This window comes from Nitratireductor aquimarinus, assembly GCF_017255295.1.
Taxonomy (GTDB): Bacteria; Pseudomonadota; Alphaproteobacteria; order Rhizobiales; family Rhizobiaceae; genus Nitratireductor; species Nitratireductor aquimarinus.
This window is the reverse complement of the sequence record NZ_JAFKDE010000002.1, coordinates 793672-849025: the sequence shown is the minus strand read 5'-3', so window position 1 is coordinate 849025 and position 55354 is coordinate 793672. Positions and strand designations below refer to the sequence as shown.

The window sequence follows — 55354 nt, the reverse complement described above, 5'->3', positions numbered from 1 at the left end:
TGCCGCTGCGCAACGCGGTGCCTCAGGGCGCATGCGGCTTTGTGGATGGCGAGCGCGTGCCGGTGATCGGCCGCATCACCATGGACCTCACCCTGTTCGACGTGACCGATCTCGGTCCCGATGCGCTGCAGGTGGGCGACTTCATCGAGCTCATCGGCCACAACATGCCCGTCGACGACGTGGCAATGGCCTGCGGCACGATTTCCTATGAGCTGCTGACCTCGCTCGGCCGCCGCTATGAGCGGCATTACGTACACGGCGGGGACCGCATCTGATGGCCCGCGCACGCGTCCAGTTCATCTGCCAGAACTGCGGCACGGTGCATGCGCGCTGGGCCGGCAAATGCGACGGATGCGGCGCGTGGAACACGCTGGTCGAGGAAGGCACGTCGAGCGGCATCGGTTCCGGCCCGCAGGCCGCCTCGCGCAAGGCCCGCAAGGGACGCGCCGTGGCGCTCACCACGCTTTCCGGCGACATCGAGGATGCACCGCGCATCACCACCGGCATAGGTGAGCTTGACCGGGTGACCGGCGGCGGCTTCGTGCGCGGCTCGGCGCTGCTGGTCGGCGGCGATCCGGGCATCGGCAAATCCACCCTTCTGACACAGGCAGCAGCCGCCCTCGCCGAGCGCGGCCACCGCATCGTCTACGTGTCGGGCGAAGAAGCGGTGGCGCAGATCCGTCTGCGCGCGCAGCGTCTTCATGTGGCGCAGCAGCCCGTGGAACTGGCCGCCGAGACCAATGTGGAAGACATTCTGGCGACCATCGAGGACGGGAAACGGCCCGATCTCGTCATTCTGGATTCGATCCAGACCCTGTGGACGGACATGGCCGATTCAGCCCCCGGCACCGTGACACAGGTGCGCGCCTCGGCGCAGGCCATGATCCGCTATGCAAAATCCACCGGCGCAGCTGTCGTGCTCGTCGGGCACGTGACCAAGGAAGGCCAGATCGCCGGCCCCCGCGTGGTGGAGCACATGGTGGATGGCGTTCTCTATTTCGAGGGCGAAGGCGGCCATCACTACCGCATCCTGCGCACGGTGAAGAACCGTTTCGGCCCGACCGACGAAATCGGCGTGTTCGAGATGGGCGACAAGGGGCTGCGCGAAGTCTCCAACCCGTCCGAACTCTTTCTGGGCGAGCGCAGCGCGGCCGCTCCGGGCGCTGCCGTCTTCGCCGGGATGGAGGGCACGCGACCGGTTCTTGTGGAAATCCAGGCGCTTGTCGCCCCCTCGCCGCTCGGCACGCCGCGCCGCGCGGTGGTGGGATGGGATTCCGCCAGACTTTCCATGGTCTTGGCCGTTCTCGAGGCGCATTGCGGGGTGCGCTTTGCAACCCATGATGTCTATCTGAATGTGGCCGGTGGCTACCGGATTTCGGAGCCGGCGGCCGATCTGGCGGTGGCTGCGGCACTGGTCTCCTCCCTCACCGGGCTTGCCCTGCCAGCCGATTGCGTCTATTTCGGCGAAATCAGCCTTTCGGGCGCTGTCAGACCCGTTGCGCATGCAGCGAGCCGTCTCAAGGAAGCCGAAAAGCTCGGTTTCGCCCAAGCGGTCATGCCGCCGGGCAACGAGGACGGATCGGGTGCCATCGCAGCACGGTCGGCGCGGCCCGAAGCGCTTGCCGAACTGGTTGCCCGCATCGCGGGCGCCAAGGCGGCCTAGCGGGACGGTATGAACGGATCGATTGGCGGACAGTGGCCCGGAAGACAACAATCATGACCTTGCGGGGGCATCCTAACTGCCAAAGGAGTAGGGGTGACAATGCCAATCACGTTGCTTGACGGAATTCTTGTCGGCTTCACGCTTGTTTCGGCCATGCTGGCCATGGTGCGCGGTTTCTCGCGCGAAGTGCTGTCCATCGCCTCCTGGGTTGCGGCAGCCATCGCGGCTTACTACCTGCATCCGCTGGTTTTGCCCTATGTGGCGCCCTATATCAGCAACGAGATGCTGGCGCTCGCGGTTGCGGCTGCGGCGGTGTTTTTCGTGGCGCTGATCGTGGTGACGATCATCACGATGAAGATCGCGGACTTCATCATCGATTCGCGCATCGGCGCGCTCGATCGCACGCTCGGCTTTCTCTATGGCGCCGCACGCGGTATCCTGGTGGTTGCCGTGGCGCTTCTGTTCCTCAACTGGCTGATGGGTGCAAACCCGCCGGAATGGGTTACGGAAGCAAAGTCCCGTCCCCTGCTGGACGGTGTGGGCCAGTGGATTCAGAGCCTGCTTCCGGACGATCCGGACAACTCGGTTTTCGATCGCCTGTCCAACGGTGTGTCCGGCGAAGGTGAAACCGCTAACTGACGGTCACGGGCCGTCTGTGTCACAATGAAAGGGCGGCCAGAAATGGCATTGGAAGACAATTTGCCTCTCGCAGGCGAAGCGGACGACCATTTTCACGACGAATGCGGCGTGTTCGGCATTTTCGGTCGCAGTGATGCGGCCGCGATCGTCACGCTTGGCCTGCATGCCTTGCAGCATCGCGGTCAGGAAGCGGCGGGTATCGTCTCCTTCGACGGCACCCAGTTCCACGTCGAACGCCATATCGGCCTGATCGGCGACACGTTCACGAAACAGTCCGTGCTCGACCGGCTGCATGGCAGCCGCGCCATCGGGCACACCCGTTACGCGACGACCGGCGGTTCGGGCCTGCGCAACGTGCAGCCCTTCTTCGCCGAGCTCTCCGATGGCGGCCTTGCCGTTGCCCATAACGGCAACATCACCAACGCCATGACCGTGCAGCGCAAGCTGCAGAAGGAAGGCTCGATCTTCTCGTCCACATCGGACACGGAGACCGTTCTTCACCTCGTCGCCACCAGCAAGGAGCAGGACATCAATGCCCGCTTCATCGATGCGGTGCAGCAGATCGAGGGCGCCTTCTCCATCGTCGCGCTGACCTCCAAGAAGATGATCGGCTGCCGCGATCCGCTGGGCATCCGCCCGCTGGTTCTGGGCGATCTCGACGGGGCCTACATTCTGGCCTCGGAGACCTGTGCGCTCGACATCATCGGCGCGCGCTTCGTGCGCGACGTGAAGCCCGGCGAAATGATCGTCGTGACCGAGAAGGGCGTGGAAAGCCACTTCCCCTTCGAGGTCAAGGAGAAGCCCCGCTTCTGCATCTTCGAATATGTCTACTTTGCGCGGCCCGACTCGCTTGTCGAGGGACGCAATGTCTATGAGGTGCGCAAGGAAATCGGTGCGGAGCTTGCCCGCGAGATGCCGGTGGATGCCGACATCGTTGTTCCGGTTCCCGATTCGGGAACGCCGGCGGCCATTGGCTACGCACAGGCGGCCAATCTGCCGTTCGAGCTGGGCATCATCCGCAACCACTATGTGGGCCGCACCTTCATCCAGCCGACCGATTCCATCCGCCATATGGGTGTGAAGCTGAAGCACAATGCGAACCGCCTCTGCATCGAAGGCAAGCGCGTGGTGCTGGTGGATGACTCCATCGTGCGCGGCACCACCAGCCAGAAGATCGTGCAGATGGTGCGCGACGCCGGCGCAGCCGAAGTGCATATGCGCATCGCCTCCCCGCCCACGCGCTCGCCCTGCTTCTATGGCGTCGACACGCCGGAAGCCTCAAAACTCCTCGCCTCGCGCATGTCGGTCGAGGAAATGGCCGACTTCATCCGTGTCGACTCGCTCGCCTTCCTGACCATTGACGGGCTTTACCGCGCCGTCGGCGAGGCAGCGCGCAACGCCGAGCAGCCGCAATATTGCGACGCCTGCTTCACCAAGGACTATCCGACGCGGTTGACCGATCACGACAGCACGGACAATGTGCGCACGCTTTCTCTCCTCGCAGCAGGCGGTCAATGACATACAAGAAACCTGATTTAAGCGGCCGGCTTGCGCTGGTCACCGGCGCTTCGCGCGGCATCGGCTATTTTCTCGCGAAGGAAATGGCGGCCTGCGGGGCTCATGTGATTGCCGTGGCCCGCACCGTGGGCGGCCTCGAAGAACTCGATGACGAGATCAAGGCGCAGGGCGGCGAAGCCACGCTCGTGCCTCTGGACCTGACGGACATGGCCGGCATCGACCGCATTGGCGGCGCGATCCACGAACGCTGGGGCAAGCTCGACATCATGGTCGCCAATGCCGGCATTCTGGGCGTCATCGCCCCGCTAGGCCATGTGGAGGCCAAGGTCTTCGAAAAGGTGATGAACATCAACGTCACCGCGACCTGGCGGCTTATCCGCTCCGTAGACCCGCTTCTGCGCGCCTCTGACGCGGGCCGTGCGATCATCATGTCTTCGGGTGCGGCACACTCCGCACGCGCGTTCTGGGGCCCCTATGCGGCTTCCAAGGCCGCCGTGGAGGCCATGGCGCGCTCCTGGGCGGATGAGACCAAGAACATGCCGCTGCGCATCAATGCGGTGAATCCGGGCGCAACCCGCACCGCCATGCGCGCACAGGCAATGCCGGGCGAAGATCCCGACACCCTGCCCCATCCTTCCGAGGTCGCGGCAAAGATCCTGCCGCTCGCCAGCCCCGAGCTGACCGAGACCGGCCTGATCTTCGACGTAAAGAAAAACGCCTTTACGCGCTACCAGATGCCGGAATGAGACATGGGCCGGTTGCCCTGCAGCCGGCCTTCGCGATTGACCTGCCAGCCCCTTTCGTTACCTTTCAACGCGGCAGCGGACGAAGACGCCGCGCCACGAGGGGCTACGGCAGGTTCCGCCGACGACCGGCGATGCAACCAGAACGTAGATCATAGTGCTGGCGCGCTCTCGCCAATCGGCCTGAGCCCCGGCGATTGGGAGACGCGGCATGATTCTGATCATAGAGCTTGTTCTGCTCATTGTTGCCCTGTGGGCGGCGATGGCAGCCATCGTTCAGTATCGACGCGGCGTCAGCTTCCACCAGGCGGCCCTGCACGCGCCGCTGAAGCTCCTTCTGCGCATCAGCGACCGCGGGGTCGATACGGCGCGCAAGGCGGATACTCCGGTGATCTATGTGGTGTGGCATCAGTCGAGCCTCGACCCGGCGGCCATGCTCGCTCTCCTGCCCGACGACACACTGCACATTCTGGATGAGTTTTCCGCAAAGTCTCCGTTTCTGGAGCCGTGGCGCGCGCTTGCCCGCACCATTGCCTTTAACGCACATCATGTGTTTGTGAGCCGGCGGCTGGTGCGCCGCCTGCGCGGCAATGGCCGCCTCGCCGTCTACATGCCCAACGACGTCAATCCCGACACCAAGACCTTCCGCCTGTTCCGCGCCGTAGCCCGCATCGCGCTGAAGGCCGAGGCCCGGGTGGTTCCCGTCTATATGGAACGGCGCGGGTTTGTGCCTGCGCGCCACGTGCGCACGCTGGAACCGATGACAATCGAGGAACTGATTGCGCGTTCGTCGCGCGAGAACATGCGTGCTTCCGAAGCCCTGTTTGAACGGATGATCGAAGTGCGCGGTGCGCCGGCGGCAGCAGCCGACGAGTGAGGGCCGAAGCCCCGCGCAAAACGCTCCAAAGGGACGTGAAATGCTCTGGGGCGGTTCAGCGCTTCACGGAACGCCTTCCCAACCGATCCCCCACCTTTCCGCACTTGGAGCGTTTCCGCTTTTCCTGGAATTGCTCTGAGCGGATGTCTGGCGAGCGCAAGGCCCGCCAGCCTTACGTCTCCTTGTCTTCTGCCTTGGCAGCGGCTTCCGCAGCCTTCTGCTCTTCCCGTTCGGCACGACGCGAATAGGCGCGCATGCTGAAGATGAGGAAGATCAGGTAGCAGCCGGCGGAAACCGTCAGCGTGAGCCAAGTATAGCTCGTCAGAAGCAGCACATAGAGCGCAAGTCCCAGAATCAGCGGCAGCACATATTCACGCGGGACGCGGCTGCCGGAGCTTTTTCCGGAATAGACCGGCAGGCGGCTGACGAGCAGGAAGCCGATCAGCACCGTGTAGGCAGAGGCTGCAAGCGCCATGGTCATGTCCGGCGCGATGCCGAGAAAGCCCAGATAAACGGGTAACAGAACCAGTGCCGCCCCGGCCGGAGCCGGCACGCCGACGAAATAGTCCGTGTGCCATGCAGGACGGTTCGGATCATCCAGCATCACGTTGAAGCGGGCAAGACGCAGGCAGCACGCGATGGCGAAGAGCAGCGCCGCAATCCAGCCGAGCGCGCCCGCCTGATCCAGCACATAGGCATAAAGCACCAGCGGCGGCGCAACACCGAAATTGACGATGTCGGCCAGCGAATCCATCTGCGCGCCGAAATTGGACGACGCCTTGAGCATGCGCGCAACACGCCCGTCCACAGCGTCCAGAAACGCGGCGATGAGGACCATCACAACGGCGATCTCGACCCGCCCCTCAAAGGCGAGCCGGATGCCCGAAAGCCCTGCGCAGATGGCCAGAACGGTAATCACGTTCGGCACCAGCATGCGCAGTGGAATTTCACTCAGCTTCGGCCCGCCCCCGCCGTGCGGCTCAAATGGTGGAAAGGGCCCGGCCATCAGGAAACCCGCACGATGGGCTGTTTCAATTCGCTGTCGAACGCTGCAAGAACGGTCTCGCCGCCAACGGAGGTCTGGCCGATGGCGACGCGCGGAACGGCTCCTGCCGGCAGATAGACATCAACGCGTGACCCGAAGCGGATCAGGCCGAAGCGCTCCCCCACGGCGATCTCGCCCGGCGCTTCCGCCCAGCACACGATGCGCCGCGCCACGAGACCGGCAATCTGCACCACCGGGATCGGGCCATGCGGGCTTTCGATCACGAGGCCATTGCGCTCGTTCTCGGCGCTGGCCTTGTCGAGCTCGGCATTGAGGAAGCGGCCCGGCCGATGCTCGATCAGCGAGATGCGGCCGCGCACCGGCGCGCGGTTGATGTGGCAGGAAAAGACATTCATGAAGACGGAGATGCGGGTCATCTCCCCTTCGCCCATGCCGAGTTCGGCGGGCGGAACGGCGGGGCCGACAAAGGAAATGACGCCATCGGCGGGCGCGATGACCAGGTCGTCGTCGACGGGCGTTACGCGCTCGGGGTCACGATAGAAATACACGCACCAGGCGGTCAGGATCAGGCCGATCCAGAACAGCGGTTCCCAGATAAAGCCGAGAATGATGGTGGCGCCGGCAAAGGCCGCGATAAAGGGATACCCCTCCCGGTGTATCGGCACGAAGGTTTTGCGGATCGTGTCAACAAGGCTCATGAAAGGCCACTTTCAAATCGAATGAAGTAGCGGCCTTCGTAACGGAATCCGGGTTGTCCCGCAACGCGTTAGAGCATCGGACCGAAAAGTGGAAACCGGTTTTCGGTTAATCCGATGCTCCATCAATAATTTAGATCGTCCTTTGTGCGTCCGAACTGACGCACGGCGATCTGGCCTGATCAGCGGTTGGTTTCCAACACCTGCATGTGCAATGCGAGGGCAATGAAGGCAAATGTCGGAACCAGTATATCCGCCGACAAGTTCTTGTTTCGGATGATTTTCCGGGTCCGACATCCAGTCGAACCCGAAACAATCCACCGGTCCGTCAGTAGGCAGGCTCGCGGCGCACGACCACGCCCATCTCGTCCGTTTCGCGCGCCTTGCGCAGGGCCTCTTCGGCTTCCGTGGCCTCGCGCTGACGGTTCCACATCTCGGCATAGAGACCGCCCGCATCAAGCAGTGCGAGATGGCGGCCGCGTTCGGCGATTTCGCCGCCCTTGAGCACGATGATCTCGTCGGCATTGATGACGGTGGACAGGCGGTGCGCGATGACCAGCGTGGTGCGCCCACGGCTGACCGTGTCGAGCGCGGCCTGGATTTCCTGCTCCGTATGCGTGTCGAGCGCAGAGGTCGCCTCATCGAGCAGCAGAATGGGCGGGGCCTTGAGGATGGTGCGCGCAATCGCGACGCGCTGCTTCTCGCCGCCCGAGAGCTTCAGCCCGCGCTCACCGACCATCGTGTCATAGCCTTCCGGCAGGCTTTCAATGAAAGCCCCGATCTGCGCCATCTCGGCAGCCTTGCGCACCTCTTCGTCCGTGGCGTCTGGCCGGCCATACCGGATGTTGTAGGCGATCGTGTCGTTGAACAGGACCGTGTCCTGCGGAACCATGCCGATGGCCGCACGCAGGCTCTTCTGCGTCACATCCTTGACGTTCTGACCATCAATGGTGATCTCGCCGCTCTGCGCGTCATAGAAGCGGAAAAGAAGGCGCGAGATGGTCGACTTTCCGGCGCCCGAGGGCCCGACAACGGCAACGGTGTTGCCAGCCGGGATCTCGAAATCGACGCCCTTGAGGATCGGACGCTCGGGATCGTAGGAAAAGCGCACATCGTGGAAACGGACCGTGCCCTGATCGACCTCGAGCGGCCTTGCATCCGGCTTGTCGGTCACTTCCGCGCTCACATCGAGCAGGTCGAACATCTGCTCGATGTCGGTCAGGCCCTGACGGATTTCGCGATAGACGAAGCCGATGAAGTTAAGCGGGATGGAGAGCTGCATCAGCATGGCGTTGATGAAGACGAAATCGCCCACGGTCTGCGTACCCTGCATCACCTCATAGGCAGAAAGCCCCATGGCCGCCGTCATGCCGAGCCCCAGAATGACGCCCTGCCCGAAGTTCAGCCAGCCAAGCGAGGTCCAGGTGCGGGTCGCCGCATCCTCATAACGCTCCATGGAACGGTCGAAGCGGCGGGCCTCCATGGCCTCATTGTTGAAATATTTGACGGTCTCGAAGTTGAGCAGCGAGTCGATTGCCTTGGTGTTGGCTTCCGTGTCGGAATCGTTCATCTGCCGGCGAATGCCGATCCGCCAGTCGCTTGCCTTCACCGTGAACCAGGTGTAGAGCCAGACGGTGACAGCGACGATTGCCACGTAGATCCAGCCATAGGCGAAGGCGAAGATGCCCGCCGCCAGCACGAATTCCAGCAGCGTCGGGATCGTGTTCAGGATCGTGAAGCGGACAATCGTGTCGATGCCCTTGGTGCCGCGCTCGATGATGCGCGACAGGCCGCCCGTGCGGCGCTCCAGATGAAAGCGCAGCGAGAGATTGTGCATGTGCACGAAGGTGCGGTGGGCAAGCTGCCGGACAGCATGCTGCCCGACACGTGCAAACAGCGCATCGCGCAGCTGGTTGAAGCCAAGCTGGACAACCCGCACCACGTTATAGGCAACGACCAGCATGATCGGCCCGGCCAGCATGGCCGGCAGGAAAGCCGGCGCTGTGCCCTCGCCCGACAGCGTGTTGGTCGCCCATTTGTAGAAATAAGGCACGAAAACCAGGATGATCTTCGCCAGCACCAGGAAGAAGGCCGCGATCACCACGCGCCGTTTCAGATCCGCCCGGTCGCTCGGCCACATATAGGGCCAGAGATTGCGCAATGTCTCGAGGGTGGAGCCTTCCGCGGATACGGTCTTATTGCTCATTCGCTTCGGCCTCCAGCCGTAACTTCTTGTTTTCTTTCGCGTCGACGCAGGTTTGCGTCAACAGCGACAAAGCTTCGGAAAGGCTGGCAAGCGCTTCGGTATCGACCTCATAGCGGGAGCTCTGACGCTCCGGTCGCACCTGCACCAGCCCCGCCTCCACCAGCACCTTCAGATGCTGGGAAACCGTGGACTGGGCGAGATCCAGATGCTGCACCACTTCCTTGCAGCAGCAGGCGTCAAACCCCGACAGGTGTTTGAGGATCTTGATCCGCGCAGGGTGAGACAGGGCATTGAAGCCCTGCACCAGCTTCTGGTGCGGGCAACATTCATCCGACAGGGCGCGTGCCATGGCAAACCTTTCATCGTTAATCGGCGATATACGATGAAAGCCTGCCATTCTTCAAGGGCTACGCGGATTTTCCTTTTGGCTAACCCGGATTTTCCGGCGTGACCATGCGCTCTTCGATGGCCTTCATGTCGGCCGGCTCGCCTTCCTGCGTGGTCTCGGGCACGGCGAAAACCTGCCCCGGCCAGATGCGGTCGGGATCCTCGATCTGGTCCTGATTTGCCAGATAAAGCGTCGTGTAGCGGATGCCCTGCCCGTAAACGCGCCGCGAAATGTGCCAGAGCGTGTCGCCACGACGAATGATCACGGAGCCATCCACAGGCGCGAGCTTGGGAGCGGTGGCTCCGTTCTCCGACGCGCTGTCGCCGGCAGATGCGACACCCTGCTGGCCCTGGGGCGTGCTTTCGCCCGCCCCGTCTGCCGCCTGACCATTGCCCTCGGGCAGACGCGCATCCTTGCCATTGCTTGCATCATTCAGCGTCGGGGCCTGCCCCTCCGGCTTCGCGACCGCTGCGATCTGCTCGCCTTCGGAGCGTGTGAAAGGCACGGCTGCGCGCCCGATCACGGTGCGGCCGTCATCCGACAGCATGTCGGCCCGGACGATATAGTCCCCGACCGGCAGTTCGCGCGTCGCCTCGATCAGGAAGCGCCCGTTGGGCGTGGCGACCGTCTCGCCGAGCAGGATCTGGTTTGCGTAGACGCGCAGCGTGCTTCCCGCCCGCGCCGCACCGGCGACGAACACCTCGCCACCGTCGATTTCAACCGCCTCGATGAAGGGGGACGTCGCGCTCTGCGCTTTCGGCGTCTGGGCCGGAGCCTCACCTGTTGCGGCCGGCTGCGCATCCTGGGCGCTGGCTGTCTCGACCGGCTCTTCGCCCGTCGCCTGAGTTTCAGCTGCGGGCTGCGTCGTATCCTGTCGTGCCGGTGCATTTGCTACCGGCGCACCGGCATCAGCAGCGGCAAGCTGTTCGCCCTCCCCCTGCCCGGACGCTGCTGCGGGAGCGGACGCCTGTGCAGTCTCCGCCTGCGGGGCCTTTGCTTCCGGCACGGTGATGAGGCGGCTTGGCGCGCCCGGCTTGTCCACCAGGGCAAGCACCTGACCGGTCTCGTCGTCGGGAACGGTCACGATGGCCGTTTCCAGCGAGGTCGCGACCACATTGTCCCCGGTCGTCGCGCGCAGCACGATCTGATAGTCGCCCGGCTCCAGCGGCTCGTCGAGAACCGCGGCGAAATCCCCTGAAGGGCCTGTTGTGGCAATGGCGAGAACGGAAGACCCGTTGATGATCTCGACCTGCGCATCGGGAGCGGCCCGCCCGGCAATCACCATGGAGCCATTCGGCTCGACACGGACGATGTCGAAGGACGGCGGCAAGACCTCTTCCGCCGGGCTCAGCGCGTCCGAAGCCTTCGCATCGTCTGCGCTCGCAGCTTCCTCAAGACGCGCTTCCTTGGTGTCGGCTGCGGCCCTGGCGTCATCAGGTTTTGCAGATGGTGTGGCTGGCGCAGCAGCATCGGGAGCCCCTGAAACGGCAGCCGGCGATGGCTCCGGCTTATCAAATGCGCCCAGAACATATGCTGCTCCGAGACCCGCAATGACGGCGCCGGAGACGAAGAGAAGCCCCTTGGAAGGTGTAAAGCCCATAATGCACGTTTTTCCGTTTATGACAGGCTGTAACGCTTTTTCACTCCGCCTACAAGAAAAAGCCCTTGCCCTCTTGACCACAACAGTAACCCAGACAAGCAATGGTTTCCATGAACACAATCGAGTCGGTATGCGTTTATTGCGGATCGAGCAATGGGCGCGATGAAAGTCATTTCCAGGCAGGCCTTACGCTGGGACGGGGGCTGGCGGATGCCGGCCTGCGGCTGGTTTACGGCGCAGGCACCAAGGGCATCATGGGCGCTGTCGCCCGTGGAACCATGGATGCCGGCGGCAAGGTCACCGGGATCATCCCCAAATTCCTGATCCGCCGCGAAGCCAATGAAGTTGAGCTGACGGAACTGGACGAGCTGATCGTCACCGAGGACATGCACCAGCGCAAGCACGGCATGTTCGAGCGCGCAGACGCCTTCGTGGCCCTGCCCGGCGGCATCGGCACGCTGGAGGAGATCGTCGAAATCATGACCTGGGCGCAGCTCGCCCGGCATGAAAAGCCGATGATCTTCGCCAATATCGGTGGTTTCTGGAACCCGCTTCTCACCCTGATCGAACACATGAAACAGGAAGGTTTCGTGCATTCGGATCATCGCGTGCGCCCCATTGTGGTGGACAGGGCCGAGGACATCGTCCCCGCGATCCTGAAAGCTGCGGCAACGCGCACAGCGGGCGACGAAGGCGACACGGCAACCATCGACAGGCTCTGACTGTCCACAATCATCAACGCTGTTCGTCCGGACTGTCACTGGCCCGAACTGTCACTGGAAGTTCAACGGATTGCAGTGCGTCTGTCACACAAGCCTGCTTCCATGAGGCTGCGCGGTGCATCGCTGATGCAGGCATCCATCGCCGGAGCGTCGTCCCGCAAAGCGCTCTCCGGCTCGTCCTGTCCCGCGCAAACGTCCCCAGGTCGACCCAACGCCCAAACGGCGGCCTGGTTTCCTGATGGAGCATCGGGGCAACCGAAAACCGGTACCCGCTTTTCGGTCCGATGTTTTAGCCGAAGATGCCCGCCGCACCCCTTCCGGCATCATCGGATTTTTTGCCGCCCTCAGGGGCGGCTATTTTTTTGCCTGCCGCGCCTCGCGCAGCATCGACCAGCTGTAGAGCGCGAGGGCTGCCCAGATGAGGGCGAAGGCAATCGCCTTCACACCGCCGAAGGGCTCCTTGAACACGAACACGGCAATCAGGAAAATCATGGTCGGCGCCGTGTACTGCATGATGCCGATGGTGGAATAGCGCAGAAGCTTCGCGCCGGAGGCAAACAGAATGAGCGGGATGGCCGTCACCGGGCCGCAGCCGATGAGAAGCAGCATGTCTGTGGGGCTTGCCGGGCCGAAATGCGCTTCGCCGGAAAAGGCGAGCCACCCCAGATAGCCGATTGCCGGCAGGGTGAGGATCAGAACTTCCAGAAAAAAGCCCTGACTGGGTCCGATCGGCAGCGTTTTGCGCAGGATCCCATAGGCAGCGAAGCTCAGGGCCAGGCTGAGCGAAACCCATGGCAGCCCGCCCGCATCGGTGGTGAGAACCACCACGGCCACCGCCGCCAGACACACCGCCGCGATCTGAAGGCGGTTCAGCCGCTCGCCGAGAAAGATGGCCGCCATGGCGATGCTGACCAGCGGATTGATGTAATAGCCAAGCGCCGTTTCGACCGCGCGGTCGGTGGCGATGGCCCAGACATAAATGCCCCAGTTGCACGAGATGATCGCCGCCGTGAGCGCTGCCATCATGAGGGTGCGCGGCGAGCGAAGCGCCTCTCGCACATCGCTGGTGCGCCCCAGAACAAGCAGGATCACCGCCGCCACCGGCAGCGACCACAGAACACGGTGCGCAACCACTTCCGTTGCCGGGATATGCGCGACCAGCTTCATGTAGAGCGGTAGAAAGCCCCACATGGCATAGGCCGACATCGCGAAAACAAATCCGCGCAGCGCATCATTGCGGCTCTCATCGAGCGGCTTACCGGCAATCTCAGACATCAGTGTTCCACGAAACAACGGCCGAAGCCCTGGACGGGCATCCTGTCACAGCAGGCGCGCCCGTCGCTATTTCATTTTATTGGTCCAGCTTTGCGTCAGGAGAAATCAGGCAGCGTCGACAGCCGCCTCTCCGTCGCTGTCCCGGTTCTTGACCAGCTTGTAGATGATGGAGTCCATCAGCGCCTGAAACGAAGCGTCGATGATGTTGTCGGACACGCCAACCGTCCACCAGCGGGCGCCGCTGCCATCGAAGGATTCGATCAGAACGCGCGTGATTGCTTCCGTGCCGCCGTTTAGAATACGCACCTTGTAATCGGCCAGCGCCAGATCGGAAATCTCGCTCTGATATTTTCCGAGATCCTTGCGCAGCGCGATATCGAGCGCGTTGACCGGGCCATGCCCTTCGGCAACCGACATCAGCGTCTCACCATCCACGGTCACCCGCACCACGGCTTCCGACACGGTTTTCAGGTCGCCATTGGCGTCAAACCGGCGCTCCACCATGCAGCGAAAACCATCGACCTTGAAGAACTCCGGCACCCGGCCGAGCGTGCGCCGCGCAAGAAGCTCGAAACTCGCATCCGCGCCCTCATAGGCATAGCCCTGCGCCTCACGGTCCTTGACCAGCGAGATCAGCGTATCGAGGCGCGGATCGGCCTTGTCGACCGCAATGCCCCGACGCTTCAGCTCGGCGATGAAGTTTGATTTTCCGCCCTGATCGGAGACCATCACGCGGCGCGTGTTGCCGACGCTTTCCGGCGGCACGTGTTCATAGGTTTCCGGCTCTTTCAGCACGGCGGAGGCATGAATGCCGGCCTTGGTGGTGAAGGCCGATGCGCCCACATAGGGCGCCTGCTGCTCCGGCGCGCGGTTCAAAAGCTCGTCGAAACCATGCGCCAGCCGCGAAAGATCGGCGAGCTTTTCGGCCGGAATGCCGGTGGTGAACCGGTCGGCATAGGCAGGCTTGAGCGCAAGCGTCGGCAGAATGGTCACCAGATTGGCGTTGCCGCAGCGCTCGCCAATGCCGTTCAGCGTGCCCTGCACCTGCCTGACGCCGGCCTCGACTGCGGCGAGCGAATTCGCCACCGCCTGGCCCGTATCGTCATGCGCATGGATGCCCAGATGGTCGCCGGGAATGCCGGCCGCGATCACCGCCTGCACGATCTCCCGGATCTCAGCCGGCTGTGTGCCGCCATTGGTGTCGCACAGCACCACCCAGCGACAGCCCGCATCGTAAGCGGCTTTGGCGCAGGCAAGCGCATAATCCGGATTGGCCTTGTAGCCATCGAAGAAGTGTTCGCAGTCGAGCAGCGTTTCCTTGCCTTTGGCGACGGAGGCCTCGACCGATGCGGTGATCGATTCGAGGTTTTCCTCATTGGTGCAGCCCAGCGCCACGCGCACATGGTAATCCCAGCTCTTGGCGACGAAGCAGATCGCATCGCTCTGCGACTGCAAAAGCGCTGCAAGGCCCGGATCGTTGGACGCCGAGACGCCGGCGCGCTTCGTCATGCCGAAGGCGACGAATGCGGCATCCGAGGTGCGTTTCTTGGAAAAGAAGGCCGTGTCGGTCGGGTTTGCGCCCGGATAGCCGCCCTCCACATAATCGAAGCCGAAATCGTCGAGCAGCTTGGCCACGGCGATCTTGTCTTCGACCGAGAAATCCACGCCCGGCGTCTGCTGACCATCGCGCAGCGTGGTGTCGAAAAGGTAGATGCGTTCTTTGTCTGCCATGGTCATTTGCCTGCGAATTGGTCGGTTGCCCGGATCAGACGGTCGAGAATGCCCGGTTCGGAGAAGGCGTGCCCCGCGCCCTCGATCAGGTGGAACTCGGCATCGGGCCACGCCTTGTGGAGCTGCCAGGCATAGTGCGCCGGGCACGGCATGTCGTAACGCCCGTGAACGATGACGCCCGGAATACCGGCAAGCTTGTGCGCGTCGCGCAGCAGCTGGCCTTCCTCGAACCAGCCGCCATGAACGAAGAAATGGTTTTCAATCCGCGCAAAGGCGATGGCGAAATCATCATCGCCATGCTGCTCCGTCAGCGAGGGATCGGGCAGAAGGGTGATGGTCTCCCCTTCCCACAGGCTCCAGGCCTTGGCCGCTTCAAGCTGGACTGCACGATCCTCCGAGACGAGACGCTTGCGGTAGGCGGCCATCAGGTCGCCGCGCTCGGCCTGCGGGATCGGCGCAAGGAAGCGCTCCCACTTCTCTGGGAACATCTGCGACACGCCGAACTGGTAGTACCACTCGAGCTCGGCGCGGGTCAGCGTGTAGACGCCGCGCACGATGAGTTCCGACACCCGTTCGGGATGTGTCTCGGCATAGGCGAGCGCCAGCGTCGAGCCCCACGAACCGCCAAACACCTGCCATTTCTCAACGCCCATCATGGCGCGCAGCCGCTCGATGTCGGAGACGAGATGCCAGGTGGTGTTGGCCTCCAGTTCCGCATGCGGCAGGGAGCGGCCACAACCGCGCTGATCGAACAGCATCACGTCGTATTTTTCGGGATCGAAGGCCCGGCGATGCGTCGGCCCGCAGCCGCCCCCCGGTCCGCCATGCAGGAAGACCGCCGGCTTGGCGCCCCGCGTCCCCACACGCTCCCAGTAAATCGTATGGCCATCGCCCACATCCAGCATACCGCTGTCGAAGGGCTCGATCTCGGGATAAAGCGTGCGCAATTCAGTCATTTTCTTTGTCTTTCCGCCCGTTTGCGGGCAACGGCCATTCTTCCGTGTCGTGGTCGGGATGCTGATGGGAAACGAGCCCCCGCAGAAGCTCTGCGGCCTCCTCGTCATCGTCCGATGTGTATGCCGGCAGCGCCGATATGCCGTCCGTGTATGGCAGCTTGTTCTCCACGCCCCACTGCACCACCGGAGCGATATCCCCGGGCTGGTCGAAGGCGGCAATGGTGATCGCGACACCGTGCGGCGCTTCATAGGTAAGCGGGGTGCCGCAATCAGCGCAGAAGCCGCGCCGGACATGGGAGGAAGACTGGAAGCGCTTCGGTTCACCGCGCGTCCAGCTCAGTTTTGCCCCGGTGACGGAGACCAGTGGGAGCATGATGTTTCCGCTGGCCTTCTGGCACATGCGGCAGTGGCACACCGATGCTTCGCCCAGCGCGCCTTCGGCATGGAAACGAACCGCACCGCACTGGCAACCGCCGGAATAGACGGGCTTGTTGTCGAGGCTCATTTCCGCTCCCTCCCCTTTACCGCTCCATCTGCTTGTTTCTCCGCATTTATGCGGACGTCAGGTGATCTCACCTGACTGCAAAATGCTCTATACTGGCCTGTGACAGACGGCTTCCACATTGTTGCCGTCGGGATCGAACACGAAGGCCCCGTAATAATCGGGGTGGTAATGCGGTCTGGGGCCCGGAGCGCCATTGTCACGACCGCCGGCTTCCAGCGCCGCCCTGTAAAACGCATCCACCTCGTCGCGCGTATTGGCGGTGAAGGCGATGTGTTTTGGCTCGCTCGCCGGCGCGCCTTCGCTCAGCCAGTAGACCGGCCGGTCGCGGCCATATCCGCCCACTTTCACGCCATCAGTATGTTCCGGCGGCACCATCATGAGCAGCGATGCGCCGAGCGGCGCCATTGCCTTGTCGTAAAACGCTTTCGCGCGGTCGAAATCCGCCGTGCGTATGCCGATATGATCGATCACCGTTTCACCTCCCACTTCGTGCGACGCTCGCCGCTCTCAGGATCCTTGTAGTCCATCAGCTGGACGCCCTGCGCCGTAAGTTCATCGCGGATGCGGTCGGCTTCGGCGAAGTTCTTTTCGCGCAACTGCGTGAGCCGCTCCTCGACGGCGGTCTCCACAGCGCCCGTATCGATGGACGCGTCTGACACCTTTGCGGCGAACCATTCGCTTTCCGTCTGCCCCAGCAGCCCGAGAAGGCCGGCGCTCGCCTTGAGCGCCTGCCGCGCCTCATCATTGCCTTTGGCCGCTTCGCTGCGCAATTCGTGCAGCGCCGCGATGGCGCCCGTCGTGCCAAGATCATCGCTGAGCGCGGCCACCATGTCGGCGCATCCAGCACCACCCGCCGCAACATCGCCAACGGCGCGGTACCAGCCATCGAGCACCGCTTCGGCCTCTTCCAGCTTGCGTACCGAAAAATCGATCGGCTCGCGATAATGGGTCATCAGCATGGCAAGCCGCAGCACTTCGCCCGGCCATGATCGACCGCCGAACACTTCCGTCTCCAGAAGCTGGTTGATGGTGACGAAATTGCCTTCCGACTTGGACATCTTGCGCCCCTCCACCTGGAGGAAGCCATTGTGCATCCAGTAGCGCGCCATGACATCGCGGCCATGGGCGCAGCACGATTGCGCAATCTCGTTTTCATGGTGCGGGAAAATCAGGTCGAGGCCACCGCCGTGAATGTCGAACTCCTCGCCCAGATAGGCCGCCGACATGGCCGAGCACTCGATGTGCCAGCCGGGCCGGCCACGGATCGTCACCGCCTCGCCATCGATGGTGAACTGCGCGTCCCAGCCCGGCTCATCCGCAGAGGACTGCTTCCAGAGCACAAAGTCAGCCGGGTTCTTCTTGTGCGCCTCGACGGCGATGCGCGCGCCGGCCTGCTGGTCTTCCAGCTTGCGCTTGGAAAGCCCGCCATAAGCCGGCATGGAGGCCGTGTCGAAAAGGATTTCCCCATTCGCTTCATAGGCATGGCCGCGATCCATGAGAGTTTGAATCAGGCTCGCCATGTCGGTCAGCCCGTCGGCGCGGGGCAGAACGAACTCGGTTGCCCGCGGCTCGATTGTCGGCCTCAGGCAGCCAAGGGCCGCCACATCGGCGTGATACTGGTCGGCCGTTTTCTGCGTGACTTCGCGGATCGCCTCATTGAGCGGCAGATCGGGATAGTCGCGCCGGGCGCGTGCGTTGATCTTGTCATCCACGTCGGTGATGTTGCGCACATAGGTGACGTGATCCTCGCCATAAAGATGGCGCAGGAGCCGGAACAGGATGTCGAAGACAATGGCCGGACGCGCATTGCCGATATGCGCATAGTCATAGACCGTCGGCCCGCACACATACATGCGCACCCTGTCCGCATCGATGGGGACGAAGTCCTCTTTGGCCCGCGTCAGCGTGTTGTAGACCCTGAGGCCCTTGAAACCGTTCGTCATCCTCGCCTTCCGTTTTCAACCCATCGTCGCGCCGGTGCGGTTCTGCACTGCGGGCACGGCTCACTCCGGCCGTCTGGCCTGGGCGTTTTTCTCGTCGGGAAAGGAGGGCGAAAACGTCCGGACCAGCGGTTTGGCGCTAGCCGATAATGCAAATGCCGATAATGGCGCACAGCGTTTTCATAGGCGTTCTTATCGCCGCCGGCAGCAAATGCGTCAAGACTAAAAGCTGAAAGCCAAAAGGCTGGGGATGAGAAGCAAAGCCGACTTTGCGGCCCTAAAGAGGTATTGCAAGCACAGGGCCATTGTGAAGGAATTGTTAAGGCTGATGCGGCAATTTTAAAGATGCTTCTTCCGGCTGGGCGATCTGTCAAGATTTTGTCGGATTCGGTCCCCATCTGCTCGGAAGGGACGACAACGCGGAATCAAGGAAGAGTTATGCCCCGCGATATGAACAAGCCAGCAGAGTATACCGCCGAACAGGACAAGCTTCTGCTTAGCCAGTATCATGCGGTTGGTCCGGCAGCGATCAATGCCGCTCTGCAGTGCAAGTCTGAAAAGCCTGCACCGGCACCCCGTCAGCACCCCTACGACACGCAGACCGACTGAGGTTTTGTTCCGGCGACAGCCGGAGCGTGTGGCAAGGGGCAGCGCAATCTCCGAACACCGTGAGAACGGTGGTGAGGATGGTGTGTAGCGCGTTTTGACCACTTCAATGCGACGTTCGCATGAAGTGATGCGGATTTTTCGCTTGGATCGCCAGCGATCGGCATGTGAAGTGTCGCGGCAATCCAAGCGTTGAATGAGCCCGCATCATGAGGAACGACCCGCTTTCCCACGGCCTGTGGGAGAAGACCGCGCCCCCCGCCCCGCAAACCGAGACGCTGTCTGGCGACGCCAGGGCGCAGGTCGCCATTGTCGGCGGCGGTTACACCGGGCTGTCCGCAGCGCTGTTTCTGGCGGAAGCCGGCACGGACGTGGTGCTTCTGGAAGCCGAGGAAATCGGCTTCGGCGGCTCGGGACGCAATGTCGGCCTCGTCAATGCCGGCATGTGGGTGATGCCCGACGATCTGCCCGGCATTCTCGGCGAAACCTATGGCGAGCGCCTGCTCGACCTTCTGGGCGATGCGCCGCGCGTGGTGTTCGACCTGGCGACGCAGCACGGCATGGCCTGCGAGGCGATGCCTGTCGGCACGCTTCATTGCGCTGTCGGCGAAAGCGGCCTCGTGCAGCTGGGCGAACGCGCCCGGCAGTGGCAGGCCCGCGGTGCGCCGGTCAGACTGCTTGATCGCGAAGAAACGCGTGCGAAGGTTGGCAGCCAGACTTTTTCCGGCGCGCTTCTCGATGAACGCGCCGGCACCATCCAGCCGCTTGCCTATGCGCGCGGGCTCGCTCATGCAGCCCAACGGGCCGGCGCACGCCTTCACACCGGTTCCCGCGTCACAAAGGCGGAGCGCAGCGGCAGCGACTGGCGGCTGGAGACTTCGACTGGCGCACTGACGGCGCGCCATGTCATCGTCGCCACCAATGCCTATACAAACTCGCCCTGGCCGCAGATCCGGCAGGAGATCGTTCACCTCCCCTATTTCAACTTCGCCACCCCGCCGCTGCCGCAGGCCGTGCGCGACACGATCCTGCCCGGGCGTCAGGGCGCATGGGATACCAAGCAGATCCTGACCTCCTTCCGCTGGGACCGCGAGGGCCGGCTGGTCTTTGGCAGTGTCGGTGCCCTGAAAGGCACCGGACAGGCCATTCACCGCGCCTGGGCCGAGCGCGCCATTGCACGGCTTTTCCCCGAACTCAAAGGCACGCGGTTTGAAAACTGCTGGTATGGCCATATCGGCATGACTGCCGACCATTTGCCAAAATTCCACCGCCTCGGCGACAATGTGATCGGCTTTTCCGGTTACAACGGTCGCGGCATCGGCCCCGGAACCGTGTTTGGCAAATCTCTGGCAGACCTCATTCTGGGCCGCATCTCCACCGACGAACTGCCCCTGCCCGTCAGCGATGTGACGACGCAATCCTTCCGTGGCGTGCGCGAGGGCGTTTATCGCTATGGCGCGGAGGCAGTGCACCTTCTGCGCACGGTGTTTTAGAGCGTCCTTTGTGCGTCCATTCGGATGCACAAAGGACGCTCTAACCTATTGAACCTGCGCATCGTGCTTTCCGAAAATCGATTCCGATTTCCGGGCCGATGCTCTAAAAAAGATCGAGCTGCCCGCCATCGTCACGGGGTTTGGGCGCGGAGCGCGCCTCTTCACGGCGCTCCACACGCTCCTGAAGGTCCGGACCGACATTGGCCACCTTGTTGACCCGGTCTGAAACGGGCACCGCCTCGAAGAAATCCGGCTGGGCCGGCTTCAGGAGATCGGCGACGTGGCGCGGTTCCTGATTGAGGCAGTCGAGCCAGCGCTCGAAATCCTCGGGCTGGATCACCACCGGCATGCGGTGATGGATGCCGCGCAGGTCCTCATTCGCCTCGGTGGTCAGGATCGCGCCGGTGTCCATTTCGGTTCCGCCCGGTTCCGACCAGCTTTCCATGAGCCCGCCAAACGCAATCAGCCCGCCGTGCTTCGGCCTGATCCAGTAAGGCTCGGCCTTCTTGCTGCCGACGCGCCGCCATTCATAGAAGCCATTGGCCGGGACCAGCGTACGGCGATGGCGCATGGCCGTGCGAAACGACGCCTTTTCAGCCGCCGTCTCGGAGCGCGCGTTGAACAGCAGCGAAAGATCGGCGGGGTTCTTCGCCCAAGACGGGATAAGCCCCCAGCGCACGAGCATGGTCTGCCGCGCCGGGAGATTGGAGCCCGGCGCGCGCGTCGGACCCGACATTGCCATGAGGATCGGCTGTGTGGGCGCAATGTTGTAGCGCGGCGGAAACGGCTCGAAATCCGTTACCGCCAGAAGCGACTGCACCGCGTCGGGCGTCGATGTCAGGGCAAAGCGACCACACATACCGGTAGCACAGGCGACCTAGTACCGGCCGCCTTCCTCATAGAGATAGCGATCATAAAGGCGCTGGGCATCGCGCAGGCGGCCCTCGGCGAGGAACAGCTCCGACTCTTTCAGCGAAATCCGGTTGCGCACCTTGCGGCGCTCCTCGCCCTTGGCCGCATCTTCCAGATCGTCATAGAGACGCTCAAGGTCACTCTTCAGCCGGTCGTAGTCCGACTGGGCGTCGTGTACACGCTTGCCAACCCGATAGGCGTTTTCAAAACCGGGAGCGATGCGCGCCGGGCACGAATTGGCATAGCTGCGGCCTTCGCGCCCAACGCTCAAACCGTTTTCAGGCGTGCAGTAGCGGCGAATGCCGTCTTCCCAGCCCGAACGCCACGCGTTCTCATCGACCGGCAGATTGTACTTCACGCAGGCCTCGCGGTGCCGCTGGATGTAGGAGGTGCTGCGGCCGGCAGCGCCATCGCTGCGCCCCAGATCGCTCCAGTTTACCGTTTCGCACTGGGTCTCGTTTAGCGTTGCGCACGCCGAAAGCGACAGCATGGCCGCCAGACCGGCGACAAGTTTTCCGCTCCTCAATGCCTGCATGATTGCGTTCCCCCAACTTATCAGAACATAAATATAGCGCCGGACTTTTGGCGATGAACGGAGAGGATGCAAGGCTTTTGCCGACTAAACCAAAGGAAATACGCGCCGTATCGGCCGCAGTACAAAAGAATGGTTGCTTTCTTCTGGTGCGCCGGGGACGCGCCCCGGCGAAGGATTACTTCGCTTTTCCGGGAGGGCGCGTGGAGGCGGGCGAAACCGCCGAACAGGCGCTGGCCCGCGAGCTTCTGGAGGAAACCGGACTGACCGTGACGACCGCCAGCCCCTATCGCGAGATCGTGCTGAACGGGGACGACGCAAAGACCTATCGGCTCACCGTCTTCTGCGCCACGGTCATGACCGGTGAGCCGGTTGCCGGTGACGATGCAAGCGAAGCCGGCTGGTTTTCCGCCGATGCGTTCGCCGCCATGCCGCTGACCGACAGCACGCGCGAAATCATTGAAGAACTGCAACACCTGGCCGCCTCTTGAACATGGCCTGGAGAATGCTCTCAATCTTGCCACTTTCTTCAAGGCCATGTGCCATACTCTGGAAAAGCACGGGGTTTGACAGTCTGGGGCTCGCTGGGTGACAACACGGCATGCGTAGAGGATCGGTAAGAACAGGGCTTCTGGCCGTGATCGTGATGGCGACACCTGCCGCGCAGGCCAATGACGCCAGCTATGAGAAGCCGCTTTTGCAGCTCGCGGAGGTGATCGGCTCCGTCCATTATCTGCGCAACCTGTGCGGCGAGAAATCCGGAGCATGGCGCGAGAAGATGGAAGCGCTTCTCGAAACGGAAACGCCGACGCCGGATCGCCGCGAAAAGCTGATCGCCAGCTTCAATCATGGCTACCGCTCCTTCGCCAGCACCTATGAGAAGTGCACGGCGCAGGCTCTGGCCGCCATTGACCGGTATATGGAAGAAGGTTCGCGCCTGTCCGAAGAAATCGTGCAGCGCTACGGAAACTGAGACCTGATAATGATGCGGCATCTCCTGAACGTTCAGAGCCTTGCAACCCCGCTGTCGCTGGCCGGGCCCGGATGGCGATGGCTGGCCGGACCGGTAGCGCTGCTGCTGACCATCGGGGCTGCCACCCCGGCGCTGGCGCTGAGCGAATTGCATGAGGCACCGGCAGCGGAAGAAGAAGCAGACACCGACAGCGTGGAGCGTGTTCCGCTTCCCCCGCCCATCCGCATGCCTGCCGGAAACGGTGAAACGCCCGGCGACGCAGAGGGGGCGACGCCCCTGAAGGACACCCCCCTGCGCGACACGGTGCGTCCTGACACCGAGATCGGCAAGGATATCCCTCAGGTTCAGTACGATCTGGAGCAGCTGCCCGAACCCGTGCGCCGCATGCATGGCCTGATCGTTGAAGCGACCAAGAGCGGCGATCTCGAACAGCTGCGCCCGTTGATCGGCAACAGCGAAACCGGAACGCGCCTCTCGCTGGGCCTTCTGGAGGGCGACCCGCTTGAGCATCTTCTGGAGTTATCAGGCGACGAGGAAGGTCAGGAAATTCTCGCAATCCTGCTGGAGGTTCTGCAGGCGGGTTATGTGCATCTCGATCAGGGCACGCCGCAGGAAATGTATGTCTGGCCCTATTTCTTCGCCCTGCCGCTGGAAACGCTCGACAAGAAGCAACGTGTGGAACTCTTCACGCTCGTCACGGCCGGCGACTACGAAGACATGAAGAGCTTCGGCGCTTACATCTTCTATCGTGTGGGCATCACGCCTGAGGGGCGCTGGTCCTTCTTCGTCGCCGGAGACTGACTGCAAGCGAAGACCGCATTTCTTGCAATCGGGCACTGCGCCCCCATATCCAATTGAGTTTCAGGGAGGAACGCATGAACGGGATGGCGCAGCCTCGAGCCGGTGCTTTTGCAACTTCCAAAAGCTCGGGCCAACGAACGCGGCTCGTGCGCCGCGTGGTTCTCTTTCAGGTCAAGCTGATGGCCGATGGTCTTCGCGACGTGGTCATGAGCCCGCTCTCGCTGGCTGCGGGCCTGTTTGGCCTTCTGTCGCGCGATGGCAGTGCGGAAATCTATCTGGATCGCCTGATGCGCTTTGGCCGCGACACGGACCACTGGATCAATCTGTTCGATCACCGAAGTGCTCAAGGGACCGACAGAGGCCCCTCCCTCGACAGCATCGCCGATGAAATCGAAGATGCGATCCGCCGTGATTATCAGGATGGCGGGCTGAGCGCGAAAAGCGCGAGAACGCTCGCCGAAGCGGCGGCGCGGTTGCGTGAAAAGACCGGGCGCTAGGGTCAGGACCCTGGGCACGGCCCCAGACAAAGAAGCCGGGTTGTCGCCAGCGCAAAAGCATCCTAGCTAGAGGGCAGGCCCTATCTAGAATCTTCCCCGGATCAGCCATGCCGACCTGCCATCTCGACAATCGCGCGCTCTTCACGCTTGAGGGCCCCGAGGCCGAACATTTTCTGCAAAACGTGATCACCACGGACCTCGCAAAGCTTGGCTCCGGTGAGTGTCGCCCCGGGGCGCTTTTGACGCCGCAGGGCAAGATCCTTTTCGATTTCCTGATCTCAAGGGCGGGCGACGAAGCATTCCGCATCGAATGCCGGGCCGATATTGCAGCAGATCTGGTCAAGCGCCTCACGCTCTACAGGCTGCGCGCCAAGGCTCAGATTTCCTCGCCTGAACAGAGTGTTATCTCTGTTTCATGGGAAAGTGATTCTGGTTCTTCATACAGTGATTCAACCGTAATCGACCGACGTTTCCCAGAGACCATCACGGTCTATCGGCACTATGGAGATGCGCCCGCACAGGATGCCGGCGTCGAGGATCTGGACCGCCTGCGGATCGCCCATGCCGTTGCAGAAAGCGGCAGCGACTACGAACTCGGCGACGCCTTTCCCCATGATGTGCTTTTCGACCAGAATGGCGGCGTCGGCCTCAGGAAGGGTTGCTATGTCGGTCAGGAGGTCGTCTCGCGCATGCACCATCGCGGCACCGCGCGCCGCAGGCTTCTGATCGCTCAGGCCGATGCAGACCTGCCCGCCGCCGGAACCGAGATCAGGGCCGGCGGCAAGCCGCTGGGCGCGCTTGGAACCGTGTCCGGCAAACAGGCGCTCGCCATCGCCCGGATCGACCGGGTGAAGGACGCGATGGACGCCGGCAACCCGATCACCGCAGGCGAAACCGAAGTGATCCTCGCCATTCCGGCCTGGGCGACGTTCACCTTTCCGGCCAGTGACGGAGATGCGGGCTGATGGCGGCCCCGACGGCAAAGACCGGAATGCGCGCCTGGCAGCGCATGCTTTCCGGCCGCCGCCTCGATCTGCTTGATCCCTCGCCTCTCGATGTGGAGATCATCGACATCGCACACGGGCTTGCGCGTGTCGCGCGCTGGAACGGGCAGACAAGGGGTGACCACGCCTATTCCGTCGCGCAGCATTCCCTTCTGGTGGAAGAGATCTTCAGCCAGCTTTCGGGCGACGCCACGCCGGACCATGCGCTCGCCGCGCTTCTGCACGATGCTCCCGAATATGTGATCGGCGACATGATCTCGCCCTTCAAGGCAACGCTGGGCGATGATTACAAATCCGTCGAGAAGCGGCTTCAGACAGCCATCCATCTGCGCTTCTCGCTTCCGCCCGACCTCTCGCAAAAGCTGAAAAAGGCCATCAAACGCGCCGACCAGATCGCCGCCTTCTACGAAGCGACGCAACTGGCGGGTTTTGAGGTTCCCGAAGCGGCGAAGTTTTTCGGCCGCCCGCGCGGCATGCCACCGGAAGGCATCGCAATCGCCCCCCAGCCGCCCAGACTGGCGCAGGAAGCCTTCCTCGCGCGCTTTGCGGAAATCGAGCTTGGCCGGCAGGGCTGAGCAGCCGGCTTTGTATTCTCCTCCCTGTCACGCCGGATTTACAGCCGGATGCAAGGCTTGTTAGACACGGGTGTTCGCCGGCTTTCGCAGTCGAGCGCCTGTCGGCCGCTCACGGCGCGCCGCACACAAAGGGAGGGCAAGTTTCTTCCAGCCCTCGCACGCCGCAAACGACCACAATGGCACGGAGACGTCCCCCACAATGGAATTTAAAACTGAGACCATCACGACCGCTGCCCAGGCGGCCTGGGCGGAGGTCAGCGCATTCGCTGTTTCCTACGCCTTCTCGATTCTCGGCGCCATCATTCTCATCATTGCTGGCTTCATCGTCGCAAACATGGTCGAGAAATGGGTGCGCCGCACGCTCGAGCATTTCCGCTCCTTCGACGCCACGCTCACCAGCTTCCTGTCCCAGGTCGCCCGCTATGCGGTTCTGGTTCTCGTCGGCGTCACGGTACTCGCCCAGTTTGGCGTGCAAACCGCCAGCATCATTGCAGCGCTGGGCGCCGCCAGCATCGCCATTGGCCTTGCGCTTCAGGGCACGCTCCAGAATGTGGCGGCCGGCATCATGCTGCTGGTCCTGAAACCCTTCCGGGTCGGCGAGTTCGTGGAAGCCAGCGGCATTTCCGGCACCATCCAGGCCATTGGCCTCTTCGCCACGGAAATGAAGACCGTCGACGGCCTCTACATTCTCGCGCCCAACAGCTCGCTGTGGAACACCTCGGTCACCAATTATTCGCGCAACTCGCGCCGCCGCAACGACCTGGTGATCGGCATCGGCTATGGCGACGACATCGATCTGGCGCAGCAGACCATGATGGATCTGGCCGCTGCCGACGAGCGCATTCTGAAAGATCAGGAACCAGTGACCTACGTGTCCGAACTTGGCGACAGCGCCGTGGCCGTCACCCTGCGCTACTGGACCTCGACCGCCGACTGGTGGCAGACGCGCCTCGACATGACGAAGGCGGCCAAGCAGGCGTTTGACGAGAAGGGCATTTCCATTCCCTTCCCGCAGCGCGATGTGCATTACCTGCCGATCGACAGCAAGAAGCCCGCTTCCGGCGGCGCCACAAAGGCTCTTGCAAAAGGCTGAACCAAACCGTTCCACCCGTTCACAGGATGGGTGGAACGGTTTTTCTTCAGGGCAACCAACCCGGCATCACCTGCCGGCGATCAGCTGGCGATAGGTGGCATTCGCCAGCTCCAGCAGCTGCGCTTGCGGGATCGCACCGGCCACGGTGTAGGAAAACCCGTTTTCATGCCAGTAGAAGGCGCGGCTACCCTCCTCCTCGAACAGGCGGAAGCCTGTTTTCTCATCCTGAAGGCAGTGCGCGACATAAAGAGAAACCCGCTCGCCTTCCGGGTCTTCATACATGAACTGCGCGGCCGTCTTGTCGCCCGACGGCAGAAGCCGTCCGCCCATGAGGTCGAAACCCTCCGGTCGCAGATCAGGTGCAACAAGCTGCGTGCCCACGCGATTTGAAAGCCAGCCGACCAGATGGTTGCGATCACTCGCCCCAACCTCGACCACATGCAGCTTTTCCGACGCGTAGACCTGATGCGCCGCGACCGCCTGCCCCACGACTTCAAGCGTGGCAAGCGTTTCTGCACCATTGAAGCCTGTGCGCCCTGCCCAATATCCGGCACTCGCCCCCACTGCCAGAAGCAGCGCGGCAGCCGCTGCAACCATGCTGCGGCGGCGCGCCGGGCTTTTGCGTCGACCGGCTCCCAGCCCCACATCAGATAATCGCTGCGGCGGCTCCTCACCGGCAAGCCCCGAGAGCGTCTCGCGCAGAAGCGCACGGTCGGAAGCATAGCGCGCACTGAGCGCCCGCATGTCGGGTCGCGCCATGAGCCAGGCTTCATAGGCTGCCATGTCCTCGGCCGGCAACTCGCCATCGAGCGCAAGGTGGATGTCTCTCTCATCAAAGCTGCGTTGCGTCATCATTCCACCGCCTTGAGAATGCGCCGCCGCCGCGCAAGATCGAGCACGTCACGCAGATCCTGCCGCCCGCGCGCCACGCGCGACATAAGCGTTCCCGTCGGGATGTCCAGAACCTGTGCAGCCTCGGCGTAGCTCATGCCCTCCACGCCGACCAGCAGAATGGCGGCGCGCCGCTCGGGCGCCACGTCCTGAAGGGCGTCGAGCACGTCGCGCAGATCAAGAACGCCATTCTGTTCCGGCGCGCTCGACAGATCCGGCGCATCGAACGCTACCTGATCGGACACCTCGCCACGCCGTTTGCGCGCGCGGACGCCATCCACGAAAAGATTGTGCATCAGCGTGAAGAGCCATCGGCGCGGCGACGTGCCGGTCTGCCAGTTGTCGAGCCGCAGAAAAGCGCGCTCCAGACAGTCCTGCACGAGATCGTCAGCGGCATCGGCATCATGCATGAGCGCGCGCGCATAGCGCCGGAGCCCCGGTATCTCGCCGACAATCGCCTTTCGTCTGCCGTCCATGCCCCCTGCCCGTCTTTCGGACGGGTCCTGATGCTTCTTTTACATCAACGCTTCTATCCGCCGGTTTATTCCCATGACGCCAGCTAAATTATGAGAAAAACTGATCTTTCGTGCACAATTTGTCGATTAAAACAGTTGCACTGCTGAGCTAGGTTGCACGCCGAAACGTCCTCCCACACTGGAAGCGCAAGGCGAAAACTCCCATGACACAGCAAAGCACCAGCCGGGATACCGGCCAGCCCTCTTTTCCCTGGCTGGTGGTTGTCTGCGGGTGCCTGATCGCGGCACTGAACTTCGGCCCGCGTTCGGCGATGGGTTTCTTTCAGCTCCCGCTTCTGGCCGAAACCGGCTGGGACCGCACCACATTCGGTCTCGCCATGGCGATCCAGAACCTGCTCTGGGGCGTCGGTCAGCCGATCTTCGGCGCGATAGCAGACCGGTTTGGAACCTGGCGGGTTCTGGCGCTTTCTGCAGTGATCTACGCTGCCGGTCTTCTGATGATGTCGATGCCCACCAGCGAAGCCATGCTGCATATCGGCGGTGGCGTGCTTGTGGGGCTCGGCGTCGCGGGCGGCTCCTTCGGCATCATTCTCGCGGCCTTCGCGCGCAGCACGCCTGCCAACAAGCGCAGCCTGATCTTCGGTCTGGCGACAGCCGCCGGCTCGGCCGGCATGTTCGTCTTCGCCCCGATCAGTCAGGGGCTGATTGATGCATTCGGCTGGTCGGACACGCTTGTCTATATGAGCATAGCCATGCTGGTGGTGCCGCTTCTGGCAATCCCGCTCGTCGGCAATGCCGCCACCGCCAGAAACAGCGCCGAGATCTTCAAGCAGACCATCGGCGAAGCGTTGCGCGAGGCTTTCGGCCATCGCAGTTTCCTTCTGCTGGTTGCGGGCTTCTTCGTCTGCGGTTTTCAGGTCGCCTTCATCACCGCGCACTTCCCCGCCTATATCGGCGACATCGGCATTGATGCGCGCTATGCGGTAATCGCGCTGGCGCTAATCGGCTTTTTCAACATTATCGGCTCTCTGGCGTCCGGCTATATCGGTCAACGCTATTCAAAGCCGGGCTTCCTGTCGCTGATCTATATCGCGCGCTCCATCGCGGTGACGGCCTTCCTGCTCCTGCCCCAGACACCCACAAGCGTCATCATCTTCGCCATCGTCATGGGGCTTTTATGGCTCTCCACCGTGCCCCCGACGAACGGTCTGGTGGCGATCATGTTCGGCACGGGCCATCTGGGGCTTCTGGGCGGGATCGTGTTCTTCTCCCACCAGGTCGGCTCCTTCCTGGGCGTCTGGCTCGGCGGCTATCTCTACGACATTTTCGGCAGCTACGATCCCGTGTGGTGGCTTGGCGTTCTGCTCGGCCTGTTCGCCGCCTTGGTGCACATGCCGATCCGGGAAGCCGCTGTTACGCGCCCGTCCCTCGCCCCGGCAGAATAAGCGAAGATCAGTCCGCGGCGCGCTCGGCGCTACGGGCCAGCGCCATCAGAAAACCGCCGCGCGCATCGGGCTCTTCCATGCCGCGCGGCTCGTATACATTGCGATGAAAGAAGAATCCGGTCAGCCGATAGGCGTCATCGAGCGCTTCGCGCGTCGTCTCCGCCGTGTTCCGCGTGGTCAGAAAAGCCGGCAATGGCAAAAGCTTGTCGCGCCAAGGCGTTCCGGCCTCCTGCGTCACCGCACGCCCCGATTTGGGAGAGACATAGGCCAGCCCTTCGCGGCTTCCCGTTAGCGCGCATTTTCCAAGATCCAGCCCGAAACCCAGCTCGTCCAGAAGCGCCAGCTCGAACCGCACCATCAGCGGCCCGGCAATCTCGGGCTCGTCCAGATGCGCCGTGATGACCTTGAGTGTTTCGTAGAGCCCCGCATGCGCGTCGCGCTCGGGCATGAGCCGCAGATGTGCGGCCAGAAGCTGGATGCCGTGAATGGCGACGGCCGAGGCGAGCAATCGCGCTGCGTTGAGCTCGAGAGGTTCGACCTGAAACGCGCCCAGATGCTCTTCGAGCCGGGCGCGCCAGACGAGATCAACACGATTGCCCGGCTGCAGGAGTGGCTGCATGCGGCGTGACCGGCCGCCCTTCACCAGCCCCAGATGACGGCCATGTGCCGCCGTCATCGTTTCAAGGACGACGCTCGTCTCGCCATACTTTCTGGCGCCCAGAATGATCCCTTCGTCGCGCCATTCCATGCGGCCACTGTCCTCCCGTCAGGACGGGAATTCAAGCCCCATCTCGCGGTAGCGCTCGGGGTCATTGCCCCAGCCTTCGCGCACCTTCACGAAGAGGAAGAGATGGACCTTCTGCTCAAGAATATCGGCGATTTCCTCGCGCGCTGCCTGTCCGACGGCACGGATCGCCGAGCCCTTGTGGCCGAGCACGATTTTCTTCTGGCTGTCGCGCTCCACATAGACGACCTGGTCGATGCGCACGGACCCGTCCTTGCGCTCCTCCCATTTCTCCGTCTCCACATGGATGGCGTAAGGCACTTCCTGATGCAGCCGCAGAAACAGCTTCTCGCGCGTGATCTCGGCAGCGAGCTGGCGCATCGGCAGATCCGAAATCTGGTCTTCCGGATAGTACCAGGGACCGACCGGCAGCGTTTCGGCGAAATAGGAAAGCAGGTCATCGCAGCCCGAGCCCTGCAGCGCCGAGACCATGAAGGTGCGCTCGAACGCCACCGCCTCATTGGCCTTTGCCGCCAGCTCAAGAAGGGTTTCGCGCTTCACGCGGTCGACCTTGTTGAGGATGAGGATCTTGGGCTGAGCGACGTCCTTGAGCTTTTCAAGAATGGCTGCCGCATCTCCCTTGATGCCGCGTTCGGCATCGATGAGGAACGCCACCACATCGGCGTCCTTGGCCCCACCCCAGGCGGTGGTGACCATGGCGCGGTCGAGCGTGCGACGCGGATTGAAGATGCCCGGCGTGTCGATGAACACGATCTGCGCACTCTCATGGGTGGCGATGCCGCGCACGATGGCGCGGGTTGTCTGCACCTTATGGGTGACGATGGACACTTTTGCGCCCACGAGCTGATTGAGCAGCGTCGATTTGCCGGCATTCGGCGCGCCGATCAGCGCCACGAAGCCGGAGCGGGTTTCACCCTGCGGGCTGTCAATCGATATGTCTTCACTCATGATACGTTCTCGTTTCTATGCCAGACGCCTTCGCGCTCCAGCATGGTCGTGGCCGCCGCCTGCTCGGCTTCGCGCTTGGAGCGTCCCTTGCCGAATGCGGGGTCATAACCCTTGATCTTTACGGTGACCGAGAAGACCGGATCGTGATCCGGTCCCTGCCGATCGTCAACACTATAGGCTGGCGTGACGCCAGCAACCTGATGCGCCCATTCCTGCAGCGCTGTCTTGGGATCGCGTCGGTCAGCGCCCTTGGCCCGCGCGCGCGATCCCCAATGGGTGCGAACGAATGTGCGGGCCGCGTCGATCCCCGCTTCCAGGAAGACGACCGCAATCAGGGCTTCCATCACATCGGCGCGCAGATTGATCTGTTTGCGTGTCGCAGCCCCACGCAAATCGCTGCCCATATGGATCAGCGGGCTGATATCCAGTTCGTCGGCGACTTCGGCCAGCGTCTCGGCATTCACCAGCGCATTGAGGCGCACCGAGAGTTCGCCTTCCGGCGCTTTGGGAAAGCTTTCAAAAAGCAGTTCGGCAACGGCCAGTCCGAGAACCCGGTCGCCGAGAAATTCAAGACGCTGATAATCCACGCCCGCGCGACCGCGCGCGCTGGAATGCGTCATCGCTTCCTCGACCAGCGCGGCGTCTTTGTAAGCAAACCCGGTGCGCCGGGACACTTCAGCGACGAGCTGGGGTCCGCGCAGACGTTTGACAGCCATGGTTTTTGGCAAGGCTCAGTCGACCCAGTTGAGAATGCGCGACGGGCGCACTTCCGACGGCCAGCGCCACAGCTCAAGCGGACTTGCACCGCCGGCGATGGAGAAGAAGATCACATTGGCGCGGCCCACCAGGTTTTCAGCCGGCACGAAACCGACCGAGAAACGGCTGTCGGCAGAGTTGTCGCGATTGTCGCCCATCATGAAGTAATGGCCTTCAGGAACCACGAACTCACGCGTGTTGTCGCCCAAGCCGGTCTCCGTCAGGTCCAGCGTCTCGTAGGAAACGCCATTGGGCAGGGTCTCGCGATAGACATCGACCGGGCGGTCCATCTCCGTGATGTCGGGATCGGTGATCTGGCCAAGCTTCTCGCGCTGCACCGGCTCATCATTGATGAAGAGAACACCATCGCGCATCTGGATCTTGTCGCCCGGCAGGCCAACCACACGCTTGATGTAATCGATGGACGGGTTCGGCGGGAACTTGAACACCACCACATCGCCGCGCTCGGGCTCGGACGCCCAGATACGGCCGGAGAACAGCGGCGGCGAGAACGGCAGCGAATGGCGAGAATAACCGTAAGCCCACTTGGTGACGAACAAATAGTCGCCTTCAAGCAGGGTCGGACGCATCGAGCCCGATGGAATGGAGAATGGCTGAAAAAAGAAGGTGCGGATAACCAGCGCCAGAATAAGCGCCTGGACGATCACGCTCACCGTCTCGCCTGCCCCGCCCGATTTCTTCTTCGTCTTGTCAGCCACGCTCATTACTTCCTCGGTTCGACTGTTTCGGCACGGTCTTATCGCGCCAGAAAGGCGGCGGCAATGCGACAACGCTCCCTTGCGCAGTTTTCAGCCTCAGTTTCCCGTGTCGGGAACCGCCTCGATAATCACGAATGCCTGAGCCAGCGGAAAGTCGTCGGTAATGGTCAAATGGACAAGCACTTTCATTCCAGGCGGCGTCATGTTCATGGCGTGCTCGCGCGCGCGTCCGGAAAGCTCCATGGTCGGCTTGCCGCCCGGCAGGTTCACGACGCCCATTTCGCGCCAGAAGACGCCGCGCGAAATGCCCGTGCCCAACGCCTTGGAGCAGGCTTCCTTGGCTGCGAAGCGCTTGGCGTAGGAGGCAGCACGCTCGCGGCGCTTGTCAGACTTCGCGCGCTCCACCTCCGTGAACACACGCTGCGTGAACCGTTCGCCGTAGCGGTCGAGCGTTTTTGCGACGCGCCGAATGTCGATCAGGTCGCTTCCGATACCGATAATCATGAACTTGTTGCCGTCCCTGCACCAAAGGCCTGCTGGTTCGCCCTGCGGCGTGCGCGCTCGGCAAGGCGTTTGCGGCGCTGCTCACGAAACCCGAAAACCGCCCAGCGTGTCAGAAAATAGAAGACCAGAGCGAAGGTGATCCCGAGCGGCAGAGCGCCGATGGACATGGGCTTCAGGAGTGGCTCCCAGAGCTGCGAGAATTCGAGATGGCTCAGCATCTTGCCCAGATGGATGGGCGCTCCCTGAGGAATATCGCCGCCGTAGAGGATCATGCGCCCGGTCTCGAGCGTCGCGCCCCAGATGAAGGGGAATGTCAGCGGATTTCCAATGGCGGTGCCGATGGCCGAGGCGACAAGGTTTCCGCCCAGGCACCAGGCCAGACCGGCGGCGATGAAAAAGTGAAAGCCCATGAAGGGCGTGAAGGACGCAAAAACGCCTGCCGCAACACCGGCTGCGATGGCATGCGGCGTTGCCGTGAGCCGAAGGGCCCGCTTTACGAAATATTGTGCGGATCGCCAGAAAGACCGACGCGGCCAAACGAGGGTTCGCGTCTTTTCCCATAAATCGGCAGGTTTTCTACGTCGAAACAACATCGCGCCTACACCGCACCCCCGAATGCCAACATGCTTCTCCCCCAGCACTCCGATCCTATAAGACCGACCTCCTTAACGGCGCGTTCCCGCAAACCGGTTTGTGCATCGATATAGGCAAGCTGAGACAGATGGGGCAAGGGCAACCACGCGACCAATTGCGCTTCCGAAGAGATGGCCGGAAACGCGATTGTTCTAAGCGCCTGAAACGGCAGAATTTTGACGCCGCCGATCAATCAGTGACCGCATGACGCGCGGCTATGAAACGCGCGCCATGTTCCTGTCCTGAAGCATGTAGCCGCGGCTTTCGCTCCAGCCGAGTTCAGGGTGACTCGCAACCTGATGCGCCAGATACTGGATACGCCAGCTGTCGACGACCTGATAACCGAGCGCCTCCAGGTCATCCAGAAAGCGGGCCTTGTTGCGGATATGGTAGGGCAGATAGGTCGGCCCGCCACGCTGCAGCGTGTAGACCGAAGGCCCTTCCCTTAAGGCGACCTTGTTGAGAAGGATGACCCTTGGCCGCGCAGGCAGGCTTTTGACGAAATCGGGAAACGGCATATCCAGATATTGCAGCAGCCCCGAGCAAAGCAGGATGTCCGCTTCTTCTATTTCCTCAAGGCAATCGCAAAACGAGAGTTGCGCCTCCAGACCTTCGGAGACCGCCATCTCCCTTCCCGCCTTCACCATCGCCGGCAGTTCATAGACCTGCCATTGCACCCTTGAGAGGTCCAGAAGGTCACGAAAGGCACGGAACTTGGTACCCACATGCCCACCGGCATCCAGCAGGCGCAACGGCGCGCCATTGCGTGCGCGCAACTCCCGTTCGAGCCAGAAGAGGATCGGGTAATCCCAGTCAATGACCCGGCTCATCTTGTCGAGCGCAACGGGCACGACCACTTCGTGATCGTAATCGGTCAGCGCCCAGCCCGGCGCTGCGCGCACGGCGCTTTGCCGGTCTGGATATGCGCCCGTCAGCTCCGCACGGCGGGCGACGAGATGCAGCTTTGAAAGAGCGGAGCGGAACGGCCGGGCGGCGCGCTTGATCCCGCCACTGTCGAAATGCAGTAGAGCTTTCATATCAGCCTCTCTTGAACAGAAGGAGCGTTCCTCCCCGCGCCCGGACGAACGCACGGCGATGCGTGAGGCGTTCAGATCGCGCGGGGAGAATGTTCAGGAGAGGTTTTGACGGGGCGGCTTGAGCAATCGTTTAGCCTGAAAGGCGCAGATGTTTTCTGCCGGATCAGCGGCCAGACACGCGGCGAAGCGCACAGGCCGGATGGCATGGAAAGAGGACTGCCCCATGGGCATGCAGTGAAGGGCGCAGCAGTCCTGAGCGGAGGCATCCACGTCATCATGAGCATAGCCCTCCGGCCCATGATCAGCGGCGACTGCAATCACGCTTGCGGTTGCCATCTCGGGAGCCGGGTGTGCGCTGGCCCCAGGCATTGGGTAGAACAGCAAAACGATCAAGGTGAAAACCGCGATCACCCCGCCTACTCCCAGTCTCGCCAAAGGCGTATCTTGCCAGAAACAGCGCATTCGGCACGTTGTTCATGAGCGCTGGTCGGGTCAATTCACCCCGGCCGCGCCGCAAGTAACCAATTTGCGAACGGGCGGGCCATTTTGCTGACTGTCGGGGCGGCGCGACCGCCTATTGGCGCATGCCCCACCACCATAGGACAGCGGGCCGCAACATTGTGATGCCTTGCCCGCCCGTGCGATCAGCCGTTCACGCGGTGCGCATCGCTCACGCTGGTGATTTCCTTGAGCTGCGAAATCAGCCGGTTGAGATGCTTCAGGTCCCAGACCTCGAGATCGAACAGCATTTCGGTGAAATCGGGTGCCGTGCGCTCCATGGCGAGCGTGTGAATGTTGGCGTCATTTGAGGCCACCACCTGCGCGATCTCGGCCAGCGAGCCGGGCTCGTTGATGGCCGTGACGGACATGCGGACCGGGAAGCGCTCCTTCATGTGCTCGTCAATGTCCCAGCGCACATCGATCCACCGCTCCGGCTGATCGTCGAACGCGGTGAGCGCCGGCGACTGGATCGGATAGATGGTGATGCCGGAACCGGGTTGAAGAATGCCGACAATGCGGTCGCCCGGCACCGCCCCTTCAGGCGCGAAGCTGACCGGCAGATCGCCCGTCACGCCGCGAATCGGCACGGCGTTGCCCTGCGGGGTTTCGCCCGAAGCATCACGCGTGGTGCGCTTGGCCTTGCGCGAAGAGCGGCCGGGGATCTGGAACAGCATGCCCGCCGCATTGCGCAGGTTGAACCAGCCCTCCTCGCGCTCCTTGGGGGCCTGCGTGACGCGCTCGTCCTTGTAGTCGGGGAACACGGCGCGAACCACGTCCTGCGAGGAAAGCTCCCCGCGCCCGACCGCAGCCAGAACATCCTCCACATCCTGCCGACCGAGCCGGTGCAGCACCGGCTTCAGCGCATCGCGCGAAAAGGTCTTTTCGGCCCGCTCGAAGGCGCGCTCGAGAATGCGCGCGCCGAGACCGGAATACTGTTTGCGGATCGCGTTTCGCGTGGCGCGGCGGATGGCGGCGCGCGCCTTGCCGGTGACAACGACCGATTCCCACGCCGCCGGCGGCACCTGCGCCTTGGAGCGGATGATCTCCACTTCGTCGCCGTTCTTCAGCTCGGTCATGAGCGGCATGATCCGGCCATTGACCTTTGCGCCGACACAGGTGTCGCCCACCTCGGTGTGGACCGCATAGGCAAAGTCGATGGGCGTTGCCCCGCGCGGCAGCGCGATCAGCCGCCCCTTGGGCGTGAAGCAGAAAACCTGGTCCTGGAACAGCTCCAGCTTGGTGTTTTCGAGGAAGTCTTCCGGCGTATCGCCCTCAGACAGCGCCTCGATGGTGCGCCGCAGCCAGGCATAGGCATTGGTGTCGCGCGAGATGCGGTGATCCGCGCCGTTCACCTTGCCGCCGAAATCCTTGTAGATCGAATGCGCGGCAACACCGTATTCGGCAATGCCGTGCATGTCATAGGTGCGGATCTGCAGTTCCACGCGCTGGCGCGACGGCCCGACAATCGTCGTATGGATCGACCGGTAGTCATTCTGCTTGGGCGTGGAGATGTAGTCCTTGAAGCGCCCCGGCACCATCGACCAAGTGGAGTGGATGACGCCCAGCGCCCGGTAACAGTCTTCGACCGTATCGACGAGCACGCGGAAACCGAAAATGTCCGACAGCTGCTCGAAGGAAAGCGCCTTCGTCTCCATCTTGCGGAACACCGACCAGGGCTTCTTCTGGCGGCTCTTCACCGTCGCCTCGATCTGGTGTTCTGTAAAGAGGTGTGACAGCGCCTCTTCAATGGCCTTGATGACCCCGCGATTGCGCTCGAAGAACTCCGCCAGCCGCTCCGTCACAGCGCGAAACGCTTCGGGATTGATGTGGCGGAAGGCGAGCTCTTCAAGCTCCTCGCGCATGTCCTGCATGCCCATGCGACCGGCCAGCGGCGCATAGATGTCCATCGTCTCCTCGGCGATCCGGAGCCGCTTGTGCTCGGGCACGTGATCGAGCGTGCGCATGTTGTGCAGGCGGTCGGCAAGCTTCACCAGAAGCACGCGCACATCGTCGGAAATGGCGAGCAGAAGCTTGCGCAGGTTTTCTGCCTGATGCGCCTTCTTGGAAACGAGATCGAGGCGCTTCAGCTTGGTCAAACCCTCGACGAGCTTGCCGATATCGGGGCCGAACAGTTCATCGATCTCGGCGCGCGTGGCGCTCGTATCCTCGATCGTGTCATGCAGGAGGGCGACAGCAATGGTCGCCTCGTCCAGATGCATGTCGGTCAGGATGGCGGCAACTTCCAGAGGATGTGAAAAATAGGGATCGCCAGAGGCGCGGCGCTGATGACCGTGCTTCTGCATTGCGTAGACATAGGCCTTGTTGAGTAGCGCCTCATTGACGTCCGGCTTGTAGCGTTGAACACGCTCGACAAGCTCGTATTGACGCATCATGGGCGGCTTCCTCTGTTCTTATTGTTGTCTACGCAAAGCAAAACATGCGCCGCGAGGTGCACGGCGCATGTTTAAGATAGGCAGGAATGTTCCGGCAAGGAAGAGATTGCCATGCCGAACATTCGTGTCGATCAGAAATCGTCGCTTTTTTCCGGCGGCACGAGGCCTTCGATGCCGGCGAGCAGATCTTCTTCGCTCATGCGGTCGAAGGAAATCTCCTCCTCCGGCTGCTCTGCGCTTGCTTCCACGGCCTCGGCGGACGGCTCGCTGATCTCCGGGAGATCGGCTTCCGGCTCGTCAACCTCGACATGCTTCTGCAGCGAGTGAATCAGATCTTCTTTGAGGTCGCCCGGAGACAGGGTCTCGTCAGCGATCTCGCGCAGGGCGACAACGGGGTTCTTGTCGTTGTCGCGGTCCACGGTAATTGCTTCGCCCTGCGAAATCTGGCGGGCGCGGTGGCTCGCCAGGAGCACGAGATCAAAGCGGTTATCGACCTTGTCGATACAGTCTTCAACGGTCACACGGGCCATTCAGTGCCCCTTTCATGCGTAAATCTGCAAGGAAATCCAGCGCGTCAATACCCTGCCAGCCCGAAAAATTCAAGGCCGAGACGCAACGCTTGCTTTCCGATCAACACGCAATTGCGGCGCGGTGATGGCAGCCGGCGCGCCAGCCCACAGCTTGTAATTATGACGAATTTATATATTGGTTGGAACTATCATAGTTCAGCGCTATTTCCTCATAAGAGATAGCTTTTTGGGCACCTTCCGGCGCGACGCTTTCGTTTTGTGCGCCAACCTTTTTTGAAACAGGAAATTTGACGATGTTCGATCCACGGGAAAAGATAGCGCTCTTCATTGATGGCGCAAATTTGTATGCCACATCGCGGGCATTAGGGTTCGACATCGATTACCGCAAGCTCCTGAGCAGCTTCAAGGAACGCGGCTACCTGCTGCGCGCCTACTACTACACCGCTCTGGTGGAGGATCAGGAGTATTCGTCCATTCGCCCGCTGATCGACTGGCTGGATTACAATGGCTACAAGGTCGTTACCAAGCCGGCCAAGGAGTTCACCGACTCCGCAGGTCGCCGCAAGATCAAGGGCAACATGGACATCGAGCTGGCAATCGATGCCCTCGAGCTGTGCGACGTGGTTGATCATTACGTGATCTTCTCCGGCGATGGTGACTTCCGCACGCTGGTCGAGGCTCTTCAGCGCAAGGGCCGCAAGGTCAGCGTCGTTTCCACCATCCAGTCCCAGCCGCCGATGATCGCTGACGATCTTCGCCGTCAAGCGGACAATTTCATCGATCTCTCCTCATTGCGCGACGAAGTTGGCCGTGCGACAAGCGAGCGGCCTTCCCGCAAGGCTGATCCTGAAGATGACGAGACGTTCGACGATCTATGAGCACTGTTCCGGCGCAGGCCACCGAGCCGCCGCGTGATTGCGCGCTTTGTCCGCGCCTGCACCAGTTCATCGCAGACTGGCGCGTCAAGGAGCCCGAGTGGCACAACGCGCCGGTCCCGGCCTTTCTTCCCAAAGGCGGCGACGACAATGTCTCGCTTCTGATTGTCGGCCTCGCACCGGGCCTGCGCGGCGCGAACAAATCCGGCCGCCCCTTCACCGGCGATTACGCCGGCGACCTCCTCTACAGCACGCTGAAACGCTTTGGTTTCGCCGAAGGAGAGTATGAGGCGCGCCCAGACGACAGCCTCACCCTCATCGATGCGGCAATCGTGAATGCCGTGCGCTGCGTGCCGCCGGAAAACAAGCCCGTGGGTTCGGAAATAAACACCTGCCGCGAACACTTTTTCGCCCCCACGATGAAGCGCTTCAAAAACATGAAGGCCATTCTGACGCTCGGCGTGATCGCGCATCAGTCAACCGTGCGCGCCCTTGGCGGCCGCGTCGCGGCACACAAGTTCGCGCATGGCGCGCGCCAGGAAGTCGCCGGCTTTTCCATATTCTCGAGCTATCACTGCTCGCGCTACAACACGAACACCGGCCGCCTGACCGAAGACATGTTCGTCAGCGTTTTCCGCGATATACGCGAATTTCTCGATAATTAGATTCTGATGGCGAAACGCTTCTGCGGCAGTATGCGGATCAACCGCTCTGCTTCAGGAGCCTTGCCTTTTCGCGGTTCCAGTCGCGCTTCTTGGCAGTCTCGCGCTTGTCGTGCAGCTTCTTGCCGCGCGCCACGGCGACCTGGAGCTTGGCCAGCCCGCGCTCGTTGAAATAGAGCTTGAGAGGCACGAGGGTCATGCCCTCCCGCTCGATTGACTGGGCGAACCTTGAGAGTTCCCGCTTGGAGATCAGCAGTTTGCGCTTGCGCCGCGGCTCATGGTTGAACCGGTTGCCGGCGGAATATTCCTGGATATACGAGTTGATCAGCCAGCATTCGCCGTCCTCTATCGAGGCATAGGCTTCCTGGATGTTCGCATGCCCTTCGCGCAGCGACTTCACTTCGGTGCCCGTCAGAACAATGCCGGCTTCCAGCGTGTCCAGCACTTCATAGGAGAAGCGCGCCTTGCGGTTTTCGGCAATCGTCTGAACGTTCGGATTCTTGTCTTTCGCCATGTGTCCCAAATGCGCCGGAAGCGCTCATGAGCGCTTCCGCCTTCCAGCGGGCAGAAGAATGCCCGTTTGTTTCACCGCATTTGTGCGACGCCGTGCGTATTTGCCCGGCTGCAAAATGCTCTACTTCAGCAGGCCTGCGTGCTGCATGGCTGCGTCGATGGCCGCCGCGGTGGAAGCCTCGATCGGCACGAGCGGCAGGCGGACCCGATTTTCGGCCTTGCCGAGACGCGACAGCGCATATTTCGCACCGCACAGGCCCGGCTCGATGAAGATCGCCTTGTGCAGCGGCATCAGCCGGTCCTGCAGTTCAAGGGCCTTTTCCTTGTCATTGGCAAGCGTTGCCGCCTGGAACTCCGCGCACAGGCGCGGCGCCACATTGGCCGTCACCGAAATGCAGCCGACGCCGCCATGTGCGTTGAAGCCCAGAGCCGACGCATCTTCGCCGGAGAGCTGGATGAAGTCCTTGCCGCAGGTGAGACGCTGCTCTGAAACGCGGTCGACCTTCGCCGTTGCGTCCTTCACACCGACAATATTGGCAAAGTCCTTCGCCAGCCGGCCCATGGTCTCGGGCGACATGTCGATCACCGAACGCGGCGGAATGTTGTAGATGATGATCGGCAGGCTCGTCGAACGCGCCACCGTCGCAAAATGCTCATAGAGACCGTTCTGCGTCGGCTTGTTATAATACGGCGTGACCACCAGTGCCGCGTCGGCCTTCACCTCTTCGGCGAACTTGGCCAGCGCAACGGCTTCGCGGGTGGAATTGGACCCTGCGCCTGCGATCACCGGAACGCGACCGGCAGCCGTCTCGACGCAGATCTGGACCACTTCGCGATGCTCTTCATGCGTCAGCGTGGGCGTTTCGCCCGTGGTGCCGACCGGAACAAGACCCGTCGTGCCTTCGGCAATCTGCCATTCAACGAGTTCGCGAAACGCTTTTTTGTCCAGGCTGCCATCTTTGGCAAACGGTGTCACAAGCGCTGTGAGAGACCCCCTGAACATAATGTCGAACTCCTGAATGAGATTGGATGCAATTATGACGGCCAGAACCGCCGACGGATGCTTCTAGCCGAAGATGTCGCGGCGCACCATAGTCTTGCCATCTCTTGCCCGCAAGAATCCGACCTGAGTGGCATGTTTGCTTCAGCAGGACGGGGTCGGGCCCGTCTCGCCGAAAAAAACAGCGTCCACGCTGGTTCATTATCGTCGGACCTCTGGTCGACCTGTTCGGGTGCTTTTTGCATGAAGACATCAGCCGCGCTTGTCCCGCTGCTTCTCCTCTCCGTTTCGACAATCGTGCAGGCCCAGTCTTTGCCCGAAATGGCGCCCATCCCCTTTGCGCGTCCCGATGCAGCAACTGCGCCCAGCGCCGTGATTGACGCGCTGACCCGTGCAACCGTGCGCCCCAATGTCGTGGACGGCGAAACCGGTCAGTCGACCGACATGCGCGCCATGATCGCGGGACTGGACGCCATCTCGACCGGAGATCCCGAAACGGCGCGCACCCTGCGCAACAGCATGACGGAAAACGGGCTCGAGCGCCGCATTTTGAGCTGGTCTCTGGTTCTTTCCGCCAGCGACACGCTGTCCAGCGCCGAAATTGCCAAGACTGCCGGCGACCTCGCCGGCTGGCCCGGCATGCTCACCCTGCGCGATCACAGCGAGCGGGCGCTTTATCGCGAGAATCAGCGCCCCAATGTGGTCGTCGCCCTGCTTGGAGACATGCCGCCCCGAACCTTTGAGGGAACGGTGGCGCTTGCCCGCGCGCATCTGGCGCTATCGCAGGAAGACAAGGCGCGTGCGCTGGTATCCACATTCTGGCGCGGGGCAAAACTCGATGCGGCGCGCGAAACAGCGTTCATGAAAGAGTTCGACACCCTGCTCTCAACCGCCGACCACCGGGTGCGGATGGAGCAGATGCTGTATAATGCGCGCATACGCTCCGCCGAACGCGTCGCAGAACGCGCCGGCGGTGTGGAACTGACCAGGGCATGGGCGGCGGTCATTCGCGGCGAGAAAAATGCGGAAGAGCTGCTCGACGCCGTGCCCGAGGCGCAGCAGAGCGCCGGATATCTTTTCGCCAAAACCCGTTATTTGCGCCGCAGCGGCCGGTTCGACGAGGCTGCAAAGGTCATGCTGACCGCGCCGCAGGATGCGCAAAGCCTGATCGACCCGGATGAATGGTGGGTGGAGCGACGCGTCCTCTCCCGCGAGCTTCTGGATATCGATGACGCGGAAACGGCCTATAAGGTCGCGGCGAACCATGCGGCCGAAAGCCCTTCGCGGGCAGCCGATGCGGAGTTCCATGCCGGCTGGTATGCACTGCGCATGCTCGACAGGCCTGAAAAGGCGGCAGAGCATTTCACGCGCATCGCCGAAGGGCCGATTTCCAACGCCAGAGCGCATTACTGGCTCGGCCGCGCGGCAGAGGCCGGCGCCCCCGGGGATGCGGACGCTCATTATAAAGAGGCGGCGCGCTTCGGCGCGACCTTCTACGGGCAGCTGGCGACGGCGCGGCTCGGGCAATCGAAGCTCGCAGCCGATGCGCCCGCCCCCCGGGACGACGACCGGCGGCACTTTTTTGCCCGCGAGATGGTGCGAGCAATCAAGAGCCTGGAACAGACAAGCCATGCATGGCGCGCCGGCAGCCTTTACCGGAAACTCGCACAACAGCTCGACAATCCGGGCGAGCTGGCGCTTCTGGCCAATATGGCGGCAAACCGAGGCGACTACACAACGGCGCTGCGCGTCGGCAAGATCGCAGCCGGGCGCGGACTGGACATCGGCGCACTTGCCCATCCGGTCGGCGCAATCCCGGACGCCGCCTCCATCCCGTCTGCCCGGCAGGCCCTCGCCTACGCCATTGCCCGGCAGGAAACGGAGTTCAACGCTGCCGCCGTCTCGCCCGCCGGAGCGCGCGGCCTCCTGCAGCTCATGCCTGCAACGGCACAGGAAATGGCGCGTAAGAGCGGCCTGCCCTATTCCCGCGCCCGCCTGACGGCAGACCCCACCTACAATGTGACGCTTGGCGCAGCCTATCTGGAAGAACAGCTCGCGCGCTTTAACGGCTCCTACATCCTCACCTTCGCCGGCTACAATGCCGGTCCGAGCCGCGCCACGGAATGGATGGGCCGCTATGGTGATCCACGCGGAAAATCGGTGGAGGAGATCGTCGACTGGATCGAACGCATTCCCTATTCGGAAACGCGCAACTATGTTCAACGGGTGATGGAGAATCTGCAGATCTACAAGATGCAGTTGACCGGCCGGTTCGACATCGAAAAGGATCTGACGGTCGGCGGCTGATCGAGACTCTGATCAATGCGCCAACCGTCTGATACAAACAGCAAACAGGCGACATTCGAGGGAAGCTGTGTCGGAAGAAGATTTTCGCGATGTCTACTACACGGCGCAGGATGGCCTGAAACTGCACGCTCGCGTTTATGGTGAAAACAATCCCGGCCTGCCCGTGGTTTGCCTTCCCGGCCTGACACGCAATGCGCGGGACTTTCACCCGCTCGCCCTTTTTCTCGCGACCGATGCCCCGAAACCGCGCAAGGTCATCGTCTTCGACTATCGCGGACGCGGCCTGTCCGACCGCGACCCGGACTGGCGTCATTATGACGTGGCCATTGAGGCCGCCGATATCACCGCCGGCCTTGCCGTTCTGGGCGTCGAACACGCGGCCTTCATCGGCACCTCGCGTGGCGGATTGATTATCATGGCGCTCAGCGCCTCACGGCCTGCCCTTTTGAAGGCAGTTGTTCTCAACGATATCGGCCCGGTGGTGGAGGGAGACGGTCTTGCCCAGATCCGCTCCTATCTGCAACGCGCGCCCAAACCGGCCACACTCAAAGAAGCGATTGAGATCCAGAAAACCATCCACGGCGATGCCTTTTCCGCCCTTTCGGATGAAGACTGGGAACGCTTTACCGGTGCGCTCTATCGGCAGGAAAACGGAAGCCTTCTGGCGGATTTCGATCCGAAACTCGTCAAGCCACTCAAAGAGATAGACCTGGATCGCCCGCTTCCAGAGCTATGGCCACTCTTTTCCGGCCTGACCGGCATTCCGCTACTTGCGGTGCGCGGTGAGAATTCGCGTCTTCTCTCCATGAAAACACTGGGCGAGATGGAAGCCTGCCATCCCGACATGCAGTCCATTGTCGTTCCCGGACAGGGACACGCACCACTGCTCGAAACCGATGATTTGCCGGAAAAAATCGCAGCCTTTGTCGATCAGGCCGAAAAAGCACCGCGACACTCTGGATAAAGCCCCCCACCGACCGCGATAGCGCCCTCCCCAACACACCGGCACAGGACCAGAGCCTAGCTGGCTGTCGTGATCTTCCCACAGGAGCATCGCTCCAGAACGTCGACGCAGGGGTCGAGATCGCCGGTCGCCAGATGCGCATAGCGCATGGTCATTGTCAGCGTCTGGTGGCCAAGCCACATCTGCACCCGGCGCAGATCAATACCGCCCTGCACAAGACGCGACGCACATGTGTGGCGCAACACATGCGGCACGACCTGCGTATCCTGTGAGAGTCCCACCTCTGCCTTGGCTTCATTCCAGATGGTGCGAAACTGGGCCTGTCGCAACATGGCGAACGGCCCTTCCCGCCCCTCTTTCCGGACACCGGCAGCATTCTGCGCACGCGCCGTCAGCGGCACGGAGCGCGCACGCGCGGATTTCGTGATCCAGAAGCTCGCGCGTCCGCCCTGCACGTCGTTCCAGGTCAGCCCGATGGCTTCGCCCAGCCTGCACCCCGTATCCACCAGAAAGACAGAAAGCCGCCAGGCATCTTCGCTGCGGCGTCGGATCGCGGCGAAAAGCATCTCCTCTTCGCTCCACGAGAGAAAGCGGATGCGTCCGGAGCGCTCTTTCTGACGTCGAAATTCGGGCAGGCTGTGAATGTCATCCATTTTATGCGCTTTCCGCAGAAGCTTGCTCAGCGCGGCCATCTTTCGATTGATGGTCGCATTGCTGTTTCCGCGAGCGCGCAATTTCCCGATCAACGCATCAAGGGCATCCTGCCCGAATGTGCTGAAGCGCTTCCCCATCAGGAGCTCATCCAGCTCCCCGATAAAGAAGGTGACATTGTATTTGTGCGAGCCAGGCTCCCAAAGTATGTCGCCATACTTTGCAAAGAGCTCCTTCAGGCTGAATTCAGAGACAAGCCGGAGCCGCTCACTGTCGAAAGTGACAGAGTAGCCCTCTCCTGAAACACCCCATGCCTCTTCCAGACGATTGACGCTCCCCATGTCAGAGAGCGTCCCGGACGCAATTCAGGGCGTTTATTTCAACCTTGTCCTGACCTCCGAAGAAACTCAACGGAGCGAGTTTGTACCAGTTCCCCATGTACACAACCTCCGATTGTCGGAGATACCATCACCACTAACTGATGGTCCAAAGAACACACGCTTATTCTTATTGATCCGTCCGCCCCGCTGAGCCCCCGCGGCATTCGTCTGTATTTTTAAGCGGCCCTGTTGAACGGAACTGGCAAACCCACCCATGGGAGAGCCTGCACGAAGATGTCGCCAACCCCTGTCACCAAAAGCACTCTCAATTGATCGAAGCGCCCGCCAACAACGATATCTCCAAGGCCGGGACCCGGCGAAGTCTCGCCAGATCCCGGTATGCACTGCTGCTTCGTTAGAAGCTTCGCGTGATGCGGAAGAAACCGCTCATCGCGCCGTCCTTGTAGCTGTCGCCATCCTTGTAGTTCACGGCGATCTTGGTATCGAGATTCTCGACCAGCTCGTAGTCGATGACACCGCCAATAGCCCAGTCGTCGGCTTTGGAGCCATGTTTGTCAGCAAAGTACTGACCGCCGAGACCGACCGAGAGTTTCTGCGTTGCAGCATATTTCAGGTAACCACCGGCCGAGTAGTCATAGCCATTGCTGTAGAGGCTCGGATCCGAGAAGTAGGTGGCCAGCAGCTCGACGCTCAGCTGATTGGTCGCCTTGAACTGGGCAAAGCCCTTGAGGCCCCATTCCTTGGCCGTTGCGTCATAGGCTGCGAATGCGTCGAACGACCCCCAGCCCTGCGAGACACCCACCTTGCCGACCACATTGGGCGTGTAGTCGTAATTGTAGTCGTTCTCTTCCAGCGCCAGCGAAACCGACACGCCGTTGCCCGGCACGAAGGTGTAACCCAGCGTGTGAACCGAAGAATCAAAGCCGCCAGCATCGAACTCACCGCCGAGCCCCTGATCAAAGATCGTACTCTTGTAGCCCAGGAAGAACCCGCCAAGCGTGATGTAGGCCTGATTCAGATATGCGCCGCGCGTTGCACCATTGACAGAGAATGGACCACTTCCGCTCGGCGCGCCGAGGCGAGAAACACCTGAATAGGCGTCAGCCCGCAGCTCGATAAAGCTGCCCAGCGTACCGAACTCGGTTTCCGAACGGGCGTCGATTGTCAGGTTGGCCCGAGCGAGCTTGCGCCAGCCGCCAGCTTTATCGCTGCGTCCGGCTCCCCAGGTTTCCCAGACCTCGTCATAGACATCCCCGCCCATGAGGGAACGCTTGGAATCATCGGCATCCGACCAGTCGATCTGATAGCGCGCATAGCCGCCGATCTTCAGGCAGGTTTCGGTGCCCGGAATATAGAAGAAGCCGGCACCATAGACGTCGCAGACCCGGACGTATTCCATCGGCTCCGGCTCGGCAACGAAAAGCGGATCGGCAGCCTTGGCGCCGGTGGCAGCAGCTGCGAGAGCCGCGGAGCCGATGAGAAGGCTCTTGAGTTTCATGTTCTGACCTCCAGTCAGAATCATGAGACCGGTGGAAGCAAAAATGCCCGAGAACAAGGGAATCCAGGCGGAATTCGACCTGCGTCGGTGGCCATCACCGCGAAGTGCGGCTTGTCTGAACTGCTGGGTGGATTGTCAAAGCTAAGGGAAAATGGCGGAGAGGATGGGATTCGAACCCACGAGACCCTTTTGGGGTCTACTCCCTTAGCAGGGGAGCGCCTTCGACCACTCGGCCACCTCTCCGGCGAGACGCTGGATAAAGAAAACCGGACCGACAATCAATACGGCATTCGAATTTCCATGCTTTATTATAGAGAAATTCCACATCGTCGTCAGCGGACAGCGCTGACGACGCCAGTTCCGCGAAGAGTCGTCAGAGAATCAAGCTTGGCTTCCGTCCGGCATTTCATTCGCGATTCCCCACGATTCGTCTCCGAAACACAGTAGAATTGGCCTACTACACCCTCCGCTTATGGGCTCATCCGGGCTCCAAGTGTTAAGAAAGGCTTACCCGGCGGCTCAGATCGTGTCATTTGTGCAACAGCCATTCCGGATAGAAGGTCGCCAGGGGGCCTTGCCGCGTAATCGCGGTTGAACCCGGCGGCCCCATGAGTAATGTCAGGCTCGGAAAGGGGACGCGAGAGCGTGAACTTTTCAATTCTTGGGGATGGGGCAGGGAACGCTGTCCTTCAGCAAAAATACCCAGACCCGCATTTAGAACTTTGACTGGAGGTCAGAACATGAAACTCAAGAGCCTTCTCATCGGCTCCGCAGCTCTCGCAGCTGCTGCCACCGGCGCAAAAGCAGCCGACCCGATCATCGTTCCCGAGCCGGAGCCGATGGAATACGTTCGCGTTTGCGACGTGTACGGCGCAGGCTTCTTCTACATCCCGGGCACCGAAACCTGCCTGAAGATCGGCGGCATGGTCCGTTACCAGATCAACTGGAACGAGAACGACGACGGCTGGCGCAAGTACGCTCGCGGCGAGCTCAACATCGACGCCCGCTCCGAGACCGAATACGGCACGCTCGGCGGCTTCATCAAGCTGCGCGCAACGTCCACGACCGGTGCGACCGCTACGTTCCCGGCTGCTTGGGACGTCAACGACGGCAACGCCTACTCCACGGGTGTTGGCTCGACCGTTGGTCTGCAGCAGGCAATCATCTCGCTCGGCGGCCTCTCCATGGGTCTCTCCGACACGCTGTACGACGCATCCATCTCGGGTGAGTTCGACAATGGCGGTGGTGATCGCGTTCACTTCATCAACTACACCTTCGCAGCAGGCAACGGCTTCACCGCCACGCTCGCTCTCGAAGAGGCTGACAGCAACTACGACTACACGCCGAACTTCGTCGGTAAGGTTGGCGTTGCTCAGGGTTGGGGCACTGCAGACTTCTACGCTGCTTACGACGCAACTGCAGAAGAGTTCGCTCTTAAGGCAATCGTCAAGGCTGACCTGACCGAGCGTCTGTTCGCACAGGCAATGGCGATCTACGAAAGCGGCATCAACTTCTACTCGACCGATCCGTTCGATCTCGGCGGCTTCGGCACGCCGAACGTTGCTCGCTTCGGTTCGGAGTGGTCCGTTGGCGGCCTCATCGGCTACAAGTTCACGCCGAAGCTGAAGGCTTCTATCGGTGCTCAGTACTACGACGCCGTTGGTCATGACTTCATCTCGAACCTCGCAGGCGGCGACGTTGATGTCATCAACGCTGGTCTGACCGTGGATTACGAGATCGTCGAGAACTTCGACGCGAAGCTCGCAGTCAACTACACCAACATTGATGCGCCGGCTGGTACTCCGATCATGGACGACCACTGGAGCGGCTTCATCCGCTTCCAGCGCAACTTCTAATCAGAAGTTACGGTGTTTTGGGAAAGGCCCGGCATTTGCCGGGCCTTTTTCATTTCTGGTACAATTGAAGGGCTGCGAAAGCGTTTTCTCTTGTGACGGGCATGCTGTAGGGTCTCTGCATTCGACAAGACCAAGAGAGCAGACACATACCGCCCCATGACAATACGCCCACCGCTTACGCCGCTTGCAGATTCCCTCCCCTCCACCGTTCCGTTTGTCGGCCCTGAAACCCAGGAGCGCGCGGCCGGACGGCCTTTTCGTGCACGTCTCGGCGCCAATGAGAATGGTTTTGGTCCGTCCCCGAAGGCGATCGAAGCCATGGAGAACGCAGCGCATCACGTGTGGAAGTATGGCGACCCCGAAAGCAGCGATCTGCGGGCGGCGCTGGCGCAGGAACACGGCGTAAAGCCGGAGAACATCGTCGTCGGAGAAGGCATTGACGGGCTTCTTGGCCTGATTGCCCGTCTCTATATTGAGCCGGGAACGCCTGTCGTCACCTCGCTCGGCGGCTATCCGACATTCAACTATCACGTGGTCGGCTTTGGCGGCCGCCTGGTGCCGGTTTCCTATTCGGGAGATCACGAGAATCTGGAAGGTCTGCGGGACGCGGCCTTTGCCGAAAAGGCCCCGCTGGTCTATTTCGCCAATCCCGACAATCCGATGGGCACTTGGTGGGAGGCCGACGAGGTTCAGCGCTTCATCGAATCGCTGCCCGAAACCAGCATGCTCATTCTGGACGAAGCCTATGGCGAGACCGCACCGGCGAGCGCCCTGCCCCGCTTTGAGCCCGACCGGCCCAATGTGCTGCGCATGCGGACCTTCTCAAAGGCCTATGCGCTGGCCGGCATGCGCTGCGGTTACGCCATTGGCGAAGCGCAGACCATCCGCGCCTTCGACAAGATCCGCAATCATTTCGGCATGCCGGGCATCACGCAGGCCGCCAGTCTGGCCGCACTTCAGGACAAGGCCTATTTTCAGGAAACGCTGGAGAAGATCAGCGCGAGCCGCGACCGGATTGCAGCGATTGCGGCAGCCAACGGGCTGGCGAGCGTTCCCTCCGCCACCAATTTCGTGGCCGTCGACTGCGGCGGCAAGGCCATTGCCGAGGCGGTCATGCAGGGCCTGCTCGACCGCGATGTGTTCGTGCGCAAGCCGGCAACGCCGGGCCTTGATCGCTGCATTCGCGTCAGTGTCGGACCGGAGAACGAAATGGATGTCTTTGAACAGGCCTTTGCCGAGGCCCTGGCAGCGGCGCACAATCAGCGCTGATGCTCTGAAACTGAATCAGCCGGGAAGCATAATCGACTGATTTAAAAAGTCTTTTGAAATTGAGAGGGGCGATCAGATCGCCCCTCTTTTCATTCACGCTCAGGCTGCAAGTGCGGCCCGGGTCTTGCCGATCATGAGGGCGGCCTGCGCGGCTTCACGACCCTTTTCAATGAAATGCTCGCGATAGATCGCGGTGTGATGCTCGGTCGGCTGATAGTGGTGCGGTGTCAGCGACACGGACAGAACCGGCACACCGGTGTCCATGCCGGCGCGCATCAAGCCGTCCACGACGGCCTGCGCGACGAAATCATGCCGGTAGATGCCGCCATCCACCACGAAGGCGGCAGCAGCCACCGCCGCATAACGGCCGGAGGACGCAAGGTCGCGCGCCACGAGCGGCATTTCGAATGCGCCCGGCACATCAAACACATCCACCTGTTCGGCGGGAATCAGTTCGCAAAAGCCTTCCAGCGCCCTGTCGACAATGTCGGCGTGCCAATTGGCCTTGATGAATGCATAGCGGGTGTGTGTCATCGTGATCTCCTTTGCAACAGACACGTCACCCAAGGCGATCACGTGCGACGCAGCGCAGCCGGAAAACGGCAAGCGAAACATCGCGCGTTCTCTTCCATCCGGACTCTAACCGTCGGCCCAGGAGTCTCACCTGGTCTGCTGACCCTTCCCGAGTGTCATGGGAAAGCGCTCGCGGGCTTGCGGCCAGTGCCGCTTACCGCCGGTGGGGAATTTCACCCCGCCCTGAGAACGAGGCGAAGATAAGCATCCCTCCAAAGAACGGCAAGTCGAAAACGAGGTCCGGTGGAATTGCATCCGGTGCTCAGATCCGGCGCAGGTGATTGTCCCAGGCTGGCGCGCTGGCCTGCGGCTCGCGAACGCTTTCGAGCGCCACGTCAGGGCCTGTCCGCACGATTGCGCCTCGGCCGCTGGTGCCAAGCAGACGGTGCCCCGAGAGTGGCGCGAGACCGCAGCCATCCTTGAGCTGGCGTTCGCCCAGGCATCGGCCGGTCTCGGCATCCCAGAACACCGAAAGCCCGCCGCGCGGCGACGATGTGGCGACGATCTCGCCGGATGCATCGATGGCGACCGAACCGACATAATTGTCGAGTTTCTTCAGCGTTGCTTCGGGACCGGGAAAGAGCTCAATCGCGTGCCCCCGGCGATGCCGCCCGACAAGCGGCGGGCGCGCATCGTCCTCGCCCTGATACTGTGCGCCGAACCAGACCGCGCCGAACCGGTCGAGCGTCATATGGCGGATCGAGAGTTTGTGGAGTTCCGGCGCAAGCTCCGCCTGCTCGAGAAGATCGCCCGTCTCCATATCTACATATGAAAGGCTCGGCTTCATCGTGGCAAGGTTCAGCTTCACCCGCTCGTAGTCGGGATGGGTGAGAATGCCGCCATTCGCAACGCACAGCGTCTTGCCGTCTGCCAGCAGAATCACCTCATGCGGACCGATGCCGCCAGTCTCGAACTCGCCGATGCGGCGAAATCCGGCGCTCGCATCGTAAAGCCCGGTGACGCCCCGCTCGCCGTCATAATCGTTTTCCGTGGCGAGAAGCAGCCGGCCATCCGGAGTGAAGACGCCGTGACCGTAGAAATGGCGGTCCGGCGGCGGGGCGAATGCGATGGGCTCGCCCGTTCCATCGACAGAGAAGGCCACCGCGAAACGCCCCGGCGACCGCGCAAACGCAACGGCGCGGCGGCGCGGCGCATCGATGGCGAAGGAATGCCCGCGCGCCTCCAGCGGCAGCACCAGCCGGTCACGGCCGGAAGCGTCGATCACCGCCGCCTCGAACGCACCGCCATTGAGGCGCGCGCCAAGGAACAGCGCTTCGTCCGCAGCATGGGCAAGCGCCGGCCTGAAGGCCGCGGCAGCGCCGGCGAGCGCGAGAAATGTCCGGCGATCAATCTCCATCGAGCGCATTGAACCCCATCACCAGCCCCAGAGCCCCTGCGAGTTCGCCATTGAGCGTGTGCTTCGCGCCCTCCATGGCGATGGTCGCATAGCTGATGCGCCCGCGATCCTCTTCCTCGCCGAATGCCGCTTCCGGCGCACCCGCCACCGCCTCGAGCGCGTCGCGCGCATGCGCGAGATCGAAATTCATGCTCTCGCCATAGCCATTCACCAGATCCGAGGGGCCGTCGACAAAGCCCGCCGCCGTGATCAGTTGCTGCACGCCCTCGATCTGGGCAGCGGTGAAGGCGAAGGTCTCGCCGCTGCGCCAGAAGGGTGCGCGCTTGCCCCGCGCCTTCTCCACGCTCTTGCCGAGCGCGGGCAGAAGCTCCGCATTGCGCGCAAATTCGATTGCCGTGCCGGCTGCCTTCACCACTTCGCCCGCCACTTCGGCGCTTGAGCGATAGGGGTCGCGATCCGCCGCAGGCGCGGTGAACGAGGCCCGAAAGGCCGTGCCCTCAGCCCAGCCGCTCTCCAGCGCCCCTGCGATATCGGCCACATTGTCCGCCACCGCCTGCGCATAGGCGCAGCGCCTCGCATCGTCTGCCAGCTTGTCGCCGCCCGTGCCGAAGAGCACATAGTCGAGCGCCGGCAGGCCCTGCAGCGCGACGCTCTGCGCGGCCAGATCCTGCGGCAGTGGTTCGTCGGAAGCGAGCAGCCCCTGCACCTGGCGCAGCGTCACACCGCGCGGATCGGGCCAGAAGAAGACACGCTCGAAACGGTTTTCCGCCACCAGAGGCCCAAACCGCAGAACAGAAACATGCCCCCAGGCAGAGACCGCCTCGGAAAAACGCTGATGCACGGCGACAAGCCCGCTGTCCGACGACGCGCCGCAAACATCACCAAGTGCGTTCGAGAGCGCCCCGCTCGCCTCGCGAAAGCGCGCCAGCGTGGGCGTGACATATCCTTCCAGCACCCGGCTTCCCACATTGGGGGCGATGGTGCTGGTGGTTTCCTGCGCCAGCGCTGGCGCAGATGAAAGACAAAGGATCAGAACGCATCGCGAGAGGCGCGCTTGCATCGGGCAGACTCCATAACCGTGGCTGGCAATTGCTGGCTATCGCGCAGGGGGGAGAGGCGCGAGGGCTGGCCGGAAGCCGGGAGCAGGCTCCCGTCCATCCGGCTTATCGCCCGGAACCGCTCACGACAAGGGAAAGTCCGGCTTCACGACAAAAGTTGATCGCGCAACACAGGAAGCCGGAGCCCGTCATAACCGCTCACGGGGCTTGCGTGCCAGAGCCCGTTCAGAACCGCCTCCTCCGCCGCCTCGACGGCTGCATGAAGGAATGGATCGATGCGCGCTTCGGCAAGCCGCTCGATGGCATCCGCCTCGCTGTCGATATCGAGGCGGTTGGCGGTGGAGAAGGCGATGGCCACATCGCCGCTCTGGTCACCCCAATAGCTGCCGAGACGTCCAAGCGCTGCACCCGCCCGCCGCGCCACGCGGGTGAGCTGGCGCGAATCGAGAGGCGCATCCGTGGCATAGACGATGATGACGGAGCCCTTGTCCTGCGGGTCGGCGCGCCCGGCCTCCGGCGTCTCGATGCGTTCCCCCAGAAGCCGCAGATCGCCCGGCCTGCCGAAATTGGAGAGAACAAGCGCCGCCAGCGTATGGGTACGGCCGGATGGCAGCGCGACACGGCGCGATGCGCTGCCGATGGCGCCGGCAAAGCCAAAGGTGCGCATGCCGGTTCCTGCGCCCACCGTGCCCTGCGCAACCTCGGCGCCGGCGGCGGAAATCGCCTCTTCCGCCATGGCTTCGGTCACCGCCAGCGCCTGAATGTCGCTGACGCGCCCGTCATTGCATTCCAGCACCAGCGGATTGACGGTTGGGCGTCCGCGCCCGATTTCAGGGTTTTGTGCAATCGCCCGGCGGATCAGCGCCGTGGTGCAGGCCGCCACGCCAAATGTGTTGGTCAGAAGGATCGGCGTTTCGATGCGGCCGAGCTCTGCAAGCTGCATCAGGCCGGCGCTCTTGCCAAATCCATTGAGCACCGCCACGCCGGCCGGAACCGGATTGCGAAAGAGATCGCCATCATGCGGCAGGATCGCGGTGACGCCCGTGCGCGCGGTCTGAGCGCGGTGGGTCAGATGCCCGACGGTGACGCCCGGCACATCCGCAATGCTGTTGGCCGGTCCCGCCGGAAGATCCCACCACGCGCCCGCCCTGTCGAAAAGCCGTTCCGTCATACCAGAGCCGATGCCATGAGAGAGAAGCTGGAGATGATGCCGATCGCCTCGGCATGGCTCTTTGCGACAAAGCGCACATCCAGCGCGCCGGTGCGCTCCGTGAAAGGCAGGAGTGCGGCGGCATCCGCGAAAATCTGCTTGGAAAAGCCGATATCCACCGTAAGCGGCGGCGTGCATGGCGCTTTCACCTCGGTGCTCGCAGCCGCCTCAACCGCCTCGCAGACATCCTGTTCGATCCTTTCGCGCGCTTCGTCCGGCGACATGCTTTCCGAGGCAAAGGCGTTGATGCAGCGTTTGACGGTAATGGAGCGGGCTGCCGGAAACTGCTCGGCGATTTCGGCTTCCAGCCGGTCATCGCCGCTCACCGCAAGAAGCGGCACGCCGATCTCCGCTGCATGGCCGGCAAAGAGCGTCGGCTCTCCGGCGCGCACGCCATTCACCTCGATGCGGCGGAACGCCAGACCGCTGACCGTGTGGGCAAGCACGCCGAAATTGTCGGCGGCCGCGTGGTAACCGATCAGCACCACACCATCGTGATCGGCATGAATGCCTTCGATCATCGACAGCGGGCGCGCGCGACCGGAAACAAGACGCGCGCGCGGGTCGAGCTGTTCAGCGATCATGTTGCGCATCGGCCCGTGCGAATCCGCCACCGTCACCGCGTCCGCTCCGCCCGCAAAAGCGCCACGGATCGCGGCATTCGCCTCTTCGGTCATGAGCCTGCGCGCCAC

General features: G+C 62.2%; 57 protein-coding genes, 1 tRNA gene and 1 riboswitch (2 of these 59 running past the window's edge). Of the genes, 23 read left to right on the top strand and 35 right to left on the bottom strand.

Annotation, left to right across the window (positions count from 1 at the left end):
• The 6 genes from alr to JYP46_RS04365 form a co-directional block, all read left to right on the top strand.
• Positions 1-275, top strand: partial view of an alanine racemase gene (gene alr / locus JYP46_RS04390; RefSeq protein ID WP_206547373.1) — the final stretch only. Its footprint begins 901 nt before the window's first position; the window shows 275 of its 1176 coding nt (coding positions 902-1176); its start codon lies off the left edge, out of view; its stop codon occupies positions 273-275.
• Positions 275-1663, top strand: coding sequence for a DNA repair protein RadA (radA, locus tag JYP46_RS04385; RefSeq protein ID WP_113154700.1), 1389 nt, complete (start codon positions 275-277; stop codon positions 1661-1663). Before alr ends, radA begins: the two co-directional genes overlap by 1 nt.
• A 99-nt stretch (positions 1664-1762) precedes the next feature.
• Positions 1763-2302, top strand: coding sequence for a CvpA family protein (locus tag JYP46_RS04380; RefSeq protein ID WP_113154699.1), 540 nt, complete (start codon positions 1763-1765; stop codon positions 2300-2302).
• A 42-nt stretch (positions 2303-2344) separates the two neighbouring features.
• Entirely contained in the window at positions 2345-3820 is a 1476-nt protein-coding gene (gene purF / locus JYP46_RS04375) for an amidophosphoribosyltransferase (RefSeq protein ID WP_206546631.1), read from the top strand.
• The gene (locus JYP46_RS04370; RefSeq protein WP_113154697.1) at positions 3817-4566 is read left to right on the top strand and encodes an SDR family NAD(P)-dependent oxidoreductase; all 750 of its coding nucleotides are present in this window, start codon (positions 3817-3819) and stop codon (positions 4564-4566) included. Before purF ends, JYP46_RS04370 begins: the two co-directional genes overlap by 4 nt.
• 208 nt (positions 4567-4774) lie before the next feature.
• Entirely contained in the window at positions 4775-5440 is a 666-nt protein-coding gene (locus JYP46_RS04365) for a 1-acyl-sn-glycerol-3-phosphate acyltransferase (protein WP_206547372.1), read from the top strand.
• A gap of 172 nt (positions 5441-5612) precedes the next feature.
• Here the strand turns inward: JYP46_RS04365 and JYP46_RS04360 are convergent, their stop codons facing one another.
• The 5 genes from JYP46_RS04360 to JYP46_RS04340 form a co-directional block, all read right to left on the bottom strand.
• Entirely contained in the window at positions 5613-6446 is an 834-nt protein-coding gene (locus JYP46_RS04360) for a CDP-alcohol phosphatidyltransferase family protein (RefSeq protein ID WP_206546629.1), read from the bottom strand.
• Entirely contained in the window at positions 6446-7144 is a 699-nt protein-coding gene (locus tag JYP46_RS04355) for a phosphatidylserine decarboxylase (RefSeq protein ID WP_206547371.1), read from the bottom strand. The genes JYP46_RS04360 and JYP46_RS04355 overlap by 1 nt, the downstream gene beginning before the upstream one ends.
• A gap of 325 nt (positions 7145-7469) precedes the next feature.
• Positions 7470-9347: an ABCB family ABC transporter ATP-binding protein/permease gene (locus tag JYP46_RS04350; protein WP_206547370.1), complete on the bottom strand. Its 1878-nt coding sequence runs from the start codon at positions 9345-9347 to the stop codon at positions 7470-7472.
• Positions 9337-9696 (bottom strand): ArsR/SmtB family transcription factor, encoded by a 360-nt coding sequence (locus JYP46_RS04345; RefSeq protein ID WP_113154692.1) that lies wholly within the window; start codon positions 9694-9696, stop codon positions 9337-9339. Before JYP46_RS04345 ends, JYP46_RS04350 begins: the two co-directional genes overlap by 11 nt.
• Before the next feature lie 79 nt (positions 9697-9775).
• Positions 9776-11335 carry a LysM peptidoglycan-binding domain-containing protein gene (locus tag JYP46_RS04340; protein ID WP_206547369.1) on the bottom strand — a complete coding sequence of 520 codons (1560 nt, stop codon included), beginning with the start codon at positions 11333-11335 and terminating at the stop codon, positions 9776-9778.
• Between the two features lie 110 nt (positions 11336-11445).
• Here JYP46_RS04340 and JYP46_RS04335 point away from each other — a divergent pair, with 110 nt between their 5' ends.
• Positions 11446-12057: an LOG family protein gene (locus tag JYP46_RS04335; protein ID WP_206546627.1), complete on the top strand. Its 612-nt coding sequence runs from the start codon at positions 11446-11448 to the stop codon at positions 12055-12057.
• Positions 12058-12411: 354 nt separating this feature from the next.
• On the opposite strand, the gene rarD is transcribed toward JYP46_RS04335, so the two are convergent.
• The 6 genes from rarD to cysS form a co-directional block, all read right to left on the bottom strand.
• Positions 12412-13332 (bottom strand): EamA family transporter RarD, encoded by a 921-nt coding sequence (rarD, locus tag JYP46_RS04330; protein WP_113154690.1) that lies wholly within the window; start codon positions 13330-13332, stop codon positions 12412-12414.
• Between the two features lie 105 nt (positions 13333-13437).
• On the bottom strand, positions 13438-15069 hold the full coding sequence (gene cimA, locus JYP46_RS04325) for a citramalate synthase (RefSeq protein WP_206547368.1): 1632 nt from the start codon (positions 15067-15069) through the stop codon (positions 13438-13440).
• A complete protein-coding gene (gene pip / locus JYP46_RS04320; RefSeq protein WP_113154688.1) occupies positions 15066-16019 on the bottom strand; it encodes a prolyl aminopeptidase in 954 nt (317 codons plus the stop codon). The genes cimA and pip overlap by 4 nt, the downstream gene beginning before the upstream one ends.
• Positions 16012-16524 (bottom strand): GFA family protein, encoded by a 513-nt coding sequence (locus JYP46_RS04315; RefSeq protein ID WP_206547367.1) that lies wholly within the window; start codon positions 16522-16524, stop codon positions 16012-16014. The genes pip and JYP46_RS04315 overlap by 8 nt, the downstream gene beginning before the upstream one ends.
• Before the next feature lie 87 nt (positions 16525-16611).
• Positions 16612-16995: a VOC family protein gene (locus JYP46_RS04310; protein ID WP_206547366.1), complete on the bottom strand. Its 384-nt coding sequence runs from the start codon at positions 16993-16995 to the stop codon at positions 16612-16614.
• On the bottom strand, positions 16992-18467 hold the full coding sequence (cysS, locus tag JYP46_RS04305) for a cysteine--tRNA ligase (RefSeq protein ID WP_206547365.1): 1476 nt from the start codon (positions 18465-18467) through the stop codon (positions 16992-16994). Before cysS ends, JYP46_RS04310 begins: the two co-directional genes overlap by 4 nt.
• Positions 18468-18914: 447 nt before the next feature.
• On the opposite strand from cysS, the gene JYP46_RS04300 reads away from it, so the two are divergent.
• Together JYP46_RS04300 and JYP46_RS04295 are read left to right on the top strand one after the other, a co-directional pair.
• Positions 18915-19073: a transcriptional regulator gene (locus JYP46_RS04300; RefSeq protein WP_162742263.1), complete on the top strand. Its 159-nt coding sequence runs from the start codon at positions 18915-18917 to the stop codon at positions 19071-19073.
• Between the two features lie 206 nt (positions 19074-19279).
• On the top strand, positions 19280-20563 hold the full coding sequence (locus JYP46_RS04295) for an NAD(P)/FAD-dependent oxidoreductase (RefSeq protein ID WP_206547364.1): 1284 nt from the start codon (positions 19280-19282) through the stop codon (positions 20561-20563).
• Positions 20564-20666: 103 nt separating this feature from the next.
• On the opposite strand, the gene JYP46_RS04290 is transcribed toward JYP46_RS04295, so the two are convergent.
• Both JYP46_RS04290 and JYP46_RS04285 read right to left on the bottom strand, forming a co-directional pair.
• Positions 20667-21422 carry an SOS response-associated peptidase gene (locus JYP46_RS04290; protein WP_206547363.1) on the bottom strand — a complete coding sequence of 252 codons (756 nt, stop codon included), beginning with the start codon at positions 21420-21422 and terminating at the stop codon, positions 20667-20669.
• 18 nt (positions 21423-21440) lie between these two features.
• A complete protein-coding gene (locus JYP46_RS04285; RefSeq protein WP_222473866.1) occupies positions 21441-22010 on the bottom strand; it encodes a DUF2799 domain-containing protein in 570 nt (189 codons plus the stop codon).
• A 53-nt stretch (positions 22011-22063) separates the two neighbouring features.
• Here JYP46_RS04285 and JYP46_RS04280 point away from each other — a divergent pair, with 53 nt between their 5' ends.
• The 7 genes from JYP46_RS04280 to JYP46_RS04250 all read left to right on the top strand — a co-directional run bounded on the left by JYP46_RS04280 (position 22064) and on the right by JYP46_RS04250 (position 26950).
• A complete protein-coding gene (locus JYP46_RS04280; RefSeq protein WP_206547362.1) occupies positions 22064-22498 on the top strand; it encodes an NUDIX hydrolase in 435 nt (144 codons plus the stop codon).
• Positions 22499-22608: 110 nt separating this feature from the next.
• Entirely contained in the window at positions 22609-22980 is a 372-nt protein-coding gene (locus tag JYP46_RS04275) for a TIGR02301 family protein (protein WP_206547361.1), read from the top strand.
• Positions 22981-22989: 9 nt separating this feature from the next.
• Positions 22990-23781, top strand: a complete 792-nt coding sequence (locus JYP46_RS04270; protein ID WP_206547360.1) for a hypothetical protein — start codon at positions 22990-22992, stop codon at positions 23779-23781.
• A gap of 83 nt (positions 23782-23864) precedes the next feature.
• Complete coding sequence (locus JYP46_RS04265; RefSeq protein WP_206546618.1) at positions 23865-24278, top strand: hypothetical protein; 414 nt, start codon at positions 23865-23867, stop codon at positions 24276-24278.
• Positions 24279-24385: 107 nt separating this feature from the next.
• Positions 24386-25243, top strand: coding sequence for a CAF17-like 4Fe-4S cluster assembly/insertion protein YgfZ (gene ygfZ / locus JYP46_RS04260; protein WP_206547359.1), 858 nt, complete (start codon positions 24386-24388; stop codon positions 25241-25243).
• Entirely contained in the window at positions 25243-25857 is a 615-nt protein-coding gene (locus JYP46_RS04255) for a YfbR-like 5'-deoxynucleotidase (RefSeq protein WP_113154676.1), read from the top strand. The genes ygfZ and JYP46_RS04255 overlap by 1 nt, the downstream gene beginning before the upstream one ends.
• 199 nt (positions 25858-26056) lie before the next feature.
• Complete coding sequence (locus tag JYP46_RS04250; protein WP_206546616.1) at positions 26057-26950, top strand: mechanosensitive ion channel family protein; 894 nt, start codon at positions 26057-26059, stop codon at positions 26948-26950.
• A gap of 66 nt (positions 26951-27016) precedes the next feature.
• On the opposite strand, the gene JYP46_RS04245 is transcribed toward JYP46_RS04250, so the two are convergent.
• Positions 27017-27802, bottom strand: coding sequence for an anti-sigma factor family protein (locus JYP46_RS04245; RefSeq protein ID WP_206546671.1), 786 nt, complete (start codon positions 27800-27802; stop codon positions 27017-27019).
• Positions 27802-28317, bottom strand: a complete 516-nt coding sequence (locus tag JYP46_RS04240) for a sigma-70 family RNA polymerase sigma factor (protein WP_206546615.1) — start codon at positions 28315-28317, stop codon at positions 27802-27804. Before JYP46_RS04240 ends, JYP46_RS04245 begins: the two co-directional genes overlap by 1 nt.
• A 203-nt stretch (positions 28318-28520) precedes the next feature.
• Between JYP46_RS04240 and JYP46_RS04235 the strand changes: the two genes are divergently transcribed.
• The gene (locus tag JYP46_RS04235) at positions 28521-29762 is read left to right on the top strand and encodes an MFS transporter (protein WP_206547358.1); all 1242 of its coding nucleotides are present in this window, start codon (positions 28521-28523) and stop codon (positions 29760-29762) included.
• A gap of 7 nt (positions 29763-29769) precedes the next feature.
• On the opposite strand, the gene recO is transcribed toward JYP46_RS04235, so the two are convergent.
• The 10 genes from recO to rpoZ form a co-directional block, all read right to left on the bottom strand.
• Positions 29770-30510, bottom strand: coding sequence for a DNA repair protein RecO (gene recO, locus JYP46_RS04230; RefSeq protein WP_206547357.1), 741 nt, complete (start codon positions 30508-30510; stop codon positions 29770-29772).
• 18 nt (positions 30511-30528) lie between these two features.
• Positions 30529-31455, bottom strand: a complete 927-nt coding sequence (gene era, locus JYP46_RS04225) for a GTPase Era (protein WP_206547356.1) — start codon at positions 31453-31455, stop codon at positions 30529-30531.
• A complete protein-coding gene (gene rnc, locus JYP46_RS04220) occupies positions 31452-32171 on the bottom strand; it encodes a ribonuclease III (RefSeq protein ID WP_206547355.1) in 720 nt (239 codons plus the stop codon). Before rnc ends, era begins: the two co-directional genes overlap by 4 nt.
• 15 nt (positions 32172-32186) lie before the next feature.
• Positions 32187-32936, bottom strand: coding sequence for a signal peptidase I (gene lepB, locus JYP46_RS04215; protein WP_113154669.1), 750 nt, complete (start codon positions 32934-32936; stop codon positions 32187-32189).
• 90 nt (positions 32937-33026) lie between these two features.
• Positions 33027-33434: a holo-ACP synthase gene (gene acpS, locus JYP46_RS04210; protein ID WP_113154668.1), complete on the bottom strand. Its 408-nt coding sequence runs from the start codon at positions 33432-33434 to the stop codon at positions 33027-33029.
• On the bottom strand, positions 33431-34027 hold the full coding sequence (locus JYP46_RS04205; protein WP_206546610.1) for a DUF2062 domain-containing protein: 597 nt from the start codon (positions 34025-34027) through the stop codon (positions 33431-33433). Before JYP46_RS04205 ends, acpS begins: the two co-directional genes overlap by 4 nt.
• Positions 34028-34282: 255 nt before the next feature.
• Positions 34283-35104, bottom strand: coding sequence for a methyltransferase, TIGR04325 family (locus JYP46_RS04200; RefSeq protein WP_206547354.1), 822 nt, complete (start codon positions 35102-35104; stop codon positions 34283-34285).
• A gap of 93 nt (positions 35105-35197) precedes the next feature.
• Positions 35198-35515, bottom strand: a complete 318-nt coding sequence (locus JYP46_RS04195) for a hypothetical protein (protein ID WP_206546608.1) — start codon at positions 35513-35515, stop codon at positions 35198-35200.
• A gap of 233 nt (positions 35516-35748) precedes the next feature.
• Positions 35749-37998, bottom strand: a complete 2250-nt coding sequence (locus JYP46_RS04190) for a RelA/SpoT family protein (protein WP_206547353.1) — start codon at positions 37996-37998, stop codon at positions 35749-35751.
• 131 nt (positions 37999-38129) lie between these two features.
• Positions 38130-38528 (bottom strand): DNA-directed RNA polymerase subunit omega, encoded by a 399-nt coding sequence (gene rpoZ, locus JYP46_RS04185; protein ID WP_113154662.1) that lies wholly within the window; start codon positions 38526-38528, stop codon positions 38130-38132.
• 293 nt (positions 38529-38821) lie between these two features.
• Between rpoZ and JYP46_RS04180 the strand changes: the two genes are divergently transcribed.
• Positions 38822-39406, top strand: a complete 585-nt coding sequence (locus tag JYP46_RS04180; RefSeq protein WP_113154661.1) for a LabA-like NYN domain-containing protein — start codon at positions 38822-38824, stop codon at positions 39404-39406.
• Positions 39403-40068: a uracil-DNA glycosylase gene (locus JYP46_RS04175; protein WP_206546607.1), complete on the top strand. Its 666-nt coding sequence runs from the start codon at positions 39403-39405 to the stop codon at positions 40066-40068. The genes JYP46_RS04180 and JYP46_RS04175 overlap by 4 nt, the downstream gene beginning before the upstream one ends.
• A 37-nt stretch (positions 40069-40105) precedes the next feature.
• Here JYP46_RS04175 and smpB read toward each other — a convergent pair whose 3' ends face one another.
• On the bottom strand, positions 40106-40579 hold the full coding sequence (smpB, locus tag JYP46_RS04170; RefSeq protein WP_113154659.1) for an SsrA-binding protein SmpB: 474 nt from the start codon (positions 40577-40579) through the stop codon (positions 40106-40108).
• A 120-nt stretch (positions 40580-40699) separates the two neighbouring features.
• Entirely contained in the window at positions 40700-41581 is an 882-nt protein-coding gene (dapA, locus tag JYP46_RS04165; RefSeq protein ID WP_206546606.1) for a 4-hydroxy-tetrahydrodipicolinate synthase, read from the bottom strand.
• A gap of 240 nt (positions 41582-41821) precedes the next feature.
• Between dapA and JYP46_RS04160 the strand changes: the two genes are divergently transcribed.
• Both JYP46_RS04160 and JYP46_RS04155 read left to right on the top strand, forming a co-directional pair.
• Complete coding sequence (locus tag JYP46_RS04160; RefSeq protein ID WP_206547352.1) at positions 41822-43885, top strand: lytic transglycosylase domain-containing protein; 2064 nt, start codon at positions 41822-41824, stop codon at positions 43883-43885.
• Between the two features lie 67 nt (positions 43886-43952).
• Positions 43953-44849, top strand: a complete 897-nt coding sequence (locus JYP46_RS04155; RefSeq protein WP_206547351.1) for an alpha/beta fold hydrolase — start codon at positions 43953-43955, stop codon at positions 44847-44849.
• Between the two features lie 56 nt (positions 44850-44905).
• Here JYP46_RS04155 and JYP46_RS04150 read toward each other — a convergent pair whose 3' ends face one another.
• The 3 genes from JYP46_RS04150 to JYP46_RS04140 all read right to left on the bottom strand — a co-directional run bounded on the left by JYP46_RS04150 (position 44906) and on the right by JYP46_RS04140 (position 47582).
• Complete coding sequence (locus tag JYP46_RS04150; protein WP_206547350.1) at positions 44906-45841, bottom strand: tyrosine-type recombinase/integrase; 936 nt, start codon at positions 45839-45841, stop codon at positions 44906-44908.
• 394 nt (positions 45842-46235) lie between these two features.
• Entirely contained in the window at positions 46236-47339 is a 1104-nt protein-coding gene (locus JYP46_RS04145) for a porin (protein WP_206547349.1), read from the bottom strand.
• A gap of 152 nt (positions 47340-47491) precedes the next feature.
• Positions 47492-47582 (bottom strand) — tRNA-Ser (locus JYP46_RS04140).
• Between the two features lie 497 nt (positions 47583-48079).
• Between JYP46_RS04140 and JYP46_RS04135 the strand changes: the two genes are divergently transcribed.
• Together JYP46_RS04135 and JYP46_RS04130 are read left to right on the top strand one after the other, a co-directional pair.
• Positions 48080-49195, top strand: a complete 1116-nt coding sequence (locus JYP46_RS04135) for a porin (protein ID WP_206547348.1) — start codon at positions 48080-48082, stop codon at positions 49193-49195.
• A gap of 156 nt (positions 49196-49351) precedes the next feature.
• Positions 49352-50464 carry a pyridoxal phosphate-dependent aminotransferase gene (locus tag JYP46_RS04130; RefSeq protein WP_206547347.1) on the top strand — a complete coding sequence of 371 codons (1113 nt, stop codon included), beginning with the start codon at positions 49352-49354 and terminating at the stop codon, positions 50462-50464.
• A 99-nt stretch (positions 50465-50563) separates the two neighbouring features.
• Here JYP46_RS04130 and JYP46_RS04125 read toward each other — a convergent pair whose 3' ends face one another.
• The 5 genes from JYP46_RS04125 to JYP46_RS04105 form a co-directional block, all read right to left on the bottom strand.
• Positions 50564-50998 (bottom strand): 6,7-dimethyl-8-ribityllumazine synthase, encoded by a 435-nt coding sequence (locus JYP46_RS04125; RefSeq protein WP_113156234.1) that lies wholly within the window; start codon positions 50996-50998, stop codon positions 50564-50566.
• Positions 50999-51080: 82 nt separating this feature from the next.
• Positions 51081-51232: riboswitch (FMN riboswitch) on the bottom strand.
• Positions 51233-51299: 67 nt separating this feature from the next.
• Positions 51300-52403: a DUF1513 domain-containing protein gene (locus JYP46_RS04120; RefSeq protein WP_206547346.1), complete on the bottom strand. Its 1104-nt coding sequence runs from the start codon at positions 52401-52403 to the stop codon at positions 51300-51302.
• Entirely contained in the window at positions 52384-53454 is a 1071-nt protein-coding gene (locus JYP46_RS04115; protein ID WP_206547345.1) for an imelysin family protein, read from the bottom strand. Before JYP46_RS04115 ends, JYP46_RS04120 begins: the two co-directional genes overlap by 20 nt.
• A 143-nt stretch (positions 53455-53597) precedes the next feature.
• Positions 53598-54623 carry a P1 family peptidase gene (locus tag JYP46_RS04110; protein WP_206545950.1) on the bottom strand — a complete coding sequence of 342 codons (1026 nt, stop codon included), beginning with the start codon at positions 54621-54623 and terminating at the stop codon, positions 53598-53600.
• Positions 54620-55354: the 3' portion of a M55 family metallopeptidase gene (locus JYP46_RS04105; protein ID WP_222473862.1), read on the bottom strand. 87 nt of this gene lie beyond the right edge of the window; 735 of the gene's 822 nt are visible here — the last part of the coding sequence; its start codon lies off the right edge, out of view — the gene reads right to left on this strand; the stop codon is at positions 54620-54622. The genes JYP46_RS04110 and JYP46_RS04105 overlap by 4 nt, the downstream gene beginning before the upstream one ends.

What these genes read in the sequence shown, in the direction of transcription:
- radA (WP_113154700.1), top strand. Translation starts at nt 275, where the DNA reads ATGGCCCGCGCACGCGTCCAGTTCATCTGCCAGAACTGCGGCACGGTG.
- JYP46_RS04380 (WP_113154699.1), top strand. Translation starts at nt 1,763, where the DNA reads ATGCCAATCACGTTGCTTGACGGAATTCTTGTCGGCTTCACGCTTGTT.
- purF (WP_206546631.1), top strand. Translation starts at nt 2,345, where the DNA reads ATGGCATTGGAAGACAATTTGCCTCTCGCAGGCGAAGCGGACGACCAT.
- JYP46_RS04370 (WP_113154697.1), top strand. Translation starts at nt 3,817, where the DNA reads ATGACATACAAGAAACCTGATTTAAGCGGCCGGCTTGCGCTGGTCACC.
- JYP46_RS04365 (WP_206547372.1), top strand. Translation starts at nt 4,775, where the DNA reads ATGATTCTGATCATAGAGCTTGTTCTGCTCATTGTTGCCCTGTGGGCG.
- JYP46_RS04360 (WP_206546629.1), bottom strand. Translation starts at nt 6,446, where the DNA reads ATGGCCGGGCCCTTTCCACCATTTGAGCCGCACGGCGGGGGCGGGCCG.
- JYP46_RS04355 (WP_206547371.1), bottom strand. Translation starts at nt 7,144, where the DNA reads ATGAGCCTTGTTGACACGATCCGCAAAACCTTCGTGCCGATACACCGG.
- JYP46_RS04350 (WP_206547370.1), bottom strand. Translation starts at nt 9,347, where the DNA reads ATGAGCAATAAGACCGTATCCGCGGAAGGCTCCACCCTCGAGACATTG.
- JYP46_RS04345 (WP_113154692.1), bottom strand. Translation starts at nt 9,696, where the DNA reads ATGGCACGCGCCCTGTCGGATGAATGTTGCCCGCACCAGAAGCTGGTG.
- JYP46_RS04340 (WP_206547369.1), bottom strand. Translation starts at nt 11,335, where the DNA reads ATGGGCTTTACACCTTCCAAGGGGCTTCTCTTCGTCTCCGGCGCCGTC.
- JYP46_RS04335 (WP_206546627.1), top strand. Translation starts at nt 11,446, where the DNA reads ATGAACACAATCGAGTCGGTATGCGTTTATTGCGGATCGAGCAATGGG.
- rarD (WP_113154690.1), bottom strand. Translation starts at nt 13,332, where the DNA reads ATGTCTGAGATTGCCGGTAAGCCGCTCGATGAGAGCCGCAATGATGCG.
- cimA (WP_206547368.1), bottom strand. Translation starts at nt 15,069, where the DNA reads ATGACCATGGCAGACAAAGAACGCATCTACCTTTTCGACACCACGCTG.
- pip (WP_113154688.1), bottom strand. Translation starts at nt 16,019, where the DNA reads ATGACTGAATTGCGCACGCTTTATCCCGAGATCGAGCCCTTCGACAGC.
- JYP46_RS04315 (WP_206547367.1), bottom strand. Translation starts at nt 16,524, where the DNA reads ATGAGCCTCGACAACAAGCCCGTCTATTCCGGCGGTTGCCAGTGCGGT.
- cysS (WP_206547365.1), bottom strand. Translation starts at nt 18,467, where the DNA reads ATGACGAACGGTTTCAAGGGCCTCAGGGTCTACAACACGCTGACGCGG.
- JYP46_RS04300 (WP_162742263.1), top strand. Translation starts at nt 18,915, where the DNA reads ATGAACAAGCCAGCAGAGTATACCGCCGAACAGGACAAGCTTCTGCTT.
- JYP46_RS04295 (WP_206547364.1), top strand. Translation starts at nt 19,280, where the DNA reads ATGAGGAACGACCCGCTTTCCCACGGCCTGTGGGAGAAGACCGCGCCC.
- JYP46_RS04290 (WP_206547363.1), bottom strand. Translation starts at nt 21,422, where the DNA reads ATGTGTGGTCGCTTTGCCCTGACATCGACGCCCGACGCGGTGCAGTCG.
- JYP46_RS04285 (WP_222473866.1), bottom strand. Translation starts at nt 22,010, where the DNA reads ATGCAGGCATTGAGGAGCGGAAAACTTGTCGCCGGTCTGGCGGCCATG.
- JYP46_RS04280 (WP_206547362.1), top strand. Translation starts at nt 22,064, where the DNA reads ATGAACGGAGAGGATGCAAGGCTTTTGCCGACTAAACCAAAGGAAATA.
- JYP46_RS04275 (WP_206547361.1), top strand. Translation starts at nt 22,609, where the DNA reads ATGCGTAGAGGATCGGTAAGAACAGGGCTTCTGGCCGTGATCGTGATG.
- JYP46_RS04270 (WP_206547360.1), top strand. Translation starts at nt 22,990, where the DNA reads ATGATGCGGCATCTCCTGAACGTTCAGAGCCTTGCAACCCCGCTGTCG.
- JYP46_RS04265 (WP_206546618.1), top strand. Translation starts at nt 23,865, where the DNA reads ATGGCGCAGCCTCGAGCCGGTGCTTTTGCAACTTCCAAAAGCTCGGGC.
- ygfZ (WP_206547359.1), top strand. Translation starts at nt 24,386, where the DNA reads ATGCCGACCTGCCATCTCGACAATCGCGCGCTCTTCACGCTTGAGGGC.
- JYP46_RS04255 (WP_113154676.1), top strand. Translation starts at nt 25,243, where the DNA reads ATGGCGGCCCCGACGGCAAAGACCGGAATGCGCGCCTGGCAGCGCATG.
- JYP46_RS04250 (WP_206546616.1), top strand. Translation starts at nt 26,057, where the DNA reads ATGGAATTTAAAACTGAGACCATCACGACCGCTGCCCAGGCGGCCTGG.
- JYP46_RS04245 (WP_206546671.1), bottom strand. Translation starts at nt 27,802, where the DNA reads ATGACGCAACGCAGCTTTGATGAGAGAGACATCCACCTTGCGCTCGAT.
- JYP46_RS04240 (WP_206546615.1), bottom strand. Translation starts at nt 28,317, where the DNA reads ATGGACGGCAGACGAAAGGCGATTGTCGGCGAGATACCGGGGCTCCGG.
- JYP46_RS04235 (WP_206547358.1), top strand. Translation starts at nt 28,521, where the DNA reads ATGACACAGCAAAGCACCAGCCGGGATACCGGCCAGCCCTCTTTTCCC.
- recO (WP_206547357.1), bottom strand. Translation starts at nt 30,510, where the DNA reads ATGGAATGGCGCGACGAAGGGATCATTCTGGGCGCCAGAAAGTATGGC.
- era (WP_206547356.1), bottom strand. Translation starts at nt 31,455, where the DNA reads ATGAGTGAAGACATATCGATTGACAGCCCGCAGGGTGAAACCCGCTCC.
- rnc (WP_206547355.1), bottom strand. Translation starts at nt 32,171, where the DNA reads ATGGCTGTCAAACGTCTGCGCGGACCCCAGCTCGTCGCTGAAGTGTCC.
- lepB (WP_113154669.1), bottom strand. Translation starts at nt 32,936, where the DNA reads ATGAGCGTGGCTGACAAGACGAAGAAGAAATCGGGCGGGGCAGGCGAG.
- acpS (WP_113154668.1), bottom strand. Translation starts at nt 33,434, where the DNA reads ATGATTATCGGTATCGGAAGCGACCTGATCGACATTCGGCGCGTCGCA.
- JYP46_RS04205 (WP_206546610.1), bottom strand. Translation starts at nt 34,027, where the DNA reads ATGTTGTTTCGACGTAGAAAACCTGCCGATTTATGGGAAAAGACGCGA.
- JYP46_RS04200 (WP_206547354.1), bottom strand. Translation starts at nt 35,104, where the DNA reads ATGAAAGCTCTACTGCATTTCGACAGTGGCGGGATCAAGCGCGCCGCC.
- JYP46_RS04190 (WP_206547353.1), bottom strand. Translation starts at nt 37,998, where the DNA reads ATGATGCGTCAATACGAGCTTGTCGAGCGTGTTCAACGCTACAAGCCG.
- rpoZ (WP_113154662.1), bottom strand. Translation starts at nt 38,528, where the DNA reads ATGGCCCGTGTGACCGTTGAAGACTGTATCGACAAGGTCGATAACCGC.
- JYP46_RS04180 (WP_113154661.1), top strand. Translation starts at nt 38,822, where the DNA reads ATGTTCGATCCACGGGAAAAGATAGCGCTCTTCATTGATGGCGCAAAT.
- JYP46_RS04175 (WP_206546607.1), top strand. Translation starts at nt 39,403, where the DNA reads ATGAGCACTGTTCCGGCGCAGGCCACCGAGCCGCCGCGTGATTGCGCG.
- smpB (WP_113154659.1), bottom strand. Translation starts at nt 40,579, where the DNA reads ATGGCGAAAGACAAGAATCCGAACGTTCAGACGATTGCCGAAAACCGC.
- dapA (WP_206546606.1), bottom strand. Translation starts at nt 41,581, where the DNA reads ATGTTCAGGGGGTCTCTCACAGCGCTTGTGACACCGTTTGCCAAAGAT.
- JYP46_RS04160 (WP_206547352.1), top strand. Translation starts at nt 41,822, where the DNA reads ATGAAGACATCAGCCGCGCTTGTCCCGCTGCTTCTCCTCTCCGTTTCG.
- JYP46_RS04150 (WP_206547350.1), bottom strand. Translation starts at nt 45,841, where the DNA reads ATGGGGAGCGTCAATCGTCTGGAAGAGGCATGGGGTGTTTCAGGAGAG.
- JYP46_RS04145 (WP_206547349.1), bottom strand. Translation starts at nt 47,339, where the DNA reads ATGAAACTCAAGAGCCTTCTCATCGGCTCCGCGGCTCTCGCAGCTGCT.
- JYP46_RS04135 (WP_206547348.1), top strand. Translation starts at nt 48,080, where the DNA reads ATGAAACTCAAGAGCCTTCTCATCGGCTCCGCAGCTCTCGCAGCTGCT.
- JYP46_RS04130 (WP_206547347.1), top strand. Translation starts at nt 49,352, where the DNA reads ATGACAATACGCCCACCGCTTACGCCGCTTGCAGATTCCCTCCCCTCC.
- JYP46_RS04125 (WP_113156234.1), bottom strand. Translation starts at nt 50,998, where the DNA reads ATGACACACACCCGCTATGCATTCATCAAGGCCAATTGGCACGCCGAC.
- JYP46_RS04120 (WP_206547346.1), bottom strand. Translation starts at nt 52,403, where the DNA reads ATGCGCTCGATGGAGATTGATCGCCGGACATTTCTCGCGCTCGCCGGC.
- JYP46_RS04115 (WP_206547345.1), bottom strand. Translation starts at nt 53,454, where the DNA reads ATGCAAGCGCGCCTCTCGCGATGCGTTCTGATCCTTTGTCTTTCATCT.
- JYP46_RS04110 (WP_206545950.1), bottom strand. Translation starts at nt 54,623, where the DNA reads ATGACGGAACGGCTTTTCGACAGGGCGGGCGCGTGGTGGGATCTTCCG.